At 58.6% G+C, this 57,671-nt stretch carries 49 protein-coding genes and 2 tRNA genes (1 of these 51 running past the window's edge); 34 read left to right on the top strand and 17 right to left on the bottom strand.

The window, feature by feature from the left end; all coding sequences use genetic code 11:
* From carA to AO240_RS10085, 4 genes are all read left to right on the top strand, one after another.
* On the top strand, positions 1 to 803 hold the 3' portion of the coding sequence (gene carA, locus AO240_RS10100) for a glutamine-hydrolyzing carbamoyl-phosphate synthase small subunit (RefSeq protein WP_099236413.1). It extends 334 nt beyond the left edge of the window; 803 of the gene's 1,137 nt are visible here — the last part of the coding sequence; the start codon falls outside the window, past its left edge; the stop codon is at positions 801 to 803.
* 105 nt (positions 804 to 908) lie between these two features.
* Positions 909 to 4,130, top strand: coding sequence for a carbamoyl-phosphate synthase large subunit (carB, locus tag AO240_RS10095; RefSeq protein ID WP_058412556.1), 3,222 nt, complete (start codon positions 909 to 911; stop codon positions 4,128 to 4,130).
* The gene (greA, locus tag AO240_RS10090; protein ID WP_058412555.1) at positions 4,127 to 4,603 is read left to right on the top strand and encodes a transcription elongation factor GreA; all 477 of its coding nucleotides are present in this window, start codon (positions 4,127 to 4,129) and stop codon (positions 4,601 to 4,603) included. The genes carB and greA overlap by 4 nt, the downstream gene beginning before the upstream one ends.
* A gap of 28 nt (positions 4,604 to 4,631) precedes the next feature.
* Positions 4,632 to 5,036, top strand: coding sequence for an MFS transporter (locus AO240_RS10085; protein WP_099236412.1), 405 nt, complete (start codon positions 4,632 to 4,634; stop codon positions 5,034 to 5,036).
* A gap of 23 nt (positions 5,037 to 5,059) precedes the next feature.
* Here AO240_RS10085 and AO240_RS10080 read toward each other — a convergent pair whose 3' ends face one another.
* Positions 5,060 to 5,368: a YhbY family RNA-binding protein gene (locus AO240_RS10080; RefSeq protein ID WP_029298992.1), complete on the bottom strand. Its 309-nt coding sequence runs from the start codon at positions 5,366 to 5,368 to the stop codon at positions 5,060 to 5,062.
* A gap of 105 nt (positions 5,369 to 5,473) precedes the next feature.
* Here AO240_RS10080 and rlmE point away from each other — a divergent pair, with 105 nt between their 5' ends.
* From rlmE to AO240_RS10000, 16 genes are all read left to right on the top strand, one after another.
* On the top strand, positions 5,474 to 6,124 hold the full coding sequence (gene rlmE, locus AO240_RS10075) for a 23S rRNA (uridine(2552)-2'-O)-methyltransferase RlmE (RefSeq protein ID WP_058412553.1): 651 nt from the start codon (positions 5,474 to 5,476) through the stop codon (positions 6,122 to 6,124).
* Positions 6,125 to 6,324: 200 nt separating this feature from the next.
* Positions 6,325 to 8,235, top strand: coding sequence for an ATP-dependent zinc metalloprotease FtsH (gene ftsH, locus AO240_RS10070; RefSeq protein WP_099236411.1), 1,911 nt, complete (start codon positions 6,325 to 6,327; stop codon positions 8,233 to 8,235).
* A gap of 8 nt (positions 8,236 to 8,243) precedes the next feature.
* Positions 8,244 to 9,095 (top strand): dihydropteroate synthase, encoded by an 852-nt coding sequence (gene folP / locus AO240_RS10065; protein ID WP_099236410.1) that lies wholly within the window; start codon positions 8,244 to 8,246, stop codon positions 9,093 to 9,095.
* A gap of 16 nt (positions 9,096 to 9,111) precedes the next feature.
* The gene (glmM, locus tag AO240_RS10060) at positions 9,112 to 10,449 is read left to right on the top strand and encodes a phosphoglucosamine mutase (RefSeq protein WP_099236409.1); all 1,338 of its coding nucleotides are present in this window, start codon (positions 9,112 to 9,114) and stop codon (positions 10,447 to 10,449) included.
* A 66-nt stretch (positions 10,450 to 10,515) separates the two neighbouring features.
* Positions 10,516 to 11,271, top strand: coding sequence for a triose-phosphate isomerase (gene tpiA / locus AO240_RS10055; protein WP_099236408.1), 756 nt, complete (start codon positions 10,516 to 10,518; stop codon positions 11,269 to 11,271).
* Between the two features lie 4 nt (positions 11,272 to 11,275).
* Positions 11,276 to 11,659, top strand: coding sequence for a preprotein translocase subunit SecG (gene secG / locus AO240_RS10050; RefSeq protein ID WP_010206600.1), 384 nt, complete (start codon positions 11,276 to 11,278; stop codon positions 11,657 to 11,659).
* A gap of 22 nt (positions 11,660 to 11,681) precedes the next feature.
* A tRNA-Leu gene (locus tag AO240_RS10045) sits at positions 11,682 to 11,767 on the top strand.
* A gap of 96 nt (positions 11,768 to 11,863) precedes the next feature.
* Positions 11,864 to 11,940 (top strand) — tRNA-Met (locus AO240_RS10040).
* A 140-nt stretch (positions 11,941 to 12,080) separates the two neighbouring features.
* Complete coding sequence (gene rimP, locus AO240_RS10035; RefSeq protein ID WP_034117933.1) at positions 12,081 to 12,539, top strand: ribosome maturation factor RimP; 459 nt, start codon at positions 12,081 to 12,083, stop codon at positions 12,537 to 12,539.
* Between the two features lie 47 nt (positions 12,540 to 12,586).
* A complete protein-coding gene (gene nusA, locus AO240_RS10030; RefSeq protein ID WP_058412548.1) occupies positions 12,587 to 14,068 on the top strand; it encodes a transcription termination factor NusA in 1,482 nt (493 codons plus the stop codon).
* Positions 14,069 to 14,095: 27 nt separating this feature from the next.
* A complete protein-coding gene (infB, locus tag AO240_RS10025) occupies positions 14,096 to 16,612 on the top strand; it encodes a translation initiation factor IF-2 (protein WP_099236407.1) in 2,517 nt (838 codons plus the stop codon).
* A gap of 159 nt (positions 16,613 to 16,771) precedes the next feature.
* A complete protein-coding gene (gene rbfA / locus AO240_RS10020; protein ID WP_029298974.1) occupies positions 16,772 to 17,167 on the top strand; it encodes a 30S ribosome-binding factor RbfA in 396 nt (131 codons plus the stop codon).
* Between the two features lie 3 nt (positions 17,168 to 17,170).
* Positions 17,171 to 18,088: a tRNA pseudouridine(55) synthase TruB gene (truB, locus tag AO240_RS10015; protein ID WP_058412545.1), complete on the top strand. Its 918-nt coding sequence runs from the start codon at positions 17,171 to 17,173 to the stop codon at positions 18,086 to 18,088.
* Between the two features lie 115 nt (positions 18,089 to 18,203).
* Positions 18,204 to 18,473 carry a 30S ribosomal protein S15 gene (gene rpsO, locus AO240_RS10010; RefSeq protein WP_058412544.1) on the top strand — a complete coding sequence of 90 codons (270 nt, stop codon included), beginning with the start codon at positions 18,204 to 18,206 and terminating at the stop codon, positions 18,471 to 18,473.
* Between the two features lie 194 nt (positions 18,474 to 18,667).
* The gene (gene pnp / locus AO240_RS10005; RefSeq protein WP_058412543.1) at positions 18,668 to 20,773 is read left to right on the top strand and encodes a polyribonucleotide nucleotidyltransferase; all 2,106 of its coding nucleotides are present in this window, start codon (positions 18,668 to 18,670) and stop codon (positions 20,771 to 20,773) included.
* Positions 20,774 to 21,070: 297 nt separating this feature from the next.
* Positions 21,071 to 21,673, top strand: coding sequence for a BON domain-containing protein (locus AO240_RS10000; protein ID WP_058412542.1), 603 nt, complete (start codon positions 21,071 to 21,073; stop codon positions 21,671 to 21,673).
* 243 nt (positions 21,674 to 21,916) lie between these two features.
* On the opposite strand, the gene AO240_RS09995 is transcribed toward AO240_RS10000, so the two are convergent.
* The 12 genes from AO240_RS09995 to dksA all read right to left on the bottom strand — a co-directional run bounded on the left by AO240_RS09995 (position 21,917) and on the right by dksA (position 38,822).
* On the bottom strand, positions 21,917 to 24,850 hold the full coding sequence (locus AO240_RS09995) for a DUF748 domain-containing protein (RefSeq protein WP_099236406.1): 2,934 nt from the start codon (positions 24,848 to 24,850) through the stop codon (positions 21,917 to 21,919).
* A gap of 87 nt (positions 24,851 to 24,937) precedes the next feature.
* Positions 24,938 to 25,954, bottom strand: coding sequence for a class I SAM-dependent rRNA methyltransferase (locus AO240_RS09990; RefSeq protein WP_099236405.1), 1,017 nt, complete (start codon positions 25,952 to 25,954; stop codon positions 24,938 to 24,940).
* Positions 25,955 to 26,356: 402 nt separating this feature from the next.
* Positions 26,357 to 28,021, bottom strand: coding sequence for a glucose-6-phosphate isomerase (pgi, locus tag AO240_RS09985; protein ID WP_058412538.1), 1,665 nt, complete (start codon positions 28,019 to 28,021; stop codon positions 26,357 to 26,359).
* 239 nt (positions 28,022 to 28,260) lie between these two features.
* A complete protein-coding gene (panC, locus tag AO240_RS09980; RefSeq protein WP_099236404.1) occupies positions 28,261 to 29,112 on the bottom strand; it encodes a pantoate--beta-alanine ligase in 852 nt (283 codons plus the stop codon).
* Entirely contained in the window at positions 29,109 to 29,909 is an 801-nt protein-coding gene (panB, locus tag AO240_RS09975; protein WP_058412536.1) for a 3-methyl-2-oxobutanoate hydroxymethyltransferase, read from the bottom strand. The genes panC and panB overlap by 4 nt, the downstream gene beginning before the upstream one ends.
* A 260-nt stretch (positions 29,910 to 30,169) precedes the next feature.
* A complete protein-coding gene (folK, locus tag AO240_RS09970; protein ID WP_099236403.1) occupies positions 30,170 to 30,655 on the bottom strand; it encodes a 2-amino-4-hydroxy-6-hydroxymethyldihydropteridine diphosphokinase in 486 nt (161 codons plus the stop codon).
* A gap of 2 nt (positions 30,656 to 30,657) precedes the next feature.
* A complete protein-coding gene (locus AO240_RS09965) occupies positions 30,658 to 32,061 on the bottom strand; it encodes a polynucleotide adenylyltransferase PcnB (protein WP_058412534.1) in 1,404 nt (467 codons plus the stop codon).
* Positions 32,062 to 32,770: 709 nt separating this feature from the next.
* Positions 32,771 to 34,210 carry a sigma-54 dependent transcriptional regulator gene (locus AO240_RS09955; protein ID WP_058412533.1) on the bottom strand — a complete coding sequence of 480 codons (1,440 nt, stop codon included), beginning with the start codon at positions 34,208 to 34,210 and terminating at the stop codon, positions 32,771 to 32,773.
* Positions 34,211 to 34,232: 22 nt separating this feature from the next.
* Entirely contained in the window at positions 34,233 to 37,187 is a 2,955-nt protein-coding gene (locus AO240_RS09950) for a sensor histidine kinase (RefSeq protein WP_172979438.1), read from the bottom strand.
* Positions 37,171 to 37,347 (bottom strand): hypothetical protein, encoded by a 177-nt coding sequence (locus AO240_RS09945; protein ID WP_003176118.1) that lies wholly within the window; start codon positions 37,345 to 37,347, stop codon positions 37,171 to 37,173. The genes AO240_RS09950 and AO240_RS09945 overlap by 17 nt, the downstream gene beginning before the upstream one ends.
* Before the next feature lie 62 nt (positions 37,348 to 37,409).
* Positions 37,410 to 38,297: a tRNA glutamyl-Q(34) synthetase GluQRS gene (gluQRS, locus tag AO240_RS09940; protein ID WP_099236400.1), complete on the bottom strand. Its 888-nt coding sequence runs from the start codon at positions 38,295 to 38,297 to the stop codon at positions 37,410 to 37,412.
* A gap of 84 nt (positions 38,298 to 38,381) precedes the next feature.
* The gene (gene dksA, locus AO240_RS09935) at positions 38,382 to 38,822 is read right to left on the bottom strand and encodes an RNA polymerase-binding protein DksA (protein ID WP_058412530.1); all 441 of its coding nucleotides are present in this window, start codon (positions 38,820 to 38,822) and stop codon (positions 38,382 to 38,384) included.
* Positions 38,823 to 39,141: 319 nt separating this feature from the next.
* On the opposite strand from dksA, the gene AO240_RS09930 reads away from it, so the two are divergent.
* Positions 39,142 to 40,314 carry a pyridoxal phosphate-dependent aminotransferase gene (locus AO240_RS09930; protein ID WP_099236399.1) on the top strand — a complete coding sequence of 391 codons (1,173 nt, stop codon included), beginning with the start codon at positions 39,142 to 39,144 and terminating at the stop codon, positions 40,312 to 40,314.
* Positions 40,314 to 41,027 (top strand): DNA/RNA nuclease SfsA, encoded by a 714-nt coding sequence (gene sfsA / locus AO240_RS09925; protein ID WP_099236398.1) that lies wholly within the window; start codon positions 40,314 to 40,316, stop codon positions 41,025 to 41,027. The genes AO240_RS09930 and sfsA overlap by 1 nt, the downstream gene beginning before the upstream one ends.
* Here sfsA and AO240_RS09920 read toward each other — a convergent pair.
* The gene (locus AO240_RS09920) at positions 41,024 to 41,341 is read right to left on the bottom strand and encodes a Rieske 2Fe-2S domain-containing protein (protein WP_099236397.1); all 318 of its coding nucleotides are present in this window, start codon (positions 41,339 to 41,341) and stop codon (positions 41,024 to 41,026) included. The genes sfsA and AO240_RS09920 overlap by 4 nt on opposite strands.
* Before the next feature lie 156 nt (positions 41,342 to 41,497).
* On the opposite strand from AO240_RS09920, the gene AO240_RS09915 reads away from it, so the two are divergent.
* From AO240_RS09915 to AO240_RS09905, 3 genes are read left to right on the top strand one after another with little or no spacing between them, the layout of a single operon-like run.
* Positions 41,498 to 42,376 carry a hemin ABC transporter substrate-binding protein gene (locus AO240_RS09915; protein ID WP_099236396.1) on the top strand — a complete coding sequence of 293 codons (879 nt, stop codon included), beginning with the start codon at positions 41,498 to 41,500 and terminating at the stop codon, positions 42,374 to 42,376.
* Positions 42,373 to 43,410, top strand: coding sequence for an iron ABC transporter permease (locus AO240_RS09910; protein ID WP_099236395.1), 1,038 nt, complete (start codon positions 42,373 to 42,375; stop codon positions 43,408 to 43,410). Before AO240_RS09915 ends, AO240_RS09910 begins: the two co-directional genes overlap by 4 nt.
* Complete coding sequence (locus AO240_RS09905; RefSeq protein WP_099236394.1) at positions 43,410 to 44,177, top strand: heme ABC transporter ATP-binding protein; 768 nt, start codon at positions 43,410 to 43,412, stop codon at positions 44,175 to 44,177. The genes AO240_RS09910 and AO240_RS09905 overlap by 1 nt, the downstream gene beginning before the upstream one ends.
* Positions 44,178 to 44,420: 243 nt before the next feature.
* On the opposite strand, the gene AO240_RS09900 is transcribed toward AO240_RS09905, so the two are convergent.
* The 3 genes from AO240_RS09900 to AO240_RS09890 all read right to left on the bottom strand — a co-directional run bounded on the left by AO240_RS09900 (position 44,421) and on the right by AO240_RS09890 (position 46,888).
* The gene (locus AO240_RS09900; protein ID WP_099236393.1) at positions 44,421 to 44,693 is read right to left on the bottom strand and encodes a TfoX/Sxy family protein; all 273 of its coding nucleotides are present in this window, start codon (positions 44,691 to 44,693) and stop codon (positions 44,421 to 44,423) included.
* 201 nt (positions 44,694 to 44,894) lie between these two features.
* Positions 44,895 to 45,239, bottom strand: coding sequence for a pentapeptide repeat-containing protein (locus AO240_RS09895; RefSeq protein ID WP_099236392.1), 345 nt, complete (start codon positions 45,237 to 45,239; stop codon positions 44,895 to 44,897).
* Positions 45,240 to 45,331: 92 nt separating this feature from the next.
* Complete coding sequence (locus tag AO240_RS09890; RefSeq protein WP_099236391.1) at positions 45,332 to 46,888, bottom strand: bifunctional aminoglycoside phosphotransferase/ATP-binding protein; 1,557 nt, start codon at positions 46,886 to 46,888, stop codon at positions 45,332 to 45,334.
* A 118-nt stretch (positions 46,889 to 47,006) separates the two neighbouring features.
* Here AO240_RS09890 and mrcB point away from each other — a divergent pair, with 118 nt between their 5' ends.
* The 9 genes from mrcB to msrQ all read left to right on the top strand — a co-directional run bounded on the left by mrcB (position 47,007) and on the right by msrQ (position 56,825).
* Positions 47,007 to 49,331 carry a penicillin-binding protein 1B gene (mrcB, locus tag AO240_RS09885; protein ID WP_099236390.1) on the top strand — a complete coding sequence of 775 codons (2,325 nt, stop codon included), beginning with the start codon at positions 47,007 to 47,009 and terminating at the stop codon, positions 49,329 to 49,331.
* Between the two features lie 16 nt (positions 49,332 to 49,347).
* Positions 49,348 to 50,082, top strand: coding sequence for a M48 family metallopeptidase (locus tag AO240_RS09880; RefSeq protein ID WP_099236389.1), 735 nt, complete (start codon positions 49,348 to 49,350; stop codon positions 50,080 to 50,082).
* Positions 50,082 to 50,411, top strand: a complete 330-nt coding sequence (locus AO240_RS09875; protein ID WP_099236388.1) for a YqcC family protein — start codon at positions 50,082 to 50,084, stop codon at positions 50,409 to 50,411. Before AO240_RS09880 ends, AO240_RS09875 begins: the two co-directional genes overlap by 1 nt.
* Positions 50,412 to 50,842: 431 nt before the next feature.
* Positions 50,843 to 52,567: an acetolactate synthase 3 large subunit gene (locus AO240_RS09870; RefSeq protein WP_058412584.1), complete on the top strand. Its 1,725-nt coding sequence runs from the start codon at positions 50,843 to 50,845 to the stop codon at positions 52,565 to 52,567.
* 2 nt (positions 52,568 to 52,569) lie between these two features.
* Positions 52,570 to 53,061, top strand: coding sequence for an acetolactate synthase small subunit (gene ilvN / locus AO240_RS09865; RefSeq protein ID WP_003176102.1), 492 nt, complete (start codon positions 52,570 to 52,572; stop codon positions 53,059 to 53,061).
* 47 nt (positions 53,062 to 53,108) lie between these two features.
* The gene (ilvC, locus tag AO240_RS09860) at positions 53,109 to 54,125 is read left to right on the top strand and encodes a ketol-acid reductoisomerase (protein ID WP_007948647.1); all 1,017 of its coding nucleotides are present in this window, start codon (positions 53,109 to 53,111) and stop codon (positions 54,123 to 54,125) included.
* A 145-nt stretch (positions 54,126 to 54,270) separates the two neighbouring features.
* The gene (gene pssA, locus AO240_RS09855; RefSeq protein ID WP_058412517.1) at positions 54,271 to 55,128 is read left to right on the top strand and encodes a CDP-diacylglycerol--serine O-phosphatidyltransferase; all 858 of its coding nucleotides are present in this window, start codon (positions 54,271 to 54,273) and stop codon (positions 55,126 to 55,128) included.
* A 63-nt stretch (positions 55,129 to 55,191) separates the two neighbouring features.
* Positions 55,192 to 56,205, top strand: coding sequence for a protein-methionine-sulfoxide reductase catalytic subunit MsrP (gene msrP / locus AO240_RS09850; RefSeq protein ID WP_099236387.1), 1,014 nt, complete (start codon positions 55,192 to 55,194; stop codon positions 56,203 to 56,205).
* Entirely contained in the window at positions 56,205 to 56,825 is a 621-nt protein-coding gene (gene msrQ / locus AO240_RS09845; protein ID WP_099236386.1) for a protein-methionine-sulfoxide reductase heme-binding subunit MsrQ, read from the top strand. Before msrP ends, msrQ begins: the two co-directional genes overlap by 1 nt.
* Positions 56,826 to 57,671 lie beyond the last annotated feature (846 nt).

The following is a 57,671-nucleotide window of genomic DNA, read 5'->3' as shown; positions in this document are numbered from 1 at the left end:
GTATCGATACGCGCCGCCTGACACGCATCCTGCGTGAAAAAGGCTCGCAGAACGGCTGCATCATGGCGGGTGACAATATTTCCGAAGAAGCGGCGATTGCCGCAGCGCAAGGTTTCCCTGGCCTGAAAGGCATGGACCTGGCGAAAGTTGTCAGCACCCGAGAGCAGTACGAGTGGCGCTCCACTGTCTGGGACTTGAAGACCGACAGCCACGCGACCATCGACGCCGCTGACTTGCCGTACCATGTTGTGGCCTACGACTACGGCATCAAGTACAACATCCTGCGCATGCTGGTTGAGCGTGGTTGCCGCGTGACCGTGGTGCCGGCGCAAACTCCTGCCAGCGACGTACTCGCCATGCAGCCGGACGGTGTGTTCTTGTCCAACGGCCCGGGTGACCCTGAGCCTTGCGACTACGCCATCACGGCGATCAAGGCAGTGCTGGAGACCGAGATTCCGGTGTTCGGTATTTGCCTTGGTCACCAGTTGTTGGCCCTGGCCTCCGGCGCCAAGACCCTGAAAATGGGTCACGGCCACCACGGCGCCAACCACCCAGTGCAAGACCTGGACACCGGCGTTGTGATGATCACCAGCCAGAACCACGGTTTTGCGGTAGATGAAGCGACCTTGCCGGCAAGCGTTCGCGCCATTCACAAGTCGCTGTTCGACGGTTCCCTGCAAGGCATCGAGCGCACCGACAAGAGCGCGTTCAGCTTCCAGGGCCACCCTGAAGCAAGCCCTGGCCCGAACGACGTAGCGCCGCTGTTCGACCGTTTCATCAATGAGATGGCCAAGCGACGCTAACTGAGTGGCCTGAGGGTGGCCCGGGAAACCGGCGGCCCCCTCAGGCTCTTCAAGGATTGTTCAAGACGGCTTGCCGACTGACCTGCGGATTTGAGTGACAAACCCATGCCAAAACGTACAGACATAAAAAGCATCCTGATTCTCGGCGCTGGCCCGATTGTTATCGGCCAGGCCTGTGAATTCGACTACTCCGGCGCCCAGGCCTGTAAAGCCCTGCGCGAAGAGGGCTACCGCGTCATCCTGGTGAACTCCAACCCGGCCACCATCATGACCGACCCGGACATGGCCGACGCCACCTACATCGAGCCGATCAAGTGGCAGACGGTTGCCAAGATCATCGAGAAAGAGCGCCCGGACGCGCTGCTGCCAACCATGGGCGGCCAGACTGCACTGAACTGCGCCCTCGACCTGGAGCGCGAAGGCGTTCTGGAGAAGTTCGGCGTAGAGATGATCGGCGCGAATGCCGACACCATCGACAAGGCTGAAGACCGTTCGCGTTTCGACAAGGCCATGAAGTCCATCGGCCTTGACTGCCCGCGCTCCGGTATCGCCCACAGCATGGACGAGGCCAACGCGGTTCTCGAAAAGCTCGGCTTCCCGTGCATTATTCGTCCGTCCTTCACCATGGGCGGCACCGGTGGCGGTATTGCTTACAACCGTGAAGAGTTCGAAGAAATCTGCGCGCGTGGTCTGGACCTGTCGCCGACTAAAGAGCTGCTGATCGACGAATCCCTGATCGGCTGGAAAGAGTACGAGATGGAGGTTGTCCGCGATAAGAAGGACAACTGCATCATCGTCTGCTCCATCGAAAACTTCGACCCGATGGGCGTGCACACCGGTGACTCGATCACCGTTGCTCCGGCGCAAACCCTGACGGACAAGGAATACCAGATCATGCGTAACGCCTCGTTGGCGGTACTGCGTGAGATCGGCGTTGAAACCGGCGGCTCCAACGTTCAGTTCGGCATCTGCCCCGACACTGGCCGTATGGTTGTGATCGAGATGAACCCGCGTGTGTCGCGTTCTTCGGCGCTGGCATCGAAAGCTACCGGCTTCCCGATTGCGCGCATCGCGGCCAAGCTGGCGATCGGTTACACCTTGGACGAGCTGCAAAACGAAATCACTGGCGGCGCTACGCCAGCGTCGTTCGAGCCGTCTATCGACTACGTCGTGACCAAGCTGCCACGCTTTGCTTTCGAAAAATTCCCGAAAGCCGATGCGCGCCTGACCACTCAGATGAAGTCGGTGGGTGAAGTCATGGCCATCGGCCGGACCTTCCAGGAATCCCTGCAGAAAGCCCTGCGTGGCCTGGAAGTGGGCGTTTGCGGTCTGGACGAGAAGCTCGACCTGAGCAACCCGGAAAGCATGAGCGTGCTCAAGCGTGAGCTGACCGTGCCGGGCGCCGAGCGCATCTGGTACGTCGCTGACGCCTTCCGCGCGGGCATGACCGTCGAAGACATCTTCGGCATGAACATGATCGACCCGTGGTTCCTGGTGCAGATCGAAGACCTGATCAAGGAAGAAGAGAAGGTCAAGACCCTCGGCCTGTCCTCTATCGACCGCGACCTGATGTTCCGCCTCAAGCGCAAGGGTTTCTCCGATATGCGCCTGGCCAAGCTGCTGGGTGTGACCGAGAAAAACCTGCGCACGCATCGCCACAAGCTGGATATTTTCCCGGTCTACAAGCGCGTTGACACCTGCGCCGCCGAGTTCGCCACCGACACCGCGTACATGTACTCCACTTACGAGGAAGAGTGCGAAGCCGCGCCGTCGGGCCGCGACAAGATCATGATCCTGGGTGGCGGGCCAAACCGTATCGGCCAAGGCATCGAGTTCGATTACTGCTGCGTACACGCCGCCCTCGCGCTGCGCGAAGACGGGTACGAGACCATCATGGTCAACTGCAACCCGGAAACCGTTTCCACCGACTACGACACTTCCGACCGTCTGTACTTCGAGCCGGTAACCCTGGAAGATGTGCTGGAAATCTGCCGCGTCGAGAAGCCAAAAGGCGTGATCGTGCAGTACGGCGGCCAAACTCCGCTGAAACTGGCTCGCGCACTGGAAGCCGCTGGCGTGCCAATCATCGGCACCAGCCCGGATGCCATCGACCGTGCCGAAGACCGTGAGCGCTTCCAGCAAATGGTTGAGCGCCTGAACCTGCGTCAGCCGCCTAACGCCACCGTGCGCAGCGAAGACGAAGCTATCCGCGCGGCCAGCAAGATCGGCTACCCGCTGGTGGTGCGTCCGTCCTACGTATTGGGCGGCCGGGCGATGGAAATCGTCTACGAAGAAGATGAGCTCAAGCGCTACCTGCGTGATGCGGTAAAAGTCTCCAACGACAGCCCGGTGCTGCTCGACCACTTCCTCAATTGCGCCATCGAGATGGACGTGGACGCGGTTTGCGACGGCACTGACGTGGTGATCGGCGCGATCATGCAGCACATCGAACAGGCGGGCGTTCACTCCGGTGACTCCGCTTGCTCGCTGCCGCCTTACTCGCTGCCGGCGCACATCCAGGACGAGATGCGCGAACAGGTCAAGAAAATGGCCCTGGAGCTGGGCGTGGTCGGCCTGATGAACGTTCAGTTGGCGCTGCAAGGCGAAGACATCTACGTCATCGAAGTCAACCCGCGCGCTTCGCGTACCGTGCCATTTGTTTCCAAATGCATCGGTGTGTCGCTGGCGATGATCGCTGCCCGTGTGATGGCCGGTAAGACCCTGAAAGAAATCGGCTTCACCAAAGAAATCATCCCGAACTTCTACAGCGTGAAAGAGGCGGTGTTCCCATTCGCCAAATTCCCTGGCGTGGACCCGATCCTGGGCCCAGAGATGAAGTCCACCGGTGAAGTGATGGGTGTGGGCGATACCTTCGGTGAAGCGTTCGCCAAAGCCCAGATGGGTGCCAGCGAAGTGCTGCCTACCGGCGGTACGGCGTTTATCAGCGTGCGTGATGACGACAAACCACTGGTTGCAGGTGTGGCGCGTGATCTGATCAACTTGGGCTTTGAAGTCGTGGCCACCGCCGGGACAGCCAAGGTGATCGAAGCTGCCGGCCTGAAAGTGCGCCGCGTCAACAAGGTGACGGAAGGCCGTCCGCACGTGGTCGACATGATCAAGAATGACGAAGTCACGCTGATCATCAACACCACCGAAGGTCGCCAGTCGATCGCGGACTCGTACTCCATTCGTCGTAATGCCTTGCAGCACAAGATCTACTGCACCACGACTATTGCTGCTGGCGAAGCCATCTGCGAAGCGCTCAAGTTCGGTCCGGAAAAGACCGTGCGTCGCTTGCAGGATCTACACGCAGGATTGAAGGCATGATCAAATACCCAATGACCGTCCAGGGCGCCAAAGCCCTGGAAGAGGAGCACGCCCACCTGACCAAGGTCGTCCGTCCGAAGCTGAGCCAGGACATCGGTACGGCCCGCGAGCTGGGCGATCTCAAGGAAAACGCCGAATACCACGCTGCTCGCGAGCAGCAGGGTATGGTTGAGGCGCGCATCCGTGACATCGAAGGCCGTATGCAGAATGCGGTAATCATCGACGTCACCACTATCCCGAAGACCGGCAAAGTGATTTTCGGCACCACGGTGGAAATCGCCAACGTCGAGACTGACGAGCGCGTTGTTTACCACATCGTGGGTGAAGACGAGGCTGACTTCAAACTTGGCAAGATCTCCGTGGGCTCACCGCTCGCGCGTGCCTTGATTGCCAAGGAAGAGGGTGATGTGGTGGCGGTGAAAACCCCTGGTGGCGTAATCGAGTACGAGATTGTTGAAGTTCGTCACCTCTGAAAGACGGCGCCCGCTGCGTGCGGGCGCCATGCTTTGGCAGCTTGCCCAGATGCTTTGGGTTGGCGGCGTGTGGTTGTTACACATTGGTATATTGCCGGCGCTGGGCCTGATTGGTTTGGCGCCGTTGCTGATCGATGAGATCGATGGATTTTTGAGCGTGCTGCTGGTGAGCTTTGCGGCGGCGTGCGTGACGCTCCAGGTGCTGGTGCTGATCAAGGCCGAGGGCATGGAGAGCTTGTGGCGGGATATTCGCGGCCAACTGCTGTTGATGGCGCTGTATGCATGCGCAATGTTTTGCGGGGTGCATATATGGCTGCCGGAAGCGTTGCGCTGGCAGCTGTTCAGCTATCTTGTGCTAGGGTTCGCAGGCTTGGTGCTGGTTATGCAGCCGGCGCCGGGATGGAGTGGCGGGGCACGCGAAGCGCGCCCGTAACCCTTGTTGTCATTTGAGCGTTATCACTTGAAGCGATGAACGTTCGACAACTGCTTGTTGGCACTGAAGTTCTTGCGATACAGCAGTGCCATCTTGCCGATGACCTGAACCAGGTCTGCTTTGCCAACCTTGCACAGTTCTGCAATGGCGGCCAAGCGCGCTTCGCGGTCAAGGATGTTGACCTTGATTTTGATCAGTTCGTGATCGCCCAATGCGCGTTCAAGTTCGGCTAACACACCTTCAGTCAAACCGTTGTCTGCCACAATCAAAACTGGTTTCAGATGATGGCCAATGGATTTGTACTGTTTCTTCTGCTCTTGAGTGAGCGGCATAATCTGACCCCTGCGTCTGATCTTGTAAAAAGCGGCGGCCAGTTTACCCGAGCGAGTCCGGGACCGCCCAGTTAATCACGACCCGTTTTATTTTCGAGGTGGCCCGTGGCCCGTTCCAAAACTAGCCTTAAGTGGCTGCAAGAGCATTTCAACGACCCTTACGTCAAAATGGCGCAAAAGGACGGCTACCGCTCCCGTGCGAGTTACAAGCTGCTTGAGCTGCAGGAAAAGGACAAACTGATCCGCCCTGGCATGACGGTTATCGATCTTGGCGCCGCGCCCGGCGGTTGGTCGCAGGTGACCAGTCGTCTGATTGGTGGTCAAGGGCGTTTGATCGCTTCCGATATTCTGGAAATGGACAGCATCTCTGATGTGACCTTTGTTCACGGGGACTTCACTCAGGACGCGGTGCTGGCTGAAATTCTTGCGGCGGTGGGAAATTCGCAGGTAGACCTTGTGATTTCCGACATGGCCCCCAATATGAGTGGATTACCGGCCGTTGATATGCCACGAGCGATGTTCCTGTGTGAACTTGCACTGGACTTGGCGGGTCGAGTACTGCGTCCGGGTGGTGATTTTCTGGTCAAGGTTTTCCAGGGTGAAGGCTTCGACGAGTATCACAAGAACATTCGCAAGCTGTTCGACAAGGTACAGATGCGCAAACCGGACTCTTCACGCGGCCGGTCTCGCGAGCAATATTTGCTGGGCCGCGGTTTCCGTGGCATCGAAGGCGCCGCCAGTGATGAGCGTCTTTGAGGATTTGAAGGGAGGCGATAGGTTTTTTTATATCGCTTTCGTCACGAAGCTTTACGAATATTGTGTAGTCAAAGTTTCACAAAGGGTTACAGACGGCGCCTGCCAGTGTTGTAGGTAATGTAGTAAGTTAGGCCGGTGAATATCATGCGAAGCGCGCGCCAGTAGCGGAGCTTGCTTCAGAGGGTAGTTAATTGAACGATATGGCAAAGAATCTGATCCTGTGGTTGATCATCGCGGCTGTCCTGGTGACGGTGATGAACAACTTCTCCAGCCCTAACGAGCCGCAGACCCTCAACTATTCCGACTTCATCCAGCAAGTTAAGGATGGCAAGGTCGAACGCGTAGCGGTTGATGGCTTCGTGATCACCGGCAAACGCAACGATGGCGACAGCTTCAAGACCATCCGCCCGAATATCCCGGACAATGGCCTGATCGGCGACCTGGTGGATAACCACGTGGTTGTTGAAGGCAAGCAGCCTGAGCGCCAGAGCATCTGGACCCAGTTGCTGGTTGCCAGCTTCCCGATCCTGGTGATTATCGCCGTGTTCATGTTCTTCATGCGCCAGATGCAAGGTGGTGCGGGGGGCAAGGGCGGACCGATGAGCTTCGGCAAGAGCAAGGCACGCCTGCTCTCCGAAGATCAGGTGAAAACTACCTTGGCTGACGTTGCAGGTTGCGATGAAGCCAAGGAAGAAGTCGGTGAGTTGGTCGAGTTCCTGCGCGACCCAGGCAAGTTCCAGCGTCTGGGCGGTCGCATTCCTCGCGGTGTGCTGATGGTGGGTCCTCCGGGTACCGGTAAAACCTTGCTGGCCAAGGCGATTGCCGGCGAAGCCAAGGTGCCTTTTTTCACCATTTCCGGTTCTGATTTCGTCGAAATGTTCGTCGGTGTCGGTGCCAGCCGTGTTCGCGACATGTTTGAACAGGCCAAGAAGCACGCGCCATGCATCATCTTCATCGATGAGATCGACGCAGTCGGTCGCCATCGTGGTGCTGGCATGGGCGGCGGTCATGACGAGCGTGAGCAGACCCTCAACCAGTTGCTGGTAGAGATGGACGGCTTCGAAATGAATGACGGCATCATCGTCATTGCCGCAACCAACCGCCCAGACGTACTCGACCCTGCATTGCTGCGTCCAGGTCGTTTCGACCGTCAGGTGGTGGTTGGTTTGCCGGACATCCGTGGCCGCGAACAGATTTTGAAAGTACACATGCGCAAAGTGCCAATGGGTGACGACGTGGCTCCTGCCGTCATTGCCCGTGGTACGCCTGGTTTCTCCGGTGCTGACTTGGCTAACCTGGTGAACGAGGCTTCGTTGTTCGCAGCCCGTACCGGCAAGCGCATTGTTGAAATGAAAGAATTTGAGCTGGCCAAAGACAAGATCATGATGGGCGCCGAGCGCAAATCCATGGTCATGTCCGAGAAAGAGAAGCAAAACACCGCTTATCACGAAGCAGGTCACGCCATTGTCGGTCGCGTTGTGCCTGAGCATGACCCGGTCTACAAAGTGTCGATCATTCCTCGTGGTCGGGCGCTGGGTGTGACCATGTTCCTGCCGGAAGAGGATCGTTACAGCCTCTCCAAGCGTGCATTGATCAGCCAGATCTGCTCGTTGTACGGTGGCCGAATTGCTGAAGAGATGACCCTTGGTTTCGACGGTGTGACCACCGGTGCTTCCAACGACATCATGCGTGCCAGCCAGATTGCACGAAACATGGTGACCAAGTGGGGCTTGTCGGAAAAACTCGGTCCTTTGATGTATGCCGAGGAAGAAGGCGAAGTGTTCCTTGGGCGTGGGGGTGGCGGTCAAAGCGCCAGCTTCTCCGGTGAGACAGCCAAGCTGATCGACTCCGAAGTGCGCAGTATCATTGACCAATGCTACGGCACGGCCAAACAGATCCTGACCGACAACCGCGACAAGCTGGATGCCATGGCTGACGCGCTGATGAAGTACGAGACCATTGATGCCGATCAGATTGACGACATCATGGCAGGTCGTACACCGCGCGAACCTCGCGACTGGGAAGGTGGCTCGGGTACATCGGGCACTCCGCCGGTGGTTTCGAACGAACGCCCTGAATCCCCGATCGGTGGCCCTGCAGCTGATCACTAAGGTTTGAAATGACTTCTGCGTTGTCTTCAACCCGGTTGCCTTGCGGCAACCGGGTTCTTGATTTGGCCCATACACATGTCATGGGCATTCTTAACGTAACCCCCGATTCATTCTCCGACGGTGGCCGATTCGGTCAGCTGGATGCCGCACTGCGTCATGCCGAGGCAATGGTCGCGGCTGGCGCTTCGTTGATTGATGTCGGTGGTGAGTCGACCCGGCCCGGCGCCCGCGTGGTTTCTCCTTTGGAGGAACTGGAGCGAGTGGCGCCGGTCGTCGAGCGTATCGCGCGTGAATTGGATGTGATCGTCTCGGTTGATACATCAACCCCTGCCGTGATGCGCGAGACAGCGCGCCTGGGGGCGGGGTTGATCAACGATGTGCGTTCACTTCAGCGCGACGGTGCCCTTGATGCTGCAGCAGCAACCGGTTTGCCGGTGTGCCTGATGCACATGCTCGGTGAGCCCGGCAACATGCAGGACAGCCCGCATTACGAAGACCTTGTTGGCGAGGTGAGTGGGTTTCTTGCGCAAAGAATGGCTCAATGCGCCAAGGCAGGAATTGCTGCCGAAAAGATCATCCTTGATCCCGGGTTTGGCTTTGCCAAGACCCTTCAACATAATTTAAGCCTGTTCAAGCACCTGGAGTCCTTGCATGCTTTGGGCCGGCCCTTGTTGGTCGGCGTTTCGCGCAAGAGCATGATAGGGCAGGCCTTGAACCGTCCAGTGGGTGAGCGGCTATACGGCGGCTTGGCGCTTGCGGCGCTTGCCGTGACCAAGGGTGCACGTATTTTACGTGTGCATGACGTGGCCGAGACGGTCGATCTAGTGCGTATGATCGCTGCTGTAGAATCAGCCGAATAAGAATGATGGAGTACTTATGACAAAGAAATATTTTGGCACCGACGGTATCCGTGGTCGGGTCGGCGAATTCCCGATCACCCCTGACTTTATGCTCAAGTTGGGCTGGGCAGCGGGCATGGCGTTTCGCAGCATGGGCGCGTGCCGCATTCTGGTCGGCAAGGACACCCGGATTTCGGGGTACATGTTTGAGTCGGCTCTGGAGGCCGGTTTGTCCGCCGCAGGTGCTGATGTAATGCTGCTCGGCCCAATGCCGACGCCTGCGATCGCCTACCTGACGCGTACCTTTCACGCTGAAGCCGGTATTGTGATCAGTGCCTCGCACAACCCGCATGATGACAACGGTATCAAGTTCTTCTCGGGTCAAGGCACCAAGCTGCCGGACGAAATCGAGCTGATGATCGAAGAGCTGCTGGATGCGCCGATGACGGTGGTGGAGTCGAGCAAGCTGGGCAAAGTATCGCGGATCAACGACGCGTCTGGTCGTTATATCGAATTCTGCAAAAGCAGCGTGCCCAGCAGCACCAATTTTGCCGGTTTGAAGATTGTGGTCGACTGCGCCCATGGTGCGACTTACAAGGTCGCGCCGAGCGTATTCAAGGAACTGGGCGCGCAGGTAACCGTGCTCTCCGCTCAGCCAAACGGCCTGAACATCAATGATAACTGCGGCTCCACTCACATGGAGCAGTTGCAGGCGGCGGTTCTGGCCGAGCATGCCGATTTGGGCATCGCCTTTGATGGCGACGGCGATCGTGTGCTGATGGTCGACCACACCGGTACTGTGGTTGACGGTGATGACCTGCTGTTCATCATCGCTCGCGACCTGCATGAGCGGAACAAGCTGCACGGCGGTGTCGTCGGAACATTGATGAGTAACCTTGGGCTTGAGCTGGCATTGGCAGACCTAGGGATTCCCTTCGTCCGTGCCAACGTCGGTGACCGTTATGTAATTGCGGAGCTGCTGGAGCGTAACTGGTTGGTCGGCGGCGAGAATTCGGGGCACATTGTGTGCTTCCAGCACACCACCACGGGTGACGCAATTATTGCAGCGCTGCAAGTGCTGTTGGCGTTGCGTCGTCGCGAGGAGAGCCTGGCCCAGGCGCGCCAAGCGCTGCGCAAGTGCCCGCAAGTGCTGTTGAATGTGCGTTTCGCCGGCGGCGAAAATCCGATCGAGCACCCTGCCGTCAAAGAGGCTTGCGAGCGTGTGAACCTGGCAATGGCGGGGCGTGGGCGGGTGTTGTTGCGCAAGTCTGGCACAGAGCCTCTGGTGCGCGTCATGGTCGAAGGTGAAGACGAAACACAGGTTCGCGGCCATGCCGAAGACCTGGCAAAACTGGTAACTGAAGTTTGCGCCTGAATTCGGCTTGCCAGTGATGATGCGGTTGGGTAACATCTGCGCCCACTTTGACCGACGAGGTACAGCATGCGTCGCACTATGGTAGCTGGTAACTGGAAGATGCACGGTACCCGCGCCAGTGTCGCTGAGCTGATCAACGGCCTTCGTCACTTGGCCTTGCCTGGCGGTGTTGATGTTGCGGTTTTTCCGCCTTGCTTGCATATCAGCCAAGTGGTTGATGGCTTGGAAGGCAAGTCGATCCAGGTCGGCGCGCAGAATTCTGCGGTGGAGCCCATGCAAGGTGCGTTGACCGGTGAGATTTCGCCGAGTCAGCTGGTTGATGCCGGTTGTGCCTATGTGCTTGTCGGGCACTCCGAGCGCCGTCAGATGATGGGCGAGCGTGATGAAACGCTCAACCGCAAGTTTGCAGCGGCACAGGCTTCTGGTCTGATTCCGATACTGTGCATAGGGGAGACCCTTGAGCAGCGTGAGTCGGGCAAAACGCTTGAAGTTGTCTCGCGTCAGCTGGGCAGCATCATCGAGGAGCTGGGTGTGGGTGCGTTTGCCAAGGCAATAATTGCTTACGAGCCGGTCTGGGCCATTGGTACCGGGCTGACTGCTACACCGCAACAGGCGCAGGATGTGCACGCAGCCATCCGCGCTCAGTTGGCGGCAGAGAATTCTGAGGTCGCACAAGGTGTGCGGCTTCTATACGGCGGCAGCGTGAAGGCGGCCAATGCGGTCGAACTGTTCGGCATGCCGGATATCGATGGGGGGCTCATTGGTGGAGCTTCCCTGAATGCAGATGAGTTCGGTGCGATTTGTCGCGCCGCGGGAAACTGAAAAAATGCTGGAAACAGTCGTAGTCGTTTTTCATCTGTTGGCTGCCCTGGGCGTAGTTGCCCTGGTTTTGCTGCAACAGGGTAAAGGTGCGGATGCTGGTGCGTCTTTCGGTGCAGGTGCTTCAAATACTGTATTCGGAAGCCAAGGTTCCTCTACCTTTCTTAGTAAGTTTACTGCTATACTTGCCGCCGGTTTCTTCATAACCAGCTTAGGGTTAGGTTACTTTGCTAAAGAGAAAGCTCATGTGCTGACTCAAGTAGGTTTGCCAAACCCGGCAGTGTTGGAAGTACCAAAAGCAAAACCGGCTTCTGATGATGTCCCGGTGCTTCAAGAGCAAAAGTCGGCTACTCCAGCGACTGACGTACCTCCAGCTCAAGAGCAGAAGTAAGAAGGGTTGTAAGCGCTGTATTGCCGAGGTGGTGGAATTGGTAGACACGCAACCTTGAGGTGGTTGTGCCCATAGGGTGTAGGGGTTCGAGTCCCCTTCTCGGTACCAATTATCAGGAGAGCCCGCTGTTGCGGGCTTTCTTGTAGGTGGAAGGTTACATTGACCCTGTAAGGGATCGGTCGTATACTTCCGCCCCAGCTTTGTCGCGGGGTGGAGCAGTCTGGTAGCTCGTCGGGCTCATAACCCGAAGGTCGTCGGTTCAAATCCGGCCCCCGCAACCAGTTTTAGCGGAGCCCCTTTTAAGGGGCTTTTTGTTAGCTGGACACTTTCAACGCCGCTGTTCGACGGCGTTTCAAGGATGGGCGTTTCGCCCATTTTTTTATTTTGCACAGCATGCACATACATGCACGAGGGGGTTCAGGTGTCGAGCAAGCTAGAAGAGTTGCAGGCCTTGCTGGCCCCGGTGATCGTGGCCCTAGGCTATGAATGCTGGGGTATTGAGTTTTCGGCTCAAGGTCGCCACTCAATGTTGCGCGTTTATATCGATAAAGAGGGCGGCGTGCTGGTGGACGATTGTGCCATTGTCAGCCGTCAGATCAGCGGTGTGCTGGATGTTGAAGATCCAATCGCTGTTGAATACACCCTCGAAGTTTCCTCGCCAGGCATGGAACGCCCACTGTTCACTATTGATCAGTTTGCAAAATTTGCCGGTGAACAAGTGAAGATCAAGCTGCGATCGCCATTCGAAGGGCGACGCAATTTTCAGGGCCTTCTGCGCGGTGTAGAAGAGCAGGATGTCGTGGTGCAGGTAGAAGACCATGAGTTCCTGTTGCCGATCGATATGATCGACAAGGCCAACATTATTCCCAGTTTTGACTGAGACGCGGATCCCGCGGATCCAATGGCTTGCGAAAGGCGAGGCGTACGATGAGCAAAGAAGTACTGCTGGTTGTTGAGTCGGTATCCAATGAAAAGGGCGTACCGGCAAACGTGATTTTTGAAGCGCTGGAGCTGGCCCTGGCCACTGCTACCAAAAAGCGTTTTGAAGACGAAGTGGATCTGCGTGTGGAAATCAACCGCCACACCGGTGCCTATGAGACTTTCCGTCGTTGGACGGTCGTCGAAGAAGCCGATCTTGATGATCCGGCCATCGAAACCTGGCCAAGCAAGGTTGCCGAAACGCATCCTGGCTCCAGCGTTGGCGATGTAGTCGAAGAAAAGATCGAGTCTATCGAGTTCGGCCGCATTGCTGCACAGACCGCCAAACAGGTCATCGTGCAGAAGGTTCGCGAAGCTGAACGCGCTCAAGTCGTTGACGCTTATCGCGAGCGCTTGGGTGAGATCATCTCCGGCACCGTGAAAAAAGTCACCCGCGATAACGTGATCGTCGATTTGGGTAACAACGCCGAAGCGTTGTTGGCTCGCGAAGACATCATTTCTCGCGAAACTTTCCGTGTTGGCGTGCGTTTGCGTGCGCTGCTCAAGGAAATCCGCACCGAGAACCGCGGCCCTCAACTGATCCTGTCGCGTACCGCGCCGGAAATGTTGATCGAGCTGTTCCGTATCGAAGTGCCGGAAATTGCCGAAGGCCTGATCGAAGTCATGGCTGCGTCCCGCGACCCGGGTTCGCGCGCCAAGATCGCGGTTCGGTCCAAGGACAAACGCATCGACCCGCAGGGCGCTTGCATTGGTATGCGCGGTTCGCGCGTCCAGGCAGTGTCGGGCGAATTGGGCGGTGAGCGTGTGGACATCGTGCTGTGGGACGATAACCCGGCGCAGTTCGTGATCAACGCCATGTCGCCGGCTGAAGTGGCGGCAATTATCGTTGACGAAGATGCCCATGCAATGGACATCGCCGTTGGCGCAGACAATCTGGCTCAGGCCATTGGTCGTGGTGGTCAGAACGTGCGTCTGGCCAGCCAACTGACCGGCTGGACCCTGAACGTGATGACCGAATCGGACATCCAGGCTAAGCAGCAAGCTGAAACCGGTGACATCCTGCGCAACTTCATCGACGAGCTGGAAGTCGACGAAGATTTGGCGCAGGTGCTGGTAGATGAAGGCTTCACCAGCCTGGAAGAGATTGCCTACGTACCGTTGGAAGAAATGCTCAACATCGACGGCTTTGACGAAGACACCGTCAACGAGCTTCGCGCTCGGGCCAAGGATCGTTTGTTGACTAAAGCCATCGCTACTGAGGAAAAGCTGGCAGACGCCCATCCGGCCGAAGACCTACTCTCGCTTGAGGGTATGGACAAGGATTTGGCGATGGAACTGGCGGTGCGCGGCGTAATTACCCGCGAAGACCTGGCCGAGCAGTCTATTGACGATCTGCTCGACATCGACGGCATTGACGATGATCGTGCCGGCAAGTTGATCATGGCCGCCCGAGCCCATTGGTTCGAGTAACTAGGCGCGGCCTGAGGAGAGAAGTGCATGACGCAAGTCACGGTGAAACAACTGGCCGATGAGGTCAAAACACCGGTAGAGCGCCTGTTGCAGCAGATGCGTGAGGCAGGTCTGCCGCACACCGCCGCCGACGAAGGTGTGAGCGACAGTGAGAAGCAGTCTTTGCTGACTCACTTGAAGAGCAGCCACAAGGCGAAAGTGGAAGAACCGCGCAAGATTACATTGCAGCGCAAAACCACCAGCACCCTGCGTGTTGCTGGTAGCAAAAGCATCAGCGTTGAAGTACGCAAGAAGAAAGTCTTCGTACAACGCAGCCCGGAAGAAATCGAAGCCGAGCGCAAACGCGATCTGGAAGAACGTCGTGCAGTAGAAAATGCTGCTCGTCAGAAGGCTGAAGAAGAAACCAAGCGTCGCGCCGAAGAAGAAGCGCGTCGCCAGCCTACTGCCGCGCAACCTGCTGCTGACGCAGTTGCCGCGCCAAGCGCTCCTGTTGAAGCTGTGCGTGAGGCCGCTCCGGTTGCCGCTGCTCCTGCAGCTGACGCCCGCAAACGCGATGAACCTCGTCGTCCGGACAAACCTCGTGCCGACGACAACAATCGTCGCAGTGGCGGTGGTGATGGTGAGCGTAAAAACGCTCCGCATCGTGCTTCGGTCAAAGAGAAAGCGCCTGCTCCACGCGTTGCTCCACGTACCACCGACGAAGAAAGCGACAGCTTCCGTCGTGGTGGTCGCGGCAAGGCCAAGCTGAAAAAGCGCAACGCTCACGGTTTCCAGAGCCCAACCGGCCCTGTCGTGCGTGATGTGCAGATCGGCGAGACCATTTCTGTTGGCGATCTCGCCAATCAGATGTCGGTCAAAGCGGCTGAAATCATCAAGTTCATGTTCAAACTGGGTACGCCAGCGACCATCAACCAAGTGCTTGATCAGGAAACTGCTCAACTGGTAGCTGAAGAACTGGGCCACAAAGTGACCCTGGTCAGCGACACCGCCCTGGAAGATTCCCTGGCCGAGTCCCTGAAGTTTGAAGGTGAGACGTTCTCCCGTGCGCCAGTCGTGACCGTAATGGGCCACGTTGACCATGGTAAAACGTCGCTGCTCGACTACATCCGTCGTGCCAAGGTAGCTGCTGGCGAAGCCGGCGGTATTACTCAGCACATCGGTGCGTACCACGTTGAAACCGAACGCGGCATGGTCACCTTCCTCGACACCCCGGGTCACGCCGCGTTTACCGCAATGCGTGCTCGTGGTGCCAAGGCGACTGACATCGTGATTCTGGTAGTTGCAGCGGACGACGGCGTAATGCCGCAGACCATTGAAGCTGTCCAGCACGCCAAGGCCGCGGGTGTTCCACTGGTTGTTGCAGTGAACAAAATCGATAAGCCGGGCGCCGATCTTGATCGCATCCGTAGCGAGTTGTCGGTTCACGGCGTGACGTCCGAAGAGTGGGGCGGTGATACGCCATTCGTTTCGGTTTCGGCGAAAGTCGGTACCGGTGTAGACGAATTGCTCGAAGCGGTCCTGCTGCAAGCTGAAGTACTTGAACTGAAAGCAACCCCTTCGGCCCCAGGTCGCGGTGTTGTGGTTGAATCGCGTCTCGACAAAGGTCGGGGCCCGGTTGCAACTGTTCTGGTTCAAGACGGTACTCTGCGCCAAGGCGACATGGTGCTGGTCGGTTCGAACTATGGCCGCGTACGTGCCATGCTCGACGAGAACGGCAAGCCAATCAAGGAAGCCGGTCCTTCCATCCCTGTCGAGATTCTCGGCCTGGACGGTACCCCGGACGCTGGCGACGAGATGAGCGTGCTGTCGGACGAGAAGAAAGCCCGTGAAGTGGCTCTGTTCCGTCAAGGCAAGTTCCGCGAAGTCAAATTGGCTCGCGCTCACGCCGGCAAGCTGGAAAACATCTTCGAAAACATGGGCCAGGCAGAGAAGAAGACGCTTAACATCGTCCTCAAATCTGACGTCCGTGGTTCTCTCGAAGCGTTGAACGGCGCCTTGAATGGCCTGGGTAATGACGAAGTGCAAGTGCGTGTTGTCGGTGGCGGCGTAGGTGGTATCACCGAATCCGACGCCAACCTGGCACTCGCTTCCAACGCTGTACTGTTTGGCTTCAACGTGCGTGCCGATGCTGGCGCTCGCAAGATCGTCGAGCAGGAAGGCCTGGACATGCGTTATTACAACGTCATCTACGACATCATCGAAGACGTCAAGAAAGCCCTTACCGGCATGCTTGGCAGCGACGTTCGGGAGAATATCCTGGGTATCGCCGAGGTGCGTGACGTGTTCCGCTCGCCGAAGTTCGGCGCGATCGCAGGTTGCATGGTTATCGAAGGTGTTGTGCACCGTAACCGTCCAATCCGCGTACTGCGTGAAGACATCGTTATCTTCGAAGGCGAGCTGGAATCCCTCCGCCGCTTCAAAGACGACGCTTCCGAAGTGCGTGCCGGCATGGAATGCGGTATCGGCGTCAAGAGCTACAACGACGTCAAAGCTGGCGACAAAATCGAAGTTTACGAGAAGGTTCAGGTTGCTCGCAGCCTCTAACTCGCGCACTTCAGGAGCCACGCAGCGTGTGGGCATGCAAATGCCCCGCGCAGCGTTCGGACTCTAAACGCAACGCCCGGTCTGGCTTTTGTCAGGCCGGGCGTTTGCCGCTTTCAGACCCCACGGGTTTCACCGTGTGGCAGTAACAGGTAACAAGACATGGCAAAAGAATACAGCCGTACCCAGCGTATCGGCGATCAGATGCAGCGCGAGCTGGCCCAACTGATCCGTCGCGAAGTCAAAGATCCACGCGTTGGCCTGGTTACCATCACCGCCGTTGAAGTGAGCCGTGACGTAGGTCACGCCAAGATCTTCATCACCGTGATGGGGCAGGACAATAGCGAAGAAATCGCGCAAAGCATCAAGGTGCTCAATTCCGCCGCAGGTTTCCTGCGTATGCAGTTGGCCCGTGAAATGAAGTTGCGCAGTGTTCCCCAGTTGCATTTCCACTACGACGAAAGCGTCGTACGGGGTGCGCACCTGTCGGCACTGATCGAGCGCGCCGTGGCGGAAGACAATCAGCACCCGTCCACACCTGAAGACGCCAAGGAGTAAGCGGTGGCTCAGGTCAAACGTATCCGTCGCAACGTCAGCGGCATCATCCTGCTCGACAAGCCCATTGGTTTTACCTCCAATGCTGCCTTGCAGAAGGTTCGCTGGTTGCTCAATGCCGAGAAGGCCGGGCACACCGGTAGCCTCGACCCGCTGGCCACCGGCGTACTGCCGTTGTGCTTTGGCGAGGCGACCAAGTTCTCGCAGTACCTGCTCGATTCCGACAAGGGTTACGAAACCCTGATGCAACTGGGCAAAACCACCACCACGGCGGATGCCGAAGGTGATGTTTTGCAGGTTCGCGACGTGACCGTTGGTCGTGCTGATATTGAAGCTGCTTTACCCGGTTTTCGTGGGAAAATCAGCCAGATACCGCCGATGTACTCCGCGCTCAAGCGTGATGGGCAGCCACTTTACAAACTGGCACGTGCGGGCGAAGTAGTGGAGCGTGAACCGCGTTCTGTTACTATTGCGCGCTTGGAATTGCTCGCCTGTGAAGGCGACACTGCCCGCTTGGCCGTGGACTGCAGCAAAGGCACCTATATCCGTACCCTGGTGGAAGATATTGGTGAACAGCTCGGTTGCGGCGCGTACGTTGCAGAACTGCGACGCACACAGGCCGGCCCTTTCAGCCTGGCGCAGACCGTCACGCTGGAAGAGTTGGAAGCCGTACACGCCGAAGGCGGCAATGAGGCGGTTGATCGCTTCCTGATGCCATCGGACAGCGGTTTGCTCGATTGGCCATTGCTGCACTTCTCGGAGCACAGCGCGTTCTACTGGCTTAACGGCCAACCGGTACGCGCCCCGGATGCCCCGAAGTTCGGCATGGTGCGGGTACAGGATCACAACGGTCGCTTTATCGGTATCGGTGAAGTGAGCGAAGACGGGCGCATCGCGCCACGTCGACTGATTCGGTCAGAATGACCGAACGAGTGTGGCTGTTAACAGGCACGGTCAACACTCATTTTTAGATACAGGGATTTGTCCCTGGCCTGTTGAGATCACCCTTTGGGTGGTTTCCTGAAAAAAGGATTGCCTCATGGCTCTCGACGTTCAAGAAAAAGCACAAATCGTAGCTGACTATCAGCAAGCTGTTGGTGACACTGGTTCGCCAGAAGTGCAAGTTGCACTGCTGACCCACAACATCAACAAGCTGCAAGGTCACTTCAAGGCCAACGGTAAAGATCACCACTCCCGTCGTGGTCTGATCCGCATGGTAAACCAGCGCCGTAAGCTGCTGGACTACCTGAAAGGTAAAGATCTGGGCCGTTACCAGGCTCTGATCGCTCGCCTGGGTCTGCGTCGCTAACAAGCGATTGCGCTAGAGGTTGGTTGTCTGTCGTGTGTCAGTGGGATTCCCGCTGGTTCATGGCAGGCTCCCAGCCTCAAGTTTTATCTGGATACACGTTTTACCCTGGACCAGGATCGGGCCGATTCCCGACATTGCCCAAGAATTTCGCAAGAAGACAAGTTCCCCAAGAGCCACAAAGAAGGTAGGACACCGTGAACCCGGTTATCAAAAAATTCCAGTTCGGTCAGTCGACCGTTACCCTCGAGACAGGCCGTATCGCCCGTCAAGCCTCCGGCGCAGTGCTGGTTACCGTTGACGACGACGTCACCGTATTGGTGACCGTTGTGGGTGCCAAGCACGCGGACCCAAGCAAAGGCTTTTTCCCTCTTTCCGTTCACTACCAGGAAAAAACTTACGCTGCCGGTAAGATCCCTGGCGGTTTCTTCAAGCGCGAAGGTCGTCCTTCCGAGAAAGAAACCCTGACTTCCCGACTGATCGATCGTCCGATCCGTCCGCTGTTCCCGGAAGGTTTCATGAACGAAGTGCAGGTTGTCTGCACCGTCGTTTCCACCAGCAAGAAAACCGATCCGGACATCGCTGCGATGATCGGTACCTCGGCTGCGCTGGCAATTTCCGGTATTCCTTTCGATGGCCCGATCGGCGCTGCCCGTGTTGCTTTCCATGAAAGCACCGGCTACCTGCTGAACCCGACTTACGAGCAACAGAAAGCATCGAGCCTGGACATGGTCGTTGCCGGTACCTCGGAAGCTGTATTGATGGTTGAATCGGAAGCCAAAGAGCTGACCGAAGACCAGATGCTGGGCGCGGTGCTGTTTGCTCACGACGAGTTCCAGGTTGTGATCAACGCCGTTAAAGAATTGGCTGCTGAAGCTGCCAAGCCGACATGGGCCTGGGCTCCACAGCCTGAAGCCACTGCATTGCTGGGCGCTATCCGTGCCGAATTCGGCGACGCGATCTCCCAGGCTTACGCCATCACCGTCAAGGCCGACCGTTACGCTCGCCTGGGCGAGTTGAAGGACCAGGTTGTTGCCAAGCTGTCCGGTGAAGAAGGCCAGCCTTCTTCCAGCGAAGTCAAAGCTGCTTTCGGCGAAATCGAATACCGCACCGTTCGCGAAAACATCGTTAACGGCAAGCCACGTATCGACGGCCGCGACACCAAGACCGTACGCCCGCTGAACATCGAAGTCGGCGTTCTGCCGAAGACTCACGGTTCGGCGCTGTTCACCCGTGGCGAAACGCAGGCCTTGGTCGTTGCCACTCTGGGTACTGCCCGTGACGCCCAACTGCTGGACACCCTGGAAGGCGAGAAAAAAGACCCGTTCATGCTGCACTACAACTTCCCTCCGTTCTCGGTAGGTGAGTGTGGTCGCATGGGTGGTGCTGGTCGTCGCGAAATCGGTCACGGCCGTCTGGCTCGTCGTTCGATTGCCGCCATGCTGCCTGCTGCTGATGTGTTCCCGTACACCATTCGTGTTGTGTCGGAAATCACCGAGTCCAACGGTTCCAGCTCCATGGCTTCGGTCTGCGGTGCCTCCCTGGCGCTGATGGACGCTGGTGTGCCGATGAAGGCGCCGGTAGCCGGTATCGCCATGGGCCTGGTTAAAGAAGGCGAGAAGTTCGCCATCCTGACCGACATCCTGGGTGACGAAGACCACTTGGGCGACATGGACTTCAAGGTAGCCGGTACCGCCAAGGGTGTTACCGCGCTGCAGATGGACATCAAGATCAAAGGCATCACCGAAGAAATCATGGAGATCGCTCTGGGCCAAGCCCTGGAAGCGCGCCTGAATATCCTCGGCCAGATGAACCAGATCATTGGTCAGTCGCGCACCGAGCTGTCGGAAAATGCTCCGACCATGATCGCGATGAAAATCGACACCGACAAAATCCGTGATGTTATCGGTAAAGGCGGCGCGACCATCCGTGCGATCTGTGAAGAGACCAAGGCTTCGATCGACATCGAAGACGACGGCTCGATCAAAATCTTCGGCGAAACCAAAGAAGCTGCAGAAGCTGCGCGTCAGCGCGTTCTGGGCATCACCGCTGAGGCCGAGATCGGCAAGATCTACGTCGGTAAGGTTGAGCGCATCGTCGACTTCGGCGCATTCGTCAACATCCTGCCGGGCAAAGACGGTCTGGTTCACATCTCCATGCTGAGCGATGCTCGCGTAGAGAAAGTGACCGATATTCTGAAAGAAGGCCAGGAAGTGGAAGTGCTGGTACTGGACGTGGACAACCGCGGCCGTATCAAACTGTCCATCAAGGACGTAGCAGCAGCCAAGGCTTCGGGCGTTTAATCACCCGCACGCTTCACGCTGATGAAAAGAGGACCCTTCGGGGTCCTTTTTTTACGCCTGCAGAAAATGTCTAAAAAACAAGCGCTTAGTTATATCCAAAAACCGCAACTTGCATGCAGTCATGGCTGCCTTCATGCAAGTTGCACGATTTCGAAAATTCATGATTTTGTTAAATTGTTGTTTTATAAGGGTTTTTATTTGCAAAGTGACTTGGCACAGTGTCTGCAATATCCCTGTTAACGCTGCAGCATCAAGGTTCACACACTGCAGTCTTTCAATAAAACAGGAGTTACTCGTATGAAGAAGTTCGCTCTCGCTACCGCAACTGCTACTGCTCTGACCCTGGCCATGGCTAACGCTGCCTTCGCCCAGCCTTCCCAGGCGCCTATGACCTTGGCAGCCGGCGAAATGACCCAGGCCAAAGAGTCGACTTCGGACACTTGGATCACTACCAAAGTTAAAGCTGATCTGCTGACCGAGAAAGGCATTCCTGGTTCGGACATCAAGGTTGAGACCAACAAAGGCGTGGTTTCCCTGTCCTCGACAGTAGCAATCTCCGACTCGCAGAAAGCTACTGCTGTAGCGATCACCAAGCGCATCAAAGGTGTAACCGCCGTTTCGGCTGACGGTCTGCTGGCTGGCGGCGCTGTTAAGGCTGACAACATCGACAAATCCAAAGACGCCACTTCGGACACCTGGATCACCACCAAAGTGAAAGCTGATCTGGTCACCGAGAAAGGCATTCCTGGTACCGACATCAAAGTCGAAACCAACAAGGGTGTAGTTTCCCTGTCCTCTTCTGTCGCAGTGACCGAAGCACAGAAAACCACCGCGGTGAATATCACCAAGAAAATCAAAGGCGTTAAAGCTGTATCGGCCGATGGCCTGAAAGCAGAGTAACGCTACATTATTCGTTTGAATCGAACGGCGGCGGCTTAGGGTGAGTTAGATTTCCACCCAACGCACCTCTGGAGTTCATGCGACCGACCACACGGATGTGGTCATTACAGGCCCCGGCACTTGTGTCGGGGCCTGTTCTATTCTGGGGCGGGTATTCCTGTAACCCTCAACTCAAGGTCACAAGGCTGCCGTGGCGAGCGCGCTTGCTCGCCACAGGGCGCTAGCCCCACAGCCAGCCGCCGATTACTCGGCGTCCAGGTGCAGCGGCGTAATGACTCGGCCATCCTTCTCGGCTTGCCCCAGGTTGGCGTCGATGAAGTACACCCGGTCATCTTGTAACTGGCCCTTGTCCACCAGGTAGTCCTTGATGGTACTGGCCCGGTCCTGGCCGAGTTGGCGCAGCAGCACGTCACTGGCGCTCCAAAACTTGATCACGCCGTCACGCAGCTTCGCGGTGCGCTCGTCACTGCTCAGGTCTTTCCACTGCGCCGGAGGTTGTTGTTTCAGGCGGGTGCGGTAGATACCTTCCAGCAACGGCGCTTTTTCTTTTTCCGGTACTTCCAGCAGCGATGCCTGGGCCGGAACTTTGTCGCCGCGGCGCTGGAGTATCTTGTAGTAGTTGTATTGGTATTCACGCTCAAGACGTTCGGCGGCGATGAACGGGCCATCGCTGCTGGCAGCCGCAGTGCCTTCGATTTCCAGGCGTAGGGTAGGGCGCTCTTTCAGCGCCTTTGCCAGGGTGTTGAGCGCGCCCTCGGCGTCCTTGCTCAAATCGCTGGAGCCCGCAGCGAAAGACACCGTGCCGAGGTCTTCCGAGCCGCCACCGCTTACCAGCCCGCCAATGAACTTGAATGGCGACGTAGCCGCGCGTACCACCAGGTTACGCAGGGTTTGCCACACAATCGGCATCACGCTGAATTGCGGATTATTCAGGTCGCCGGTCACCGGCAACTCCAGCGAGATTTTGCCGTCGCTGTCTTTGAGCAGTGCAATCGCCAGGCGAATCGGCAAGTCCACCGCATCGGCGCTGTCGACCTTGTCACCCAGTTGCAGCTGTTCGATCACCACTTTGTTCTGCGCCTTCAACTGGCCTTTGGTGATCACGTAGTGCAGGTCGAGGTTCAGGCGGCCCTTGCGGATACGGAAGCCCGCGAACTTGCCGGAATACGGCGTCAACGTAGTCAGTTCGACGCGCTTGAAGCTGGTGGCGATATCCAGCGCCGCCATCGGGTTAAATGGGTTTACAGCACCTTTGATAGTCACCGGCGCATAGCGATCCACCTTGCCGTTGATATCGACGCTGGCCGGTTTGGCCTGACGACTATCAATAGTGCCTATCTGCCCGTTGAGTTGTTGAACGGCCGTGGCGAAGTTGGGCGTGAGGCTGAAGTCGGCGAAGTTGGCCGAGCCGTCGTTGATCGCGATCTGCCCAATGTGAATGCCCAAGGGCTTGTCTTTGCTGGCGGCAGGTTTGGCTGCCGATGAGTTGCCACTGTCGGCGGGCTGCGGGATCAGCAAGTCGTCGATGTTAGTCGTGCGGTCATCGTTGATCATGAAACGCACATAAGGTTGCAGCAGGGTGACCTTGTCAATCGACACGCTGTCGCCGTGTTGATAGTTCACGCCTTCCAGCACCAGGCGCTGCCACTTGAGGAAGTCGCGGGTCTTGAGGGTGTCGAGGGTGTGCAACTGATCGACCTGAGCATTGCCGGTGACCTGAAGTGCCAGCGGGTCAGTGCTTTTCAGGTTCACATCGAGGTTGCTGCCGAGCATGCCACTGCGCAGTTCCAGCCGAATAAACGGGCTGATATACGCCTGTGCTACCCGAAGGTCGATGTCTTGGGTGGTGACTTTGAGCTTGGCACTGACCGGGTTGAGGTTGACCGCGCCGGTAGCCTGAATTTTGCCTTGTTTGCCCAGGCCGGTGTCGACCTTCAGGTTAAACGGGCTTTGGTTGAGGCTGTCGAAGTTCTGCACGTCGACATTCAGCGGCCCCAGTTCCAGCGCTACTGCCGGGTTGGCCTGACGGTCGGCCAAGTGCACCTGATAGTTGCGCAACTGCACATCTTTGAGCAGCACTTGCCACGGTTTGCTAGGCGCCGCAGGTGCAGCTTTGGGCGAATCGGCGGTTGCCGGGGCGGTCGCCGGTTCAGGCGCCTTGGCCGGTTTGCTTGGTTGGCTGGCAAACAGTTTCTGCCAGTCCAGTTGGCCATCGGCTTCGCGGGCGGCCCATGTCTCGAGTTTATTGCTGCGAATTTTGCCGACAATGACCTGCTGCCTGGCCAGATCTACTGTGGTTTCGCTGATGTCCAGGCGTTCCAGGCGTGCCAGCGGGCGACCATCCGGCGCCTTGATCGCGAAGGGCGCGATGCTCGCGGCGGTGTTGGTCAGCTTCAATTCGGTTTGTTTGGCGAGGCTGAAGGTGTAGTCGGTGCTGAAATTCAGTACACCGTTTTCCAGCACCAATGGCACCGCGTCACGTACGTACGGCCACCAGGCTTTCATCTTGCCGTCGGTGACTTTCAGCGTGCCCTTGGACGTGATCGGTACCAGGCTGAAATTACCTTTCCAGTCAATTTGCCCACCCTCAGGGCCTGCGGCCACCAAGGTCATGTCGGCATTATCTTCCGGCAGCGTGCTGAGGTTTTTCAGCTCAAAGTCGAGCGTGTCGTAGAGGAATTCAATCGGTTCGCTGGGGCGCAAATCTTGAAAGTGCACATAGCCACCCGCCAGCTTGATGCTGTCGATGCGCAATGGGAACGGTTTTGCGTTCGGGTCGGCCGGGGTCGGCTCACTCGGCGGCAGCTTGAACAGTTGCGCCAGGTTCAGTTGGCCGGATTTGTCGAACAGCAGCTCGGTCTTGGGTTTATCCAACTGCACATCGGCCAAGTGCAGGGCGCGGGTCCACAGGCTGTCGATCTGCAGGTTGGCATAGAGACGTTCAAAACCCAGTTGTTCTTTGCCGGGTTCGCCGATGTTCAGGCCCCAAAGGGTCACTTCAAGGCTGAACGGGTTGAGCTCGATACGCTCAATGCGCGCCGGCACTGTGGCGTAATTGGCCAACTGTTGGTTGGCAATGCGAAGGGCGATGCCCGGCAGAATCAAAAAGCCCAGCAAACTGTACAGAGCAAGCGCGACCAACAGGGCGCCGGTGGTGCGAATCAAACCTTTGGGCATGGGTGACGCCAACTATGTCAAACGAGAGTGTCTTGGAGTATGGCACGGGTTTTCGGTTCCGAAGCGCCCGGCCTTTTGAGACAAGTCCTACAGGTGCAGAATCAGCGTTTTCAGCGGCGGCTGCTGGTCCTTGGACGGAAAGTCAGCGCCAGGTGCCATGATCTGCCAGTCGCGTACCGGGCGGCCGGCTTTTTCGGCGCAGCGCAGCACCTGTTCACGCCAATCATCCATGCTGACCTTTGCCAAATTATTGCAGCAGATCAGCACGCCATTCTCGGCAGTCGCCAACAGCGCAGGCTTTAGCAAACTCTGGTAGTCGCGTAGCAGGTCGACGGTGCCGAAGGCGCTCTTGGCCCACGCCGGCGGGTCAAGCAGCACCAAGTCATATTGGCGTTGCTCAAGGTGTGGATAACTCGGCAGCTTATGCCCGCGACGTTGGGTAATCGGCAAGCCCGCGAGTTGGCGAATCGCCGGGAAATAGTCGGACTGTACAAACGCCATGCCGGGCAATTTCGGGTTCAACAGGCCGTTTTCGCGACCGACCGCCAGGTTGCCCTCGGCAAAGTCCAGGTTGCACACCTCACTGGCGCCGCCGGCTGCCGCGCTTAAGCCAACCCCACAGGTGTAGGCGAACAGGTTCAGCACGCTTTTGCCGGCGCTGTGCTCCTTGACCCAGCCGCGTGTGTTGCGCAGGTCGAGGAACAGCAGTGGGTCCTGCCCGGCATGTCGCCCGCGGACACGGTAATTGAGGCCCCACTCATGCCCGATCAAGTCTTGCAGTGCTTCGGGTTGCGCCCGGTACACCGTGTCTTCACGGTCGACCCGCGAGTTGCCACGCGAGCGGTCGTTGTACACCAGCAACAACTCCAGGCCGATGAACTGGTTGACCTGTTGGTGCAGGTCCAGCAGGTCCGCTGTTTCCAACGATTGATGGAAGCTTTGCACCAGCAGTTGCGGGCCATAACGGTCGATGGTCAGGCCGCCGGCGCCTTCCTGGCTACCGTGGAACAACCGGTAGCAGTCAGTGCCTTGGGCATGCAACTCGTTGATCAGGTCTTGGCGATGATTGAGAGCGGCGCGCAGCGCCTGATTCAAAGGAGTCATGAAGCGCGCCTTACAGGGTAAATGTGGGCGCGGAGTTTAACAGCTATGCGGCGCCGCCCACATCAGCCCCGTCCACCTGTGGCCACGTTACGCCGATGCCCACGTTGCTCAGAGCTTAGCGGTTCAGGCGTTTGTCGATCAGGCCGTCCACTGCGTCGGGCTCGACGCTGTTCATCAATGTCACAAACGCGTAAATGCCTTGGCCTTTGACATCATGCGGATACCCTGCGACGACTGGTAGTCGCCTTGTGAGCTGCGCAGCGCACGGCATCGGCGATGGGGAATGTGCTGATCGAACATGAGCGGTGCTTGTTCTTGTTTTCGGGACACGTCACAAGATGCACGCTGTGGGGGAGGGTTCAAGGCCAACGTCCAAACGGACGTTGGCCCTGTTGACCGGCTTCAGCCGCGGTGACGGCCGCGGAAATAGTTGATCAAGCCCTGAGTCGACGCGTCGTCAGCCAGGGTTTCTTCGGCGCCGGTCAGGCGGTTATACACGCCTTTGCCCAACTCTTTGCCCAGTTCAACGCCCCATTGGTCAAAGGCATTGATGCCCCAGACCACGCTTTGCACGAACACTTTGTGTTCATACATCGCGACCAGTGCGCCCAGACGGCGCGGGCTGATGCGCTCCACCACGAGGGTGTTGCTTGGGCGGTTGCCTGGAATGACCTTGTGCGGTGCCAGCTTCTGCACCTCGGCTTCCGGTATGCCTTTTTCGCGCAGTTCGGCTTCGGCTTCGCTACGGGTTTTACCCAGCATCAAGGCCTGGCTCTGCGACAGACAGTTGGCGTACAGCCACTGGTGGTGGTCGGACACCGGGTTGAAACTGACGATCGGCACGATGAAGTCGGCCGGGATCAGTTGGGTGCCTTGGTGCAGCAGTTGGTGGTATGCGTGCTGACCATTGCAACCCACGCCGCCCCAGATCACCGGGCCAGTATCGGTGGACACGGGCGTGCCGTCCTGGCGGACGCTCTTGCCGTTGGATTCCATGTCCAACTGTTGCAAGTGCTTGGTGATGTTACGCAGGTAATGGTCATACGGCAGGATCGCGTGGCTCTGCGCGCCCCAGAAGTTGCCGTACCACACGCCGAGCAGGCCCAGCAGTACCGGCATGTTCTGTTCAAACGGAGCGTTCTGGAAATGCTGGTCCATGGTGTAGGCACCGGACAGCAGTTCCTTGAAGTTGGACATGCCGATGGCCAGGGCGATTGGCAAACCGATCGCCGACCACAGCGAGTAACGACCGCCTACCCAGTCCCACATCGGGAAGATGTTTTCTTCGCGAATACCGAAGGCCACTGCCGCCGCGTTATTGCTCGATACCGCGATGAAGTGGCGGTAGAGCTCAGCTTCCGAACCACCCTGAGCCAAGTACCAGGCGCGAGCGGCCTGGGCGTTTTTCAGGGTTTCGAGGGTATTGAAGGATTTCGACGAGACGATAAACAGCGTGGTCTCGGCGCGCAGCTTCATCGTCAGCTCGTGGAACTCGCTGCCGTCGATGTTCGCCAGGTAATGGCAGCGCACGCCTTTGTGGGCGTAAGACAGCAGCGCTTCAGAGACCAGTTCCGGGCCGAGGAACGAGCCACCGATGCCGATGTTGACCACGTCAGTGATCGGCTTCTCGGTGTAACCACGCCACAGGCCGTCGTGGATGCGGCCGACCAGGTCAGTGATCTGGTTCAGCACTTTGTGCACGTCCGGCATGATGTTCACGCCGTTGACCGACAGCTTGTCGCCCACCGGGCGGCGCAAGGCGGTGTGCAGCGCCGGGCGGCCTTCGGATGAGTTGACGGGCTCGCCGGCGTACAGCGCGTCGATGGCGCCTTTAAGGTCGACTTCCTTGGCCAGGCCTACCAGCAAATCGCGGGTCTCGCTGGTGATCAGGTTTTTCGAGTAATCGAGGAAAAGCCCGCAGCTGCTCAAGGTGAACTGTGAAAAGCGCTGGGGATCGGCGTTGAACGCCTCGCGCATGCTGAAATCCTGCATGGCTTGGCGATGTTGATTGAGCGCTTGCCAGGCGGGCAGAGCGGTAACGTCATGAGGAGTGCGGTAGTACGCCATCGCTGCGGGTTTCCTTTTTATTACGGGGACTGCCTTTAGGACACTTCAAGTGCCGGAACGTCCAGTCTTTCGTCAAGCGTGGGTTCCGGACAGCGCTAGCATGAGCGCCGGGCGATTACATTAAACCTAGCGTGTCGATATGTCTTGGCTTTGTCTGCGCTGTAGCCGGTACTTTTTTATACCGGCGCAGCAGGGAGGGCAAGCGGCGAGCAGCTTTTTGCAGAAAAAACCAGGCAGGATCAGGCCAGGTTCAGGTGCAGGTTGTCGATCAGGCGCGTCGCGCCCAAGTACGCCGCCACCAGGATCACCACATCACGGTCCTCAGGCGTCGCCGGGCGCAGGTTCACGCCGTGGCGCACTTCGAGGTAGTCCATGCGCAACCCGGCGGCTTCGATCCGTTGGACCTGCTCGGCCCGCAGCGTGGCGAAATCGTGATCACCGGCCTTGATCGCGGCGGCCATCTGGCTGAGGCTGCGATACAGCACGGGGGCAATGGCGCGCTGCTCGTCGCTGAGGTAACCGTTGCGCGATGACAGCGCCAGGCCATCGGCGGCACGCACGGTCGGCTCGCCGACGATCTGGATCGGCAGGTTCAGGTCATGCACCATGGCGCGGATCACCGCCAGTTGCTGGTAGTCCTTCTGGCCAAACACTGCCATGTCCGGCTGGACCATATTGAACAGCTTGTTGACGACCGTGGCCACGCCTTCGAAGTGCCCGGGGCGGCTGGCACCGCATAGGCCTTCGGACAGTTGCGGCACGCTGACGCGGGTTTGGCCGCCCATGCCGCCGGGGTACATTTCGTCGACGCTCGGCGCGAACAGCAGGTTGCAGCCGGCTTGCAGGAGCTTTTCCTGATCGGCGGCAAGCGTGCGCGGGTACTTGTCCAAATCTTCGCCGGCGCCGAACTGCAGCGGGTTGACGAAAATACTCGCCACCACGAATTCCGATTGCTGCGCCGCCTTGCTCACAAGGGTGGCGTGGCCGCTGTGCAGGTTACCCATGGTGGGCACAAAGCCGATGCGCTTGCCGGCACTGCGTGCGTGGGCGACGGCTGCTCGCAGTTCTCGTACGGTTTTAACGGTGTTCATGCAGAAAATCCGTGTTCGGCGCCAGGGAAGGTAACGGCTTTGACTTCACTGACGTAGGCGCTCAGCGCGGCGTGGATGCTGTCTTGGCCGGCCATGAAGTTCTTCACGAACTTCGGCGCACGGCCGGTCAGCGTCAGGCCGAGCATGTCGTGCACCACCAGTACTTGGCCGTCGGTGGCGGAACCCGCGCCAATCCCGATCACCGGTACTTTGACCGCTTGGGTGATCTCCGCCGCCAGCTCGCTCGGCACGCATTCCAGCAAAATCATCGCGGCACCGGCTTGCTCCAGGGCAATCGCGTCAGCTCGCATCTGGCGCGCCTGGGCTTCGTTGCGGCCTTGAACCTTGTAGCCGCCGAGGATGTTCACCGACTGCGGTGTCAGCCCCATGTGCGCGCACACCGGCACACCGCGCTCAGCCAGCAGGCGGATCGACTCGGCGAGCCAGGCGGCGCCTTCGACCTTGATCATGTGCGCCCCGGCTTGCATCAGTTTGCCGGCGTTCTGGAACGTCTGTTCGACGGTGGCATAACCCATGAACGGCAGGTCGGCGATGATAAAAGCACCGTCGTTACCGCGTTTGACGCTGGCGGTGTGGTAGGCGAGTTCGTCGGTGGTGACGGGCAAGGTGCTGTCATTGCCTTGAAGAACCATGCCCAGTGAGTCACCTACCAGCAACACTTCGACGCCGGCCTGGCAACTGGCGTGGGCAAAGGTGGCGTCGTAGCAGGTCAGCATGGTGATTTTTTCACCTTTGAGCTTGAGGCTCTGCAAGGTGGTCAGGGTAACGTCTGGCATGAAAAGGGTCCTCGTTCAGGCGCTTGGAAACAGCGAGTAACGCGCGTGAGTCTTCGTTTATACAGGCGCACTGTCTTGAGAGCAGTGCTTATAAGGCCTGGATTGCGCCCTTCAGCGCCGGGTTGGCGGCGGCGGGACGCCTATAGTCGTGATGAGGGCTTGGGAAGTCAATTGGATGTGTTACCGCATTGTTACGATGGCGTTGTTACCGCTGTTACTGATGCGATTCAGCAGGGGGCAGGCCAAATATGGGGATCGAGTCAAATGGTGCGCAGGCGTTCCAGGCCGACAAACGGGCAGGCCGTCAGCAGCTCTTTGAGCGTTTGGCCGTTAGGCAGTTGCAGGTCGGCGGGGGCCAGTTCAGCCAGCGGGTACAGCACAAACGCCCGCAGGTGCATCTGGTAATGCGGCACTCTGAGGCGCGGTTCGTCGATCAGGCGATCGCCAAATAACAGAATGTCCAAATCCAGCGTGCGTGGCCCCCAGCGCTCCAGGCGCTCGCGGCCCTGGTCATTCTCGATGGCTTGCAGCGCATCCAGCAGTTCCAATGGCGCCAGGCGGCTGTCCACAGCGGCAACCGCGTTGGTGTAGCGCGGCTGGCCGGGGAGCAGGGAGTCACTCTGATAGAACGCCGACACGCCGGCGAGGCGCGTGCCAGGCAACAACGCCAGCGCGTCGATGGCGCTGCGTAATTGCTGGTCCGGGGCAGCCAGGTTGCTGCCCATGCCGATGTAGATACGCTCCACGTTTATTCGCCCGCAGCGCCCGACGCATCGGCAGCGCTGCGTTTGCGCTTGGTGGAGCTGCGACGACGCTTCTTCGGCCCTTCGCTGGCGCCATCGCCTTTGCTGCCGAGGTCACGAATCATGTCGCGGCGCTGGCTGTCATTCGCGTCCTGATAGTCGGTCCACCATTCGCCGAGGCCGTCGGTCTGCTCGCCGGCGTTTTCGCGCAGCAGCAGAAAGTCATAGCCGGCACGGAAGCGCGGGTTGTCCAACAGCAGGTCGGCGCGTTTGCCGCTGCGGCGCGGCAGGCGTTCCTGCATGTCCCAGATCTCGCGGATCGGCATGGTGAAGCGTTTGGGGATAGCGATGCGCTGGCACTGCTCGGCGATCAGCTCGTGAGCGGCTTCCTGCATGGCAGGAATGGGCGGCATGCCGCGGTCTTGCAGGCGCAGTACGCGCTTGGGCAAGGCCGGCCACAACAGGGCGGCAAACAGGAACGCCGGGGTGACCGGTTTGTTCTGTTTGATGCGCAGGTCGGTGCTGATCAACGCTTCGCTGATCAGGGTGTGGGTGTACGTCGGGTTGTATTCCAATGCCTCGGCACTGGCCGGGAACAATGGGTCGAACAACTGCAGGTCGACGAGCATTTCGAAGGTGTCGGCGGCATAGCCCGAGAGGAACAACTTCAGCACTTCTTCGAACAGGCGCGCCGAAGGAATTTCCCGCAGCATCGGTGCCAGCTCGCGAATCGGTGCGGCGGTGTGTTTCTCGATGCCGAAATTCAACTTGGCGGCAAAACGCACGGCTCGCAGCATGCGTACCGGGTCTTCCTGGTAGCGCTGCGTCGGGTCGCCGATCAAGCGAATCAGGTTGTTGCGAATGTCGTGTACGCCATTCGCGTAATCAAGGATGCGCTCGCTGACCGGGTCGTAATACAGGGCGTTGATGGTGAAGTCGCGGCGTTGCGCGTCTTCTTCCAGGCTGCCGTAAACGTTGTCGCGCAGGATGCGGCCGCTCTCGTTACGAGAGGACTGGTTGGTGTCTTCCTCTTCGTCGTTTTGCGGGTGCCCTGCGCGGAAGGTCGCGACTTCGATGATTTCGCGGCCAAAGTGAATGTGCACGAGTTTGAAGCGGCGGCCGATGATTCGCGCGTTGCGGAACTCGGCACGCACTTGCTCGGGCGTGGCACTGGTGGCGACGTCAAAATCCTTGGGCGTGATATTGAGCAGCATGTCGCGCACGCAACCACCCACCAGATAAGCCTGGTAGCCGGCGTTCTGCAAACGTTCGACGATGTTCACCGCATAGCGGCTGAATTGAGCACGCTGCAATGAATGCTGATTGCTGTTAAGCACTTCAGGCGTGCTGCGAATGTGTTGCGTACGACGCAAGGGAGAACGGAATGACTGGAACAACTTCTTCAGCATGGGATGCACTGTTTGAAGGAATGTTCGGCCATAACGAAGAATGACCGCATGATGGGCCGGGATTCTAGCATTTAGTCAGGGGATGGTGTAGGAACAAGCTGCAAGCCTTGCGCTGGAAGCTTAAAGAAGTGCGCAAATTGGGCAAACGCCGGAAACTACAAGGGGAGCCGAAGCTCCCCCAGAAGTAGTTGCGTGCTCTATTTTTATTATGGGTTGCGGGCTTCTTGTTTTTATTGATCGCCCTCGCCATGAAGCTTCACCTTCATGACACTCCCAATCGGGAGCCAAGAGCAAACGGATTGCTTTGGTCGCTGTGTTGCTGATCTACGATCCAACCAGTTCAGGCTCTGCCTTAGGGCAGTTTTTGTTGTTCTCGGCCTGGTTGCGGGGCAAGCCCCAATTGCAACGCCTCTCCAAAAGAATCAGTTAGCTGCGCCTCCGCCGTGTTGTTTTTGTTATGCGTGAGTCGATTCGTCTTATTTTTATTGTCTTGTACAAAGCTTGTTATTGTTCTTGTACCAAGCATATAGCAGGGTGCGTGCCAACTTTTGTAGCGCCCAGCAAAACCGGGGGCTTGCTGGGTTTTCGGGTTTTTAAGGGGCGAAAAAAAGCCGGGGCTTCGTTACCGTAAGCCCCGGCTTTTGTTACGCGAAAAAGCTGCGGTAACAGTTTTTTCACATCTGAAGGTGTTACCTGTGGGGGCGCACCCTCACGTCTCGCTGGCCACCCCGGTCTTGCGCCGTGGAATGCCCAGGCGCTGGCGGCGTTCCCACAAGCACTTGCGGCTTACGCCGAGCTTGCGCGCCAGTTCGGTCTCGGTCATGTGGTCCTGATGCTCAAGGACGAAATGCTGGAAGTAATCTTCCAGTGACAAATCTTCCGTCGGTTCATGGCTCGTATTACTACCGCCGCCCTGTTGCGGGGCCAGGCCGATAAAGTCGTCATCCTCCAAATCACTGAGTTCGATGTCGATGCCCAGCAGCTCGGCGGAAATTTCCGGGCTCTCTGACAAAATCACCGCGCGTTCGACCGCGTTCTCCAGCTCACGCACGTTGCCCGGCCACGCGTAGTGCCGAATAGCCTGCTCGGCGTCTGCAGCAAACGTGAGGTCGGTACGGTTGATACGCGCGCTCTGGCGCAGCAGGAATGCGTGGGCAATCTCGTTGACGTCGGCGCCGCGCTCGCGCAGCGGCGGCAGCTTCAGCGCGATGACGTGCAAGCGGTAGTACAAGTCTTCACGGAACTGGCCGATCTTGGCCAGGCTTTTCAAGTCGCGGTGGGTGGCCGCGATCAGCCGCACATCGACTTTCTGTGACTGTACCGAACCTACGCGGCGAATTTCGCCTTCCTGCAACACACGCAGCAAGCGCGCCTGAGCTTCCAGCGGCAGCTCGCCGATTTCGTCGAGGAACAACGTGCCGCCGTCGGCCGCTTCGACCAAGCCTGCACGCCCGGCGCTGGCGCCGGTAAACGCGCCTTTCTCGTGGCCGAACAGCTCGGATTCGATCAACGATTCTGGGATCGCCGCGCAGTTCACCGAAATCATTGGCGCCTTGGCGCGCCTGGACAGGTTGTGCAGGGCGCGGGCGACCAGTTCTTTACCGGTGCCCGACTCGCCCTGAATCAATACATTGGAGTCGGTAGGCGCGACTTTGCGGATCTTGCTGTACAGGTCCTGCATCGGTGGGCAGGAGCCAATAATGCCGATTTCGCCATTACTGTTATCCACGCCTGGCTTGTCTGCACCGTTGGCCGCTTTACCCGCAGGCCGCTGCTCGGCGGTTGCCCCGCCGGCCGACTGGCGGTCGCGCAGAATGCGCGCCACGGCCTGGAGCATTTCGTCGTGGTCGAAAGGCTTGGCGATGTAGTCGACCGCGCCCATCTTCATCGAGTCGACTGCCGAACGCAGGCTGGCGTAGCTGGTCATGATCAGCACTGGCGTGCCCTGGCCAAGCTTGATCAGCTCAGTGCCCGGTGCGCCCGGCAGGCGCAGGTCGCTGACAATCAGGTCGAACGTGGGGATGCTGAATCGCTCTTGGGCTTCCTGCACCGAGCCGGCTTCGCTGACCTGGTACTGATTACGTTCAAGCAGGCGACGCAAGGCAGAGCGGATAATGGTTTCGTCTTCGACGATCAAAATGTGCGGCATTGATTCAACTCTCTCGACGGTCTCAGTTCACAGCGGACGTCGCTTCGACATGACGCGGCAAAGTCACCCGAATACGGGTGCCGCGTTGGCTTTCGGTGTCAGCCGGGCTGTCGATGGTGATTTGTCCATAATGCTCTTCAACGATGGAATAGACCAGTGCAAGGCCCAGACCTGTCCCTTCGCCCGGGTCCTTGGTGGTGAAGAACGGTTCGAACAACCGGTCCATGATGTTTTGTGGAATTCCGCTGCCCTCATCTTCAACGATCAGGTCGACCGTGTGCTCGAAAGCCTCGGTCTTGACCCTTACCGCGCCACCGGCCGGCGTGGCGTCGCGCGAGTTGGACAGCAGGTTGATCAGCACTTGGGCAAGGCGTTGTGAATCGCCGTCGACCCAGTGGTCCGGGTCGCACAGGTTAAAGAACTGTACCTCGAAATTGCGCCGGTTCAAGGCCAGCAGCCCAATCGCATCCTGCGCCACTTCGGCCAGGCACACCGCTTCAGCCTGATTCTGATGGGCGCCGGCATGTGCAAAGCTCATCAGCGACTGCACGATGCGTGAAACACGCTTGGTCTGCTCAAGGATTTGCCCGCTGATTTCGATGATTTCGCCGTCTTCTTCGCGCTCTTCCCGAAGGTTCTGCGCCAGGCAGGCGATACCGGTAATCGGGTTGCCGATCTCATGCGCCACACCCGCTGCCAGGCGGCCAATGCTGGCCAGGCGCTCGGAGTGCACCAGCTTGTCTTCGAGCATTTGCGTGTCGGTCAAGTCTTCCACCAGCAACACCAGGCCGCTGTTACCGGGCGCCAGCGGCTCGTCGATCGCCGCCTTGTGCAGGTTGAGCCAGCGGGTCTGGCCGTCGAGCGCCAGGTGCTGTTTGTGCAAATGCTCATCGGGCAGGTTGATAAAGCCTTGCAACAGCTCTTTCCACGGGTCGCCCAACGTATTCAGGCGCGAACCCACCACCCGCTGCGCGGCGATGCCGGTGAGTTCTTCCATGGCCTTGTTCCACATCAAAATCTCTTGGTCCTTGGCCAGGGAACACACGCCCATCGGCAGTTCCTGCAGGGTCTGGCGATGGTAGCGGCGCAACGCATCGAGTTCGGCGGCGAGGCCGGTCAGGCGTGAGTGGTAATCCTCCAGCCGGCTCTCGATAAAATGGATGTCTTCGGTGACGTAGTTTTCGCCGCCAGCCTTGTAAGGCAAGAACGTTTCCACCATGTCTTGCGACACGCTTGGCCCCATCAGGCCGGACAGGTTGGCTTCGATACGGTCGCGCAGGCGGCGCAGCGCGTACGGGCGGCGCTCGTCAAACGGCAGGTAGAGGTCGCGCAGCGCTTGTTCGACCTCCTTTTGCGCGGCTTTCGCGCCCAGCGGTTTGGCCAGTTGCGTGGCAAATTCCTGCGGTGAAGCGGCATGCAGCTCGCGGCGTTGCGGGCGGCGCACGTTGTCCACCGCGCAGGCTTCGGCGGCGCTGGTTTCTTCGGGGCTGGCGTTGGTGAACAGCGAGATCAAGGTGAACATCAGTACGTTGGCAGCCAGCGACGCAATCGCCGCCATGTGCCAACTGGTGTCGTCCAGCACGTAGATCATGTTCAGCAACGGAATGTAGAAACCCTGCAGGTTGCCGACCAGCGGCAGCAGCATGGTCACAACCCACACCAGGATGCCGGCCAGCAGCCCGGCGATAAAACCGCGCCGGTTGGCGGTCGGCCAGTACAGCACCGACAACACGCCCGGCAGGAACTGCAAGGTGGCGACAAAGGCGACGATACCGAGGTTGGCCAAGTCTTGCCCGGCGCCCAGTAGCAGGTAAAAACCGTAACCGGCCATGATGATTGCGACGATCAGCGCGCGGCGCGTCCATTTCAGCCAGCGGTAAATGTTGCCCTCTGCGGGCGGCTGATACAGCGGCAGTACCAAGTGGTTAAGCGCCATGCCCGAGAGCGCCAGCGTGGTGACAATGATCAACCCGCTGGCCGCCGACAAACCGCCGACATACGCCAGCAACGCCAGGGATTTGCTGTTGGCGGCAATGCCCACGCCGAGCGTGAAATATTCGGGGTTGGTGGTCGCGCCCAGCTTGAGACCGGCCCACAGAATCAGCGGCACTGCCAGGCTCATCAGCAGCAGGAACAGCGGCAAGCCCCAGCTTGCGCTCACTAATGAGCGCGGGTTGAGGTTCTCGGTGAACGTCATGTGATACATGTGCGGCATCACAATCGCCGAGGCGAAGAACACCAGCAGCAGCGTGCGCCATGGACCTTCCTGCAACGGCGTGTGCAAGGCGGCGAGGGCGGTCTGGTTTTGCAGCAGCCACAGTTCCAGCTGTTGCGGGCCGTCGAACACGCCGTACAGCGCATACAGGCCGACGCCGCCGATGGCGATCAGCTTGATCACCGACTCGAAGGCAATCGCAAACACCAGGCCTTCGTGTTTCTCGCGCGTAGCGATATGGCGTGAGCCGAAGAAAATCGTGAACAGGGTAATCAGCGCGCAAAAGGCCAGGGCGACGCGGTGCTGCACCGGCTCGCGGGTCAGGATGCTGATGGAGTCGGCCACTGCCTGAATCTGCAGGGCCAGCAGCGGTAAAACGCCGAGCAGCATGAAAATCGTGGTCAGCGCGCCGGCCCAAGTGCTGCGAAAGCGAAAGGCGAACAGGTCCGCGAGGGACGATAATTGATACGTGCGGGTGATCTTAAGAATCGGGTACAGCAACACCGGCGCCAGCAGGAACGCGCCGGACACCCCAAGGTAGCTGGACAGAAAGCCGTAACCGTACTGATACGCCAGGCCCACCGTGCCATAAAACGCCCAGGCACTGGCATACACGCCCAGTGACAATGTGTAGGTCAACGGATGGCGAATGATCGCCCGCGGAATCATTCCGCGCTCACTGATCCAGGCCACGCCGAACAGTGCAGCCAGGTAGGCGGCGCTGATCAGCAGCATCTGGGTGAGGCTAAAGCTCATCGGCATCTTTTTGGCTCTGCAGGATGAAGGTCACGACGATCAGGATCAGCCACAGCAGATACGGGCGATACCAGGCGCCCGTGGCGTCGATCCACCAATCCATGATGGCGGGAGAAAACAGGTAAATCCCGACGACCAGCAGCAGGACCAATCGATAGATGTACATGTTGGCCTCTGATTAAAAAACTGCGGCGATGGTAACGGATGGCTGGGAAGCTGCAAGCACGTTCAACTCAACTGCGCCTCGGCCAGCGTCAGTGTGCGCGGGATCAGCAAAGCATCCCAGTGCCGGATGCCCCAATCCAGTAGTTCACGTGGGCTGGCATGCAGCAGTTCGTCGCCGGGTTGCTGGCCGAGGGCGCGCAATGCTCTCACTAGCAAAGGCGTGGCGTGGTCCGGTGTCAACGGCGGGGAACGGTAGGATTTGCCCAACTTGTTGCCGTCCGGCTGGATGATCAGTGGTACGTGCAAATAGCGCGGTTGGCGCAGGCCCAGCAACTCTTGCAGGTAAAGCTGGCGTGGCGTGGAGTCGAGCAAGTCGGCGCCGCGCACGATGTCGGTCACACCTTGCCAGGCATCGTCGAGCACCACGGCCAGTTGGTAGGCATAGAAGCCGTCGCGGCGACGGATGACAAAATCGCCCACATCGCGGCCCAGATGCTGTCGGAATTCGCCCTGTACGCGGTCGGTAAAGTGGTAATCCAGCTCGGGCACGCGCAAGCGGATAGCCGCATTGTGCTGAGCGTGCCCGGCATTACGGCACAGCCCAGGGTAAATGCCGTTGTAAGGTTCGAGCTGTTTGCGCGAGCAAGTGCAGGCGTACGCCAGGCCGTGGTTGAACAGGCTGTTGAGTACGTCGGCGTAGGCCTCATGCCGCTCGCTTTGCAGAACCCTTTCACCGTCCCATTCAAAGCCGTAGCTTTCCAGCGCGTGCAGGATCGCCGCTTGGGCGCCGGGTGCTTCGCGGGGCGGGTCGAGGTCTTCCATGCGCATCAGCCAGCGGCCATGGTTGGCACGGGCGTCGAGGTAGGAGGCGAGGGCAGCGACCAGTGAGCCGAAGTGCAAGTGGCCGCTGGGCGTGGGGGCGAAACGCCCGATATAGGAGGAGGCTGTCATGGGGCCGGATACTACTGGAAAATCGCTAAACGCCAGAAACAAAAATGGGGCGTTTGCACGCCCCATTCGTTCAGCTCGACAGGATTACTTGCCGACCTGTTTTTCCTTGATTTCAGCCAAGGTCTTGCAGTCTACGCACAGGTCCGCGGTAGGGCGGGCTTCCAGGCGACGAATACCAATCTCGACGCCGCAGGATTCGCACCAGCCATATTCTTCGTCTTCGATCAGTTGCAGCGTTTTGTCGATTTTCTTGATCAGCTTGCGCTCGCGATCACGCGCACGCAGTTCGAGGGCGAATTCCTCTTCCTGGCTGGCACGGTCTGCCGGGTCCGGAAAGTTGGCGGCTTCGTCCTTCATGTGATCAACCGTACGGTCGACTTCTTGCATCAAGTCCTGCTTCCACTTGTGCAGGATCTTGGTGAAGTGCTGGCGCATGGGTTTACCCATGTACTCCTCACCCTTCGTTTCAACGTAAGGTGTGAAGCCGCTGAGGCTCTGCTGCTGTTGCTTTGCTTGGGTGGACATGAATAGACCGCCTCTCACTCTTCTAATCCATTGCGCAGGATTGCAACGTCACCGACACCTGCCGGCCCTGCGGCTGCAAGCGGGCGAACTTACCAGATAGATTCGGGGTGCGCCACTCCCGGTTGTCGACGGCCACAGCAAACAGGTTGCAAACAAAGACAGCCCGCCACGGCTGGTTATGTAGCGTCTCGAATGTTGATTTTAGTCGTTTTGCACGCACTTGCCCGAGCCATATACCTGGCCGAGCAGGCAATAGAGCATGTTTTACCGCGAGGGTTCGGTAGAATCCGAATTTTGTCCTCACCGTTAAGGAAGGCTAATGGCTCAGCCCTACAGTGCGCGCAGTCGCGCCATCGAACCTTTTCATGTCATGGCGTTGCTGGCGCGCGCCAATGAGCTGCAAGCGGCCGGCCATGATGTGATCCACCTGGAAATCGGCGAGCCGGATTTCACCACGGCCGAGCCGATCATTCAGGCCGGTCAGGCGGCATTGGCTAACGGCAAGACCCGCTACACCGCCGCGCGCGGTTTGCCGGAGCTGCGCCAGGCGATCAGCGGGTTTTATCAGCAGCGCTATGGCCTGAACGTAGACCCTGAGCGCATCCTGATCACGCCCGGCGGCTCCGGCGCATTGTTGCTGGCCACGAGTTTGTTGGTCGACCCCGGCAAACACTGGCTGTTGGCGGACCCAGGCTACCCGTGTAACCGCCATTTCCTGCGGTTGGTGGAAGGCGCGGCGCAATTGGTGCCGGTAGGCCCTGAGGTGCGCTACCAATTGACCGCCGAGCTGGTTGCCAAGCACTGGGACCGGCACAGCGTGGGCGCGTTGATTGCGTCGCCTGCCAACCCGACCGGCACCCTGCTCACGCGCGACGAATTGGCGGGCTTGTCGAGTGCAATCAAGGCGCGAAACGGCCACTTGGTGGTGGATGAGATCTACCACGGCCTCACCTACGGCACCGACGCCACCAGCGTGCTGGAAGTCGACGACGATGCTTTCGTATTAAATAGTTTTTCCAAGTATTTCGGTATGACCGGTTGGCGCCTCGGCTGGCTGGTTGCGCCGCCCGCTGCTGTGAGCGAATTGGAAAAGCTCGCGCAAAACCTCTACATCAGTGCGCCGAGCATGGCCCAGCACGCGGCACTGGCTTGCTTCACCACGCAAACCCTGAGCATTCTGGAAGCACGCCGCGCCGAGTTCGGCCGTCGTCGCGATTTCCTCCTGCCAGCCTTGCGCGAGTTGGGCTTCGGCATTGCCGTGGAGCCCGAGGGCGCGTTCTACTTGTATGCCGATATCAGCGCGTTCGGCGGCGATGCCTTCGCGTTCTGCCGCCATTTTCTCGAAACCGAGCACGTGGCCTTCACGCCAGGGCTGGATTTCGGCCGCTATCAGGCCGGTCACCACGTGCGGTTTGCCTACACGCAAAACCTTGATCGACTACAGGAGGCGGTGGACCGAATCGCCCGTGGCTTACGGAGCTGGCAAGGCTGATGCGCTTTCATCCTCCCCTCGAAGAAGCACGGCTGATTCGCCGCTACAAACGCTTCCTCACCGATATCGAAACCGTGACCGGCGAGTTACTGACAATTCACTGCCCCAACACCGGCTCGATGCTCAACTGTATGGTGGAAGGCGGCCAGGTCTGGTTCAGCCGTTCCGATGATCCCAAGCGCAAGCTGCCGGGCACTTGGGAAATCGCCGAAACGCCGCAAGGCCGGCTGGCGTGCGTTAACACGGCGCGCGCCAATCAACTGGTTGAGGAAGCATTGCGCGCCGGGGTGATCACCGAGCTCAACGGCTTTACCGCCTTGAAGCGCGAAGTGCCCTACGGCCAGGAAAACAGCCGCATCGACTTTCGCCTGGAGTACCCGCAGGGCTCGGCGTATGTCGAAGTTAAAAGCGTGACGCTGGGTTTCGATGGCACGGCAGTCGCTGCGTTCCCCGACGCCGTGACCCAGCGCGGCGCCAAGCACTTGCGCGAACTGGCGCACTTGGCGCGCGACGGTGTGCGGGCGGTGCAGTTGTATTGCGTGTGTCTGTCGGGGATCGAGGCGGTGCGGCCGGCGGTGGAAATAGACGCCGGTTACGCTGCTGCGTTGCGCGAGGCCAAGGCCGCCGGTGTGGAGGTGTTGGCCTACGGTGTGCGGGTTACGCCTGAAGAAATGTACGTCGAGCGTCGCCTGGATGTGCTGATCGGCGACTAGAGTTCAACCCACAAGCCGTGTTCGTCTTCGCGGCCGGGCAGGGCGATGAGGCTTTTGCCCGCGCAAGGGCCGGCAATGCATTCGCCGCTCTCGATCAAAAACAGTGCGCCGTGGGTAGCGCACTGGATCAGGCTGGCGCTGGTGTCGAGGAAGTGGTCGGGTTGCCATTCCAGCGGGATACCGCGATGCGGGCAGCGGTTGATATAGAAGTAGGCAACGCCGTCCCTGCGCACGGCGAGCAGTTTGCAGCCGTCGATCTCGAATCCGCGGCTGGTGTTGGGCGCGAGGGCGTCTGCGGGGCAGAGAAACTTCATATCAATCCTTAAGTGCCTTGACGTTCAAATGCAAACAATTATCAAATGCAGGCTTCGCTCGTTAGCTGATCGGGCGCTCACTACGATGCCAGTCAGGTGTTATCTGTCACATCGACGAGTGCTTGAGTGGCCCTGCCCCTGGAAGGAAACCCTGTTATGCGCCTGAGTACCAGCGCTATCGCGCTCGTTGCCGCACTGCTGATCAACCACGCGGCAAATGCCACTGAACTGCCACAACGCTGGGTCAGTGCCGGTGGGGCGTTATCGGAATGGGTGGCGGCCTTGGGCGGTGAGTCGAAGTTGGTGGGGGTCGATACCACCAGCCAGCACCCGGAGTCGCTAAAAGCGTTGCCGAGCATTGGTTATCAGCGGCAGTTGTCCGCCGAGGGCATCCTCAGCCTGCGCCCGCAAATTTTGGTAGGCACTGAAGAGATGGGGCCGCCACCGGTGCTGGCGCAGATTCGTGGCGCGGGTGTGCAGGTGGAAATGTTCTCGGCCCAGCCGGACCTTGCGACCTTGAAGGGCACCTTGCAGCATTTGGGCAAATTACTCGGCAATCAGGCCAAGGCCGACGAATTGTTTACTGAATATGAACAGGCACTTGAACAGCAACAACGTTGGCTCGCCAAAGCTCAGGCAACCGAAAAGGCGCCGGGCGTGCTGTTGGTGCTGGGCCACGCGGGTGGCAAGCCGCTGATAGCCGGTAAAGACACGGCGGCTGACTGGATAGTGCGGCAGGCGGGCGGGCGCAACTTGGCGACTCACACCGGTTACAAACCGTTTTCGGTGGAGTCGTTGGCCGGGCTAAGCCCTGATGTGTTGGTGTTTGCTGACCGTGCGCTGACGGGTGATGCGGCGCGGGCGGCGTTGCTCAAGGAAAACCCGATGTTGGCGTTAACGCCTGCGGCCAAAAATGGCCGGGTGTTCGAGCTGGACCCAACCCTGCTGGTCGGCGGGCTGGGGCCGCGATTGCCGCAAAGTCTGGTGCAACTGTCTGCCGGGTTTTATCCGTCCCTGGCTAAAACTGCCCCATGACCACTCTGGTTAAACCCAAAACGCTGTTTATCGGGCTGACGCTGCTGTGTGTCTTGGCGATTTGGCTGTCGTTGGCGTTAGGGCCGGTCAGCCTGCCGCTGCTGGATACGTTGCGCGCGGCCTTGCGCTTGATGGGTGTGCCGATTGAGGCGCAAGGCCTGGAGCAGGCCGAACTGATCCTTGGGCAAATTCGCCTGCCGCGCACGTTGCTGGGCCTAGCCGTCGGTGGCGTACTGGCGTTGTCGGGCGTGGCGATGCAGGGCTTGTTTCGCAACCCGCTGGCGGACCCCGGTTTGGTCGGTGTGTCCAGCGGCGCGGCGCTCGGGGCGGCGGTGGCGATTGTCGGCGGTTCTTTATTGGGTGGGTTGCCGGAGGCGCTCGGGCCGTACTTGTTGTCGTTGTGTGCGTTTCTCGGTGGGCTTGGGGTAACGGCGCTGGTCTATCGCCTGGGGCGCCGCAATGGCCAGACCAACGTGGCGACGATGCTGCTGGCCGGCATCGCCCTCACCGCGCTCGCCGGTTCGGCGGTGGGCCTGTTTACCTATTTGGCCGACGACGCCACCTTGCGCACCCTGACGTTCTGGAACCTGGGCAGCCTCAACGGTGCGAGCTATTCGCGGTTGTGGCCGTTGCTGCTGGTCAGCGCCGGGGTGGCGCTGTGGTTGCCGCGCCGGGCCAAAGCGCTGAATGCATTGTTGCTGGGTGAGTCTGAAGCCAGTCACCTTGGCGTCAATGTGGAAGGGCTCAAGCGCGAATTGGTGTTTTGTACCGCGCTGGGTGTGGGCGCGGCAGTGGCGGCGGCAGGCATGATCGGTTTTGTCGGGTTGGTGGTGCCGCATCTGGTGCGGCTGCTGGCGGGGCCGGACCACCGGGTACTGCTTCCGGCTTCGGTGTTGGCGGGGGCAAGTCTGTTGTTGTTTGCTGACCTGGTGGCGCGCTTGGCACTGGCGCCTGCGGAATTGCCAATTGGCATTGTGACGGCGTTTATTGGCGCGCCGTTTTTTCTGTTTTTGTTGCTGCGAGGGCGCGCCTAATGCTGCGAGTCGAAGCGCTGCAGATCCGTCGAGGGCGCAAGGTTGTGTTGGCGAATGTCGACCTGGACCTGTTGCCGGGCGAAATGCTCGGGGTTTTGGGGCCTAACGGCGCAGGCAAAAGCACGTTGCTCGGTGCACTCTGCGGCGAATTGCAGCCGGATCAGGGCGAGGTGTGGCTGGACCAGCACGCGCTGAAAAGTTGGAGCGGCGTGCAGCGTGCGCAACGCTTGGCGGTGTTGCCGCAAACCTCGACCCTGGACTTCGCGTTCCGTGTGGAAGAAGTCGTCGGCATGGGGCGCTTGCCGCATCAAACCGGTCGCGTGCGTGATGACGAAATTATTCACGCGGCGCTGCAAGCTGCGGATGTGGCGCACTTGAGTGGTCGCAGTTACCTGGCGCTGTCCGGCGGCGAGCGTCAGCGCGTGCACCTGGCGCGGGTGCTGGCGCAGTTATGGCCAGGCGAAACAGGGCAGACATTGCTGCTGGATGAGCCGACCTCAATGCTTGACCCTTTGCATCAGCACACCACCTTGCAAGCCATCCGCAGTTTTGCCGACAGAGGCGCTGCGGTGTTGGTGATCCTGCATGACCTGAATCTGGCGGCTCGCTACTGTGATCGCATCCTGTTGCTGGAAGATGGGCGCCCACACGCGCTGGATACGCCGGCAAAGGTGTTGCGACCTGAGCCGTTAAAGGCCGTGTTTGGTTTGGATGTGCTGGTACAACCGCATCCGGAACGCGGGCACCCGCTGATTATCGCGCGCTGAGACGCGCTTTTTCACAGGCAAAAAAAGACCCGGCAAGAGCCGGGTCAAATAACCGTGATTAGCCTGATGAGGAGATAATCTGAGAGTCCGAACCAATGGTCTTTCAGTTATCGGCTGATCTCGCGACCAGCTGTGATAATCATAACGATTCTCATTTGAGAGTCAACATTTGTTTTTGCGTGCGCTGCCGGTTTTCTCAAACACTCGTACGAAATCCCGTAAACGTTGGGTGTTACTGCTGATCTAATTCTTTTGCCGCGCTGAAATTGCCTCCAGCTGGCGGTTCAGTGCTTCCTTGCGCTCTGTAGGAAGGTCGTTCCAATGCACATTCATCAGCGCGCCTTCAATGGCATACAGCAGTACTTTGGATGCGCGGAACCCGCGCATGCGCACGGCTCTATAGGCATCCACCGCCCCCAGGCGGCGCAGGTCGGATGCGCTGTGGATGCCCACGGCGTGCAGCCATTGAGCCGACGTCTTGCCAAGGTTTTTCAGGTGTTGCAGCTCATCGTTCATCAAGCCTCCATGCGACGGCCGAAGGGTGCGGTGGGTATCGTGACCAGGCAAGCCTGAAAAGGAGTGTAGCGCTCAGCAGGAAAAGTGTAGTTCTTTGGTCAGTAACGGCTGAAAAGCTATAAGAATCGCTGGGGCGTTTGACCACAGGCAGGCAGAGAACACCCGGCACGCGGGCGCGTACCAAGCGTTGGGGGCGTGAGGTTACTTGGTGCGGTAGCGCAGGCGAGTGCCGAAATTAACCGACATCAGAATCTCGTCTGCAGTCAGCTCAGGCGCAAAGTAGGTGCCGGAGATTTGCGCGTGAGCCAGGCTGGCGCCTTCCAGTGAGCAGCCGCGCAAGTCCAGGCCACGCAGGTCGGCGGAGCGAAAGTAGGCGTCGGTGAAGTCCACACCGGTGGCATCCAGTTCACGCAGGTCGAGCCCGCGGAAGTCGCCACCGCGCATGTCGATAGTGCCGTCTTTGGGGCGCTGCTGGTTGAAGCCGCGAACATCGTCCTTGTGCAGGAGTGCGTAGAGCGGTGTATCAAGAAGCTTTGGCTGACTCATGACGACGACTCCTGCTTTAAGGATGATGTCACTATGGTGGCATATTTTCTCGGTCGTGCACCGAAGTCGGTGACACGACCAGAAAATATTTTTTACAGGCCCGGCAGGCGTTGGCGAATGTGTGCAACCAAGGCGTCGAGGGTTCCGCTTTCATTGGTTTCGACACGTTTGCTCAGCAGCAGTTCTTCCGCCGACAGCGCATCGCGGTTGGCCTGCTGCGCTTCGATAACCGTCAAGGTCGCGTCGGACGGATCGTTTTTATCTGCCTGACGCTGTGCCAACCAACTGGCGATAACGGCCTGTGGTGCGTTGCAATCCAGGATCAGGAAGGGCGCGCCGGTGGCCTCGGCAATCTTGGCGGCTTCGTCGCGTTGCTCGCGTTTCAAGAAGGTGGCATCCAGCACCACCGGGTAGCCGGCGCGCAATACGCTGTCGGCAATTTCGTTCAGGCGGGCGTAGGTCGCAGCACTGGCGTCGGCGGTATAGATGCCGGCCTGTGGCGTGTTTTCGACAGGCTGCTCGCCAAACAGGCGCTTGCGTTCCACATCCGAACGCAAGCGTACGGCGCCCAATGCTTCGACCATGCGCATGGCCACGTGGCTCTTGCCGACGGCTGATACACCGTGGGTAATTGCCAGGAAGCGTGAGGGAATAGTGCTATAGCTTTCAGCCAGGTTGGCGTAGTTGCGGTACTGGCGCAGGGTAGTGGCGCGCTCCACCGGGCTGGCTTCGCTCGGCATACTGAACAACGCCACCTTGGCGCGTACCAGCGCGCGGTAGGCTTTATAGAAGTTGAGCACTTCAAGGCCCTGGTAGTCGCCGGTCAGTTCCAGGTATTGGCTGATAAAGCGGCGCGCCAGAGACTTAAGGCCGCGGTCTTCCAGGTCCATCGCCAGGAACGCACTGTCGGCGTAGACATCGGTAAAGCGGAACGGCTCGTTGAATTCGATGCAGTCGAAGATCACGACGTGGCCGTCGATCAGCGTCGCGTTGCCCAAATGAATATCGCCATGGCATTCGCGGGTGAAACCGTCCAGCTTGCGCTGTGCCAGCAACGGCTTAAGGCGTTCGAAGCTGCTTTCAGCCCAGGCTTGCAGCGCCTCCAACTGGGCCAGGTCGGCCTTGTCGCTGAGGAACGGGCGGATCTGATCAAAATTCTGGCGGACCGGCGCCATGACCTCGTCCGGCGTGCCGGCCGCGTGTTCCTGCGGCACCTTGGGCGCGGTCAGGTGGAAGTGAGCAATCTGTTTGGCCAGTTCATCGACGTGCGCACTGGTCAGTTCGCCATTGGCTTGCAACGTGCTGAGCAGTTGGCTTTGCGGGAACTGGCGCATTTTGAGCGCGTACTCGATCGCCGGGCCTTCGCCATTCAATTGTGGCGCTTGGGCAGTGCCGGTAATCGGCAACACTTCAAGGTACAAATCTTCGGTCAGGCGCTGGTTGAGGCGCAGCTCTTCGTTGCAGAAGTGGCCGCGATCACTCAAGTCGGTAAAATCCAGAAAACCGAAGTTCATCGGTTTCTTCAATTTATAAGCGAAGGGACCCGTCAGGATGACCCACGAAATATGCGTCTCGATGACTTGAAACGCTTCAACCGGATGGGGATACAAAGCCGGGTTTTGCAGGGCAGCGATCAGGGACTGGCTCACGGGCGATCCTTCAAAGTCTGGGGGAAATCATGGCGTGCATTATGGCGGTTACAACCGGTCGTGCAAACCGCTGTCCGGCTCATGTTGATCAGCAATAAAGTGCGTATAATCCGCCGCCATGACTCGAACCCGATCTCCCCGTTCCCGTAAAAAACCTCCTTCGCGTGGCCTGCGCCCGTGGCTGGGCTGGGCGCTCAAGCTCGGCCTGGTGGGCCTTGTAGTGCTCGCAGGCTTCGCGGTGTACCTCGACGCTGTGGTGCAGGAGAAGTTCTCCGGCAAGCGCTGGACCATTCCGGCCAAAGTGTACGCACGCCCGTTGGAACTGTTCACCGGCCAAAAGCTGAGCAAGGATGACTTCCTCACCGAGCTCGACGCCTTGGGCTATCGCCGCGAACCCGTGAGCAATGGCCCGGGCTCTGCGGCCGTCAGCGGCAATACCGTCGACCTGAACACCCGTGGCTTCCAGTTCTATGAAGGCCTGGAAAAAGCCCAGCCGGTGCGCGTGCGCTTCTCTGGCGATTACGTCGCCGAGCTGTCGTCGCTGAATGGTTCTAAGCTGCCCGTGGTGCGCTTGGAACCGTTGATGATCGGCGGCATTTACCCGAAAAACCTTGAAGATCGCATCCTGATCAAGCTTGATCAGGTGCCTCCGTACTTGCTCGAAACCCTGGTGGCGGTTGAAGACCGCGATTTCTACAGCCACTGGGGCGTCTCACCCAAATCGATTGCCCGCGCCCTCTGGGTTAACACCTCCGGCGGCAGGATGACTCAGGGCGGCAGCACGCTGACGCAACAATTGGTCAAGAACTTCTACCTGACCAACGAACGCAGCCTGACCCGCAAGCTCACCGAAGCCATGATGGCCATGCTGCTGGAGTTGCATTACAGCAAGCAGGAAATCCTTGAGGCGTACCTCAACGAGGTATTCGTCGGTCAGGATGGCCAGCGCGCCGTGCACGGTTTCGGTTTGGCCAGTCAGTTCTTCTTTGGCCAGCCATTGTCCGAGTTGAAATTGCACCAAGTCGCGCTGCTGGTCGGGATGGTCAAGGGGCCGTCGTATTACAACCCGCGTCGCAACCCGGAGCGCGCGCTCGAACGGCGTAACCTGGTGCTGGACGTGCTGGAGCAGCAAGGCGTGGCCACTGCCGAGCAAGTGGCGGCCGCGAAAAAAATGCCACTGGGTGTAACCACTCGCGGCAAGCTGGCCGACAGCTCGTTCCCGGGCTTTATCGACCTGGTCAAGCGTCAACTGCGTGAAGACTACCGCGACGAGGACTTGACCGAAGAAGGCCTGCGGATCTTCACCAGCTTCGACCCGATTTTGCAGATGAAAGCCGAAGCGTCGGTCAATGACACCTTCAAGCGCCTGACGGGCCGTAAAGGCTCCGACGAAGTAGAAGCGGCCATGGTTGTGACCAACCCGGAAACCGGTGAAGTGCAGGCCATGATCGGCAGCCGTCAGGCCAGTTTCGCCGGTTTCAACCGCGCGCTGGATGCGGTACGGCCAATCGGCTCGCTGGTTAAGCCGGCGGTGTACCTGACGGCCCTGGAAAAACCGAGCAAATATACGCTGACCAGTTGGCTCTCGGATGACCCGCTGTCGGTCAAAGGTGCAGACGGCCAAGTGTGGACGCCGCAGAACTTTGATCGACGCTCGCACGGCACCGTCTTCCTGTATCAGGGCCTGGCGCATTCCTACAACATCTCCACCTCGCGCCTTGGGCTTGAAGTGGGGGTGCCGAATGTGCTGAAAACCTTGGGGCGCCTGGGCATCAACCGTGATTTCCCGGCGTTCCCATCGATGCTGTTGGGCGCTGGCGCCATGACCCCGATGGAAGTGGCGACGATGTACCAGACGCTCGCCAACGGTGGTTTTAATACACCGATGCGCGGCATTCGCAGCGTGCTGACCGCCGAGGGCGAGCCGCTCAAGCGTTATCCGTTCCAGATTCAGCAACGTTTTGATGCGGGCTCCATCTACCTGATCCAGAACGCCATGCAACGCGTGATGCGTGAAGGCACCGGGCGCTCGGTCTACAGCGTGCTGCCGGCGAACCTGACACTCGCGGGCAAGACCGGTACCAGTAACGATTCGCGTGACAGTTGGTTCGCAGGCTTCGGCCAGGATGTGCTGGCCGTGGTATGGCTGGGCCGCGACGACAATGGCAAGACGCCGTTCACCGGTGCGACGGGTGCGTTGCAGGTCTGGACCAGCTTTATGCGCAAAGCCGACCCGCTGCCGCTGAACATGCCGCAGCCGGATAACATCGTGCAGGCCTGGATTGATCCGCACACGGGGCAGGGCTCCGATGCCAACTGCCCCGGCGCGGTACAGATGCCGTATATTCGCGGCAGCGAGCCACCACCCGGCGCCGCGTGCGGTGGCAGTGCCCCCGCTGACGCGGAATCGGTGATGGATTGGGTCAAGGGCTGGATGAATTAAGCAAAGAGGGTTTCAAGTGAACAAGTGGTGGATTCCAGCTATTACAGCTCTGGCTTTGCTCAACGGTTGCGCCAGCGTGCAGCGCGGCTCGATCCCTGTGGTGGATTCGAGTTCGGCTGTCTCGAATAACGACCGCATCTCGGCCAACGGCGGTTTCCGTCAGACCGTGGTCAAGCGTCCTGCCCAAGCCACACCTCAAGCCATGCCGCAGGATTCGGGTGTGGTGGTGATGGTGCCGGGCGGTGGGGCTGCCGCTGCCGCGCCGATCAGTTCTGAGCCGTGGACCCCAGGGCCAAGCACCTCGGGGCCGATCAACACTGCGCCGGTTCAAACAGCGCCGGTCAATCAGGGCACCTACAACATGCCGTCGACGCCGAGCGGTATTCCGTCTTCGTCCAGTGCGGGTGGCCTGTCGGCTGACGAGCAACTGGATGGCCCGGTGCTGTCTTTGCTCACTACCGCCCAGCAGCAGCAGGCCGGTGGTGACTTGAACGGCGCGTCGTCGAGCCTTGAGCGCGCTCAGCGCGTGGCGCCTCGCGAGCCACAAGTGCTATATCGCCTGGCCCAAGTGCGCCTGGCCCAGGGTGATGCGCCGCAAGCCGAGCAGTTTGCCCGGCGTGGCCTGAGCCTGGCCAATGGCCGCCCGGACCTGCAAGCCAACCTTTGGGCATTGATTGGTGATGCGCGTGCCGCACAGGGCGACGCCGCCGGTGCCGCGCAAGCTCGGCAAAAAGCCAAGGTCAGCCTCTGATGGATGCACGGTTGCCCGCGATTGCCGAACAGTTATTGCTGATCGAGCGCGAACTGCGCCTGCAGGGCTGGTGGGACGACGTGTCCCCCAGCGCCGAAGCGCTCGCCAGCGTCGAGCCGTTTGCGGTGGATACCCTGGACTTTCACCAGTGGCTGCAATGGATTTTCCTGGTGCGCATGAAGCAGATCCTCGAACATGATCTGCCATTGCCGAATGCCTCGGGGATTATGGAGATGGCCGAGATGGTCTACGCCGACCGGCCGTTGCAAAGCCTTGGTTTGCGTAATGCGCTGAAAAAGTTCGACCAACTGATCGTCGACGCTCGTTAATTGCCTGACTGCCGGTTTTTCCGGCAGTCTTGCGCACATTTCTACCGCTTGACGACATTCAGGCGAGTTTTATCCCTCCTCAAAGCCCTTTCTTCTACGTTCTGATGCGCTTAGTTGGAAAAAAGCGCAATTATTGCTTGACTTGAACGGCCTGAAACAGAAGAATCCAAAGTCCGCTGTATCGGGACTGCCAGAAGCAGGCCCGCTCAGCAGATCATGAGGCGCACATCCGCGCCGACCTGTAACACCCGCAACGCGTTACCTCGCGCTGGGTGGGAAAAGCCCGCAACACTTGGGACGATCCCAATACTTGCTCAGTCAGTGCTGACGTAGTCGGCGACCACCGTCGCTCATGCTCTGTTGAGAAGTAAACCTATTAAGACCCGTCGGTTTTTAACGGACGGTATTCTGGCGTTTTAGAGGTGAACAACGTGGAGCTTTTATCTGGCGGTGAGATGCTCGTCCGCTTTTTGCGTGACGAAGGCGTCGACTATATCTACGGGTACCCAGGTGGTGCTCTGCTGCATGTTTACGACGCACTGTTCAAGGAACCGGCTGTTACCCACATCCTGGTTCGCCACGAACAGGCCGCAACCCATATGGCTGACGGTTACGCCCGTGCCACCGGTAAAGCCGGTGTGGTACTGGTAACGTCCGGCCCTGGCGCAACGAATGCCATTACCGGCATCGCGACTGCGTATATGGACTCCATTCCGATGGTGATCATTTCCGGCCAAGTGGCAAGTACCATGGTCGGTACCGACGCGTTCCAGGAAACCGACATGATCGGTATTTCCCGGCCGATCGTGAAACACAGCTTCATGATCAAGCATGCGTCGGAAATCCCGGAAGTCATGAAAAAGGCGTTCTACCTCGCACAGTCCGGTCGCCCGGGCCCTGTGGTCGTAGACATCCCGAAAGACATGACCAACCCGGCTGAAAAATTCGAATACATCTTCCCGAAGAAAGCCAAGCTGCGCTCCTACAGCCCGGCCGTTCGTGGGCACTCGGGGCAAATCCGCAAGGCGGCAGAAATGCTGCTGGCGGCCAAGCGCCCAGTGCTGTACTCGGGTGGTGGGGTGATTCTGGGTGGCGGTTCAGCGCCGCTGACCGAATTGGCCAAACTGCTTAACCTGCCGGTCACCAACACCTTGATGGGCCTAGGCGCATTCCCGGGCACGGATCGTCAGTTCGTCGGCATGCTTGGCATGCACGGCAGCTACACCGCCAACCTGGCCATGCACCACGCTGACGTGATTCTGGCCGTGGGCGCGCGTTTTGATGACCGTGTGATCAACGGCGCGAGCAAGTTCTGCCCGAATGCCAAGATCATCCACATCGACATCGACCCGGCGTCCATCTCCAAGACCATCAAGGCCGACGTGCCGATCGTTGGGCCTGTAGAGAGCGTGCTGACTGAAATGGTCGCTGCACTCAAGGACATTGGCGAGGCGCCGAACAAGGAATCCGTTGCCAGCTGGTGGAAGCAGATCGACGAATGGCGCGGTGACCGTGGCCTGTTCCCTTACGACAAGGGCGACGGCAGCATCATCAAGCCACAAACCGTGATCGAAACCCTGTGCGAAGTGACCAAGGGCGACGCCTTTGTGACCTCCGACGTGGGCCAGCACCAGATGTTCGCCGCGCAGTACTACAGGTTCGACAAACCTAACCGCTGGATCAACTCCGGCGGCCTGGGCACGATGGGCTTTGGTTTCCCGGCGGCCATGGGTGTGAAGCTGAACTTCCCCGACAACGACGTTGCGTGCGTGACCGGCGAAGGCAGTATCCAGATGAACATCCAGGAACTGTCGACCTGCTTGCAGTACGGTCTTCCGGTGAAGATCGTCTGCTTGAACAACGGCGTGCTGGGCATGGTTCGCCAGTGGCAGGACATGAGCTACGGTAGCCGTCACTCCCATTCCTACATGGAGTCGCTGCCGGATTTCGTCAAATTGGTTGAAGCCTATGGCCACGTCGGCATGCGTATCACCGATTTGAAAGATCTGAAGCCGAAGATGGAAGAGGCGTTCGCCATGAAGGACCGCCTGGTGTTCCTGGATATTCAGGTAGACACCAGCGAGCACGTCTACCCGATGCAGATCAAAGACGGCTCTATGCGCGACATGTGGCTGAACAAGACGGAGCGTACTTAATCATGCGGCACATTATCTCCCTGCTTCTGGAGAACGAACCCGGCGCTCTGTCTCGTGTTGTCGGCCTGTTTTCGCAACGCAACTACAACATCGAAAGCCTGACCGTGGCCCCGACCGAAGACCCGACCTTGTCGCGCCTGACGTTGACCACCGTGGGTCATGATGAGGTGATCGAGCAGATCACCAAGAACCTCAACAAGCTGATCGAAGTGGTCAAGCTGGTCGACCTGTCGGAAAGTGCCCACATCGAGCGCGAGCTGATGCTGGTCAAGGTTAAAGCCACGGGCGCCCAGCGTGCCGAGATCAAACGCACGACCGATATTTATCGCGGGCAGATCGTCGATGTGAGCGCCAGCGTTTATACCGTTCAACTGACCGGTACAAGCGACAAGCTGGACAGCTTCATCCAGTCGATCGGGACGGCCTCGATTCTGGAAACCGTACGCAGTGGTGTCACCGGGATTGCCCGTGGCGACAAAGTACTCAGCATCTAACCCAAATTAGTGAATGGCCTTACGGCCTGGATATATAGAGGAACCTCATGAAAGTTTATTACGAAAAAGATTGTGACCTGTCGATCATCCAGGGCAAAAAAGTCGCCATCATCGGCTACGGCTCCCAGGGCCACGCGCAAGCTTGCAACCTGAAAGATTCCGGCGTTGACGTGACTGTTGGCCTGCGTAAAGGCTCGGCCACGGTTGCCAAGGCTGAGGCCCATGGCCTGAAAGTGACTGACGTTGCTTCCGCCGTTGCGGCTGCCGACCTGGTCATGATCCTGACCCCGGACGAGTTCCAGTCCGCGCTGTACAAGAACGAAATCGAGCCGAACATCAAGAAAGGCGCCACCCTGGCCTTCTCCCACGGCTTCGCGATTCATTACAACCAGGTTGTTCCGCGCGCCGACCTCGACGTGATCATGATCGCGCCGAAAGCACCGGGCCACACCGTGCGTTCCGAGTTCGTCAAAGGCGGCGGTATCCCTGACCTGATCGCGATCTACCAGGACGCGTCGGGCAACGCCAAAAACGTTGCACTGTCCTACGCCGCCGGCGTGGGTGGCGGTCGTACCGGCATCATCGAAACCACCTTCAAGGACGAAACTGAAACCGACCTGTTCGGCGAGCAAGCCGTTCTGTGCGGCGGCACCGTTGAGCTGGTCAAAGCCGGTTTCGAAACCCTGGTTGAAGCAGGCTACGCGCCAGAAATGGCCTACTTCGAATGCCTGCATGAACTGAAGCTGATCGTCGACCTCATGTACGAAGGCGGTATCGCCAACATGAACTACTCGATCTCCAACAACGCCGAATACGGCGAGTACGTGACTGGCCCGGAAGTGATCAACGCCGAGTCCCGTCAGGCTATGCGCAACGCCCTGAAACGTATTCAGGACGGCGAATACGCCAAAATGTTCATCAGCGAAGGCGCTACCGGCTACCCTTCGATGACCGCCAAGCGTCGTAACAACGCCGCTCACGGTATCGAAATCATCGGCGAGCAACTGCGCTCCATGATGCCTTGGATCGGTGCCAACAAGATCGTCGACAAAGCCAAAAACTAAGTCGTACGCATCAACGGAAAACGCGGCTTAGGCCGCGTTTTTTCGTTTGAGAGGCGGGTTCTGGTATAAAGCTGCATCGTTTGCGGGCGAACGCGCGTCGCAAGTATCTGTCGAATTTTTTTCACACCGTTGCAAGGTAAAGTCCATGACCGAACGTCCCGAAGAGCCACGCCAGGCTTATGACGCCGAAAGCCTGCTGCCGATCGATGAACATGTCGAAGACGGGCATGACGCGGAAGGCCGCAAGGTCCGGCATCGTGGCATCTATCTTCTGCCCAACCTGTTCACTACCGCGAACCTGTTTGCCGGCTTCTACTCCATCATCAACTCCATGAGCGCTCAAAGCGCTTTGGCAGCGGGAGATGCGGTCAGCGCAAGCAAGTATTTCGGGTTTGCCGCCATCGCAATTTTCGTCGCCATGGTGCTCGACGGCCTTGATGGCCGTGTGGCACGTATGACCAATACCCAAAGTGCCTTCGGTGCCGAGTACGACTCCCTGTCGGACATGGTTGCCTTTGGTGTCGCACCCGCATTGCTGGCCTTCGCCTGGGCGCTGGGGGATATGGGCAAAGTCGGCTGGATGGTCGCCTTCATCTATGTCGCGGGCGCCGCGTTGCGCCTGGCGCGCTTCAATACCCAGGTTGGCACTGCCGACAAGCGTTATTTCATTGGTCTTGCCAGCCCGGCTGCTGCGGGAGTGGTGGCGGGTATCGTGTGGGCGTTCAGTGACTACGGCATCCAGGGTTCGAAGATGTCATTCCTGGTGGCCTTGATGGTTGCGGCGGCCGGCATGCTGATGGTCAGCAACATCAAGTACAACAGTTTCAAGGAGTTAGACCTCAAGGGGCGCGTGCCTTTTGTGGCGATCCTGGTAGTGGTGCTGGTGTTCGCGGTCGTGTTCAGTGATCCGCCGCGTATTTTGCTGCTGGCTTTCCTGGTCTACGCCGCGTCTGGGCCGGTTCAGTACTTGCTGCATCTGCGCCGGGACAAAACATTGCCTTAATGTAATTTCATCCATACTCCGCAGTCTATTGGTGCATCAGTCCTCCAATGCTGCGGAGTTGCCATGTTAATCAAAATCCCCAAAGCGTCCGATTGTCATGAATCGGATGTCACGCCTGAATCTTTTTATCTCTCTCGACGTAGCCTGCTCGGTGGCGCACTTGCCGGTATTGCCGCCAGTGCCTTGCCACGCCTGGCCAGTGCTGACGATGCTGCACGTTATGCGGATGTCGAGCCGGGTAACGCGCCGAAATGGTTTGCCGAAAAACTGCCGAGCACAAAATGGCAGGCGGTAACGGTGAAAGACGAGGCCATCACTCCATTCAAGGACGCGACCCACTACAACAACTTCTACGAGTTCGGCACAGGCAAGGGCGACCCGGCGACGAATGCGGGTTCACTCAAAACCGAACCCTGGAGTGTTGTGATAGATGGCGAGGTGGGCAAACCTGGGCGTTACGCTCTGGAAGACTTCATGAAGCCTTATCAGTTGGAAGAACGGATCTACCGTTTGCGCTGCGTTGAGGCGTGGTCAATGGTCATTCCCTGGATGGGTTTTCCCATTTCTGCCTTGCTCAAGCAGGTTGAGCCGACCTCCAAAGCCAAATACATCCGGTTTGAAACCCTGCAGGACCCTAAAAGCATGCCGGGGCAGCGCTCCAGCTTTGGCTTGATTGACTGGCCCTATATAGAAGGGTTGCGTCTTGATGAGGCGATGAATCCTTTGGCGATCCTCGCTGTTGGCATGTACGGGCGCGAGCTGCCTAACCAGAATGGCGCGCCTTTGCGTCTGGTGGTGCCGTGGAAATATGGTTTCAAGAGTGTGAAGTCGATTGTGCGCATCAGCCTTGTGAGCGAGCAGCCGAAAACCACTTGGCAGAGCATTGCGGCGGATGAGTACGGGTTTTATGCGAACGTAAACCCTACGGTCGATCACCCTCGCTGGACCCAGGCGCGGGAACGCCGTCTGCCGAGTGGCCTGTTCAGCCCAAATGTGCGTGAGACGCAGATGTTCAATGGCTACTCGGATGAAGTCGCTTCTCTCTATACAGGCCTCGATCTGCGGAAGAATTACTGATGCGTTACCCGATTTGGCGGATTGGCGTCTTTATCGCAGCGGCAATATGGCCATGCTGGTGGCTTTATGAAGCGTGGAGTTCTGCCCTGGGGCCTGATCCGGGAAAAGTGCTGGTTGATCGGCTCGGCTTGGGCACCTTGATTCTGCTGCTGATCACCTTGGGAATGACGCCGCTGCAAAAACTCAGCGGTTGGGCGGGGTGGATCGCGGTGCGCCGGCAATTGGGCTTGTGGTGTTTTGCCTATGCAGTGCTGCACTTGGCGGGCTATTGCGTGTTTGTCCTTGGGTTGGACTGGTCTCAGCTTGGGGTGGAGCTGCGCAAGCGGCCTTACATTATTGTGGGTGCATTAGGTTTCCTGTCGCTGCTGGTGCTGGCGGTAACGTCTAATCGCTATAGCCAGCGTCGGCTGGGCAGCCGCTGGAAGAAGCTGCACCGCCTGATCTATGTGATTCTTGGGCTGGGTTTGCTGCATATGCTGTGGATCGTGCGGGCTGACCTGAAGGAGTGGGCTATCTATGCATCTATAGGCGCGCTGCTTCTGGTGCTGCGTTTGCCCCCGGTTATGCGTCGAATCCCGCGCCTTATTGCTAAAAAACCACCTTCTGCAACAAAAGCGTAATTAATGCTTGACGGCAGATTCTGGAAGTCTATAATTCGCCCCACTTCCGGCGCAGTCGAAACGGAAAACTCCTTGGTAAACAAAGAGTTATGCGAGATTCGACAGCGAGTTGCTTCAGTTCATCGAAGTCTTCCGGCGCAGTCGAAACGGAAAACTCCTTGGTAAACAAAGAGTTATGCGAGATTCGACAGCGAGTTGCTTCAGTTCATCGAAGCCCAGAAGGAGTTGGTAGAGCAGTGTTGTTTGGCTCTATTAGCGTTTCGATCTTCTCGGTCGAAAGCGGAGAAAAAGAGGTGTTGACAGCAGCGTGTAACGCTGTAGAATTCGCCTCCCGCTAACGAGAGATCGGAAGTGGAGAAAAAGAGGTGTTGACAGCAGCGTGTAACGCTGTAGAATTCGCCTCCCGCTAACGAGAGATCGGAAGCGCAAGTGGTTGAAGTTGTTGAAGAATTCTTCGAAAACTTCTGAAAATAATCACTTGACAGCAAATGAGGCTGCTGTAGAATGCGCGCCTCGGTTGAGACGAAAGATCTTAACCAACCGCTCTTTAACAACTGAATCAAGCAATTCGTGTGGGTGCTTGTGGAGTCAGACTGATAGTCAACAAGATTATCAGCATCACAAGTTACTCTCGCTCTTTAACAACTGAATCAAGCAATTCGTGTGGGTGCTTGTGGAGTCAGACTGATAGTCAACAAGATTATCAGCATCACAAGTTACTCAGCGAGAAATCAAAGATGTAACCAACGATTGCTGAGCCAAGTTTAGGGTTTCTTAAAAACCCAAAGATGTTTGAACTGAAGAGTTTGATCATGGCTCAGATTGAACGCTGGCGGCAGGCCTAAC

Origin of the sequence: Pseudomonas sp. ICMP 460, assembly GCF_002723595.1 — a bacterium.
GTDB lineage: Bacteria > Pseudomonadota > Gammaproteobacteria > Pseudomonadales > Pseudomonadaceae > Aquipseudomonas > Aquipseudomonas kitaguniensis.
This window is presented reverse-complemented; position numbering and strand designations above follow the sequence as displayed.

What these genes read in the sequence shown, in the direction of transcription:
- carB (WP_058412556.1), top strand. Translation starts at nt 909, where the DNA reads ATGCCAAAACGTACAGACATAAAAAGCATCCTGATTCTCGGCGCTGGC.
- greA (WP_058412555.1), top strand. Translation starts at nt 4,127, where the DNA reads ATGATCAAATACCCAATGACCGTCCAGGGCGCCAAAGCCCTGGAAGAG.
- AO240_RS10085 (WP_099236412.1), top strand. Translation starts at nt 4,632, where the DNA reads ATGCTTTGGCAGCTTGCCCAGATGCTTTGGGTTGGCGGCGTGTGGTTG.
- AO240_RS10080 (WP_029298992.1), bottom strand. Translation starts at nt 5,368, where the DNA reads ATGCCGCTCACTCAAGAGCAGAAGAAACAGTACAAATCCATTGGCCAT.
- ftsH (WP_099236411.1), top strand. Translation starts at nt 6,325, where the DNA reads ATGGCAAAGAATCTGATCCTGTGGTTGATCATCGCGGCTGTCCTGGTG.
- folP (WP_099236410.1), top strand. Translation starts at nt 8,244, where the DNA reads ATGACTTCTGCGTTGTCTTCAACCCGGTTGCCTTGCGGCAACCGGGTT.
- glmM (WP_099236409.1), top strand. Translation starts at nt 9,112, where the DNA reads ATGACAAAGAAATATTTTGGCACCGACGGTATCCGTGGTCGGGTCGGC.
- tpiA (WP_099236408.1), top strand. Translation starts at nt 10,516, where the DNA reads ATGCGTCGCACTATGGTAGCTGGTAACTGGAAGATGCACGGTACCCGC.
- secG (WP_010206600.1), top strand. Translation starts at nt 11,276, where the DNA reads ATGCTGGAAACAGTCGTAGTCGTTTTTCATCTGTTGGCTGCCCTGGGC.
- nusA (WP_058412548.1), top strand. Translation starts at nt 12,587, where the DNA reads ATGAGCAAAGAAGTACTGCTGGTTGTTGAGTCGGTATCCAATGAAAAG.
- infB (WP_099236407.1), top strand. Translation starts at nt 14,096, where the DNA reads ATGACGCAAGTCACGGTGAAACAACTGGCCGATGAGGTCAAAACACCG.
- rbfA (WP_029298974.1), top strand. Translation starts at nt 16,772, where the DNA reads ATGGCAAAAGAATACAGCCGTACCCAGCGTATCGGCGATCAGATGCAG.
- rpsO (WP_058412544.1), top strand. Translation starts at nt 18,204, where the DNA reads ATGGCTCTCGACGTTCAAGAAAAAGCACAAATCGTAGCTGACTATCAG.
- AO240_RS10000 (WP_058412542.1), top strand. Translation starts at nt 21,071, where the DNA reads ATGAAGAAGTTCGCTCTCGCTACCGCAACTGCTACTGCTCTGACCCTG.
- AO240_RS09995 (WP_099236406.1), bottom strand. Translation starts at nt 24,850, where the DNA reads ATGCCCAAAGGTTTGATTCGCACCACCGGCGCCCTGTTGGTCGCGCTT.
- AO240_RS09990 (WP_099236405.1), bottom strand. Translation starts at nt 25,954, where the DNA reads ATGACTCCTTTGAATCAGGCGCTGCGCGCCGCTCTCAATCATCGCCAA.
- pgi (WP_058412538.1), bottom strand. Translation starts at nt 28,021, where the DNA reads ATGGCGTACTACCGCACTCCTCATGACGTTACCGCTCTGCCCGCCTGG.
- panC (WP_099236404.1), bottom strand. Translation starts at nt 29,112, where the DNA reads ATGAACACCGTTAAAACCGTACGAGAACTGCGAGCAGCCGTCGCCCAC.
- panB (WP_058412536.1), bottom strand. Translation starts at nt 29,909, where the DNA reads ATGCCAGACGTTACCCTGACCACCTTGCAGAGCCTCAAGCTCAAAGGT.
- AO240_RS09965 (WP_058412534.1), bottom strand. Translation starts at nt 32,061, where the DNA reads ATGCTGAAGAAGTTGTTCCAGTCATTCCGTTCTCCCTTGCGTCGTACG.
- AO240_RS09955 (WP_058412533.1), bottom strand. Translation starts at nt 34,210, where the DNA reads ATGCCGCACATTTTGATCGTCGAAGACGAAACCATTATCCGCTCTGCC.
- AO240_RS09950 (WP_172979438.1), bottom strand. Translation starts at nt 37,187, where the DNA reads ATGCCGATGAGCTTTAGCCTCACCCAGATGCTGCTGATCAGCGCCGCC.
- AO240_RS09945 (WP_003176118.1), bottom strand. Translation starts at nt 37,347, where the DNA reads ATGTACATCTATCGATTGGTCCTGCTGCTGGTCGTCGGGATTTACCTG.
- gluQRS (WP_099236400.1), bottom strand. Translation starts at nt 38,297, where the DNA reads ATGACAGCCTCCTCCTATATCGGGCGTTTCGCCCCCACGCCCAGCGGC.
- dksA (WP_058412530.1), bottom strand. Translation starts at nt 38,822, where the DNA reads ATGTCCACCCAAGCAAAGCAACAGCAGCAGAGCCTCAGCGGCTTCACA.
- AO240_RS09930 (WP_099236399.1), top strand. Translation starts at nt 39,142, where the DNA reads ATGGCTCAGCCCTACAGTGCGCGCAGTCGCGCCATCGAACCTTTTCAT.
- sfsA (WP_099236398.1), top strand. Translation starts at nt 40,314, where the DNA reads ATGCGCTTTCATCCTCCCCTCGAAGAAGCACGGCTGATTCGCCGCTAC.
- AO240_RS09920 (WP_099236397.1), bottom strand. Translation starts at nt 41,341, where the DNA reads ATGAAGTTTCTCTGCCCCGCAGACGCCCTCGCGCCCAACACCAGCCGC.
- AO240_RS09915 (WP_099236396.1), top strand. Translation starts at nt 41,498, where the DNA reads ATGCGCCTGAGTACCAGCGCTATCGCGCTCGTTGCCGCACTGCTGATC.
- AO240_RS09910 (WP_099236395.1), top strand. Translation starts at nt 42,373, where the DNA reads ATGACCACTCTGGTTAAACCCAAAACGCTGTTTATCGGGCTGACGCTG.
- AO240_RS09905 (WP_099236394.1), top strand. Translation starts at nt 43,410, where the DNA reads ATGCTGCGAGTCGAAGCGCTGCAGATCCGTCGAGGGCGCAAGGTTGTG.
- AO240_RS09900 (WP_099236393.1), bottom strand. Translation starts at nt 44,693, where the DNA reads ATGAACGATGAGCTGCAACACCTGAAAAACCTTGGCAAGACGTCGGCT.
- AO240_RS09895 (WP_099236392.1), bottom strand. Translation starts at nt 45,239, where the DNA reads ATGAGTCAGCCAAAGCTTCTTGATACACCGCTCTACGCACTCCTGCAC.
- mrcB (WP_099236390.1), top strand. Translation starts at nt 47,007, where the DNA reads ATGACTCGAACCCGATCTCCCCGTTCCCGTAAAAAACCTCCTTCGCGT.
- AO240_RS09875 (WP_099236388.1), top strand. Translation starts at nt 50,082, where the DNA reads ATGGATGCACGGTTGCCCGCGATTGCCGAACAGTTATTGCTGATCGAG.
- ilvN (WP_003176102.1), top strand. Translation starts at nt 52,570, where the DNA reads ATGCGGCACATTATCTCCCTGCTTCTGGAGAACGAACCCGGCGCTCTG.
- ilvC (WP_007948647.1), top strand. Translation starts at nt 53,109, where the DNA reads ATGAAAGTTTATTACGAAAAAGATTGTGACCTGTCGATCATCCAGGGC.
- pssA (WP_058412517.1), top strand. Translation starts at nt 54,271, where the DNA reads ATGACCGAACGTCCCGAAGAGCCACGCCAGGCTTATGACGCCGAAAGC.
- msrP (WP_099236387.1), top strand. Translation starts at nt 55,192, where the DNA reads ATGTTAATCAAAATCCCCAAAGCGTCCGATTGTCATGAATCGGATGTC.
- msrQ (WP_099236386.1), top strand. Translation starts at nt 56,205, where the DNA reads ATGCGTTACCCGATTTGGCGGATTGGCGTCTTTATCGCAGCGGCAATA.